The 51317-nt window shown below is 39.6% G+C and carries 46 protein-coding genes and 1 riboswitch (1 of these 47 cut by a window edge); of the genes, 26 read left to right on the top strand and 20 right to left on the bottom strand.

Going from position 1 to position 51317, the window contains the following annotated elements:
- A partial coding sequence (locus tag MED121_RS09455; protein ID WP_009833451.1) for a glutathione binding-like protein occupies nt 1-530 on the top strand: 530 nt, incomplete at its 5' end.
- A 92-nt stretch (nt 531-622) separates the two neighbouring features.
- Complete coding sequence (locus tag MED121_RS09450; protein ID WP_009833450.1) at nt 623-1021, top strand: ClpXP protease specificity-enhancing factor; 399 nt, start codon at nt 623-625, stop codon at nt 1019-1021.
- A gap of 66 nt (nt 1022-1087) precedes the next feature.
- Here the strand turns inward: MED121_RS09450 and MED121_RS09445 are convergent, their stop codons facing one another.
- From MED121_RS09445 to MED121_RS09435, 3 genes are read right to left on the bottom strand one after another with little or no spacing between them, the layout of a single operon-like run.
- Entirely contained in the window at nt 1088-1681 is a 594-nt protein-coding gene (locus MED121_RS09445) for an SIS domain-containing protein (protein ID WP_009833449.1), read from the bottom strand.
- A 4-nt stretch (nt 1682-1685) separates the two neighbouring features.
- Nucleotides 1686-2078, bottom strand: coding sequence for a YraN family protein (locus MED121_RS09440; RefSeq protein ID WP_009833448.1), 393 nt, complete (start codon nt 2076-2078; stop codon nt 1686-1688).
- Complete coding sequence (locus MED121_RS09435; RefSeq protein WP_009833447.1) at nt 2020-3912, bottom strand: penicillin-binding protein activator; 1893 nt, start codon at nt 3910-3912, stop codon at nt 2020-2022. Before MED121_RS09435 ends, MED121_RS09440 begins: the two co-directional genes overlap by 59 nt.
- A gap of 30 nt (nt 3913-3942) precedes the next feature.
- On the opposite strand from MED121_RS09435, the gene rsmI reads away from it, so the two are divergent.
- The 4 genes from rsmI (at nt 3943) to MED121_RS09415 (ending at nt 10743) form a co-directional block, all read left to right on the top strand.
- Complete coding sequence (gene rsmI / locus MED121_RS09430) at nt 3943-4803, top strand: 16S rRNA (cytidine(1402)-2'-O)-methyltransferase (RefSeq protein WP_036180126.1); 861 nt, start codon at nt 3943-3945, stop codon at nt 4801-4803.
- 155 nt (nt 4804-4958) lie between these two features.
- Nucleotides 4959-7595, top strand: coding sequence for an EAL domain-containing protein (locus MED121_RS09425; RefSeq protein ID WP_009833445.1), 2637 nt, complete (start codon nt 4959-4961; stop codon nt 7593-7595).
- Nucleotides 7596-7640: 45 nt separating this feature from the next.
- Nucleotides 7641-7745: riboswitch (TPP riboswitch) on the top strand.
- 148 nt (nt 7746-7893) lie between these two features.
- Nucleotides 7894-9870 carry a phosphomethylpyrimidine synthase ThiC gene (thiC, locus tag MED121_RS09420; RefSeq protein ID WP_036179864.1) on the top strand — a complete coding sequence of 659 codons (1977 nt, stop codon included), beginning with the start codon at nt 7894-7896 and terminating at the stop codon, nt 9868-9870.
- Between the two features lie 189 nt (nt 9871-10059).
- Entirely contained in the window at nt 10060-10743 is a 684-nt protein-coding gene (locus tag MED121_RS09415; protein WP_009833442.1) for a thiamine biosynthesis protein ThiC, read from the top strand.
- A 68-nt stretch (nt 10744-10811) separates the two neighbouring features.
- Here MED121_RS09415 and aroA read toward each other — a convergent pair whose 3' ends face one another.
- Both aroA and MED121_RS09405 read right to left on the bottom strand, forming a co-directional pair.
- Entirely contained in the window at nt 10812-12104 is a 1293-nt protein-coding gene (gene aroA / locus MED121_RS09410; RefSeq protein ID WP_009833441.1) for a 3-phosphoshikimate 1-carboxyvinyltransferase, read from the bottom strand.
- 69 nt (nt 12105-12173) lie between these two features.
- Nucleotides 12174-13061 carry a MurR/RpiR family transcriptional regulator gene (locus tag MED121_RS09405; RefSeq protein ID WP_009833440.1) on the bottom strand — a complete coding sequence of 296 codons (888 nt, stop codon included), beginning with the start codon at nt 13059-13061 and terminating at the stop codon, nt 12174-12176.
- Between the two features lie 274 nt (nt 13062-13335).
- Here MED121_RS09405 and alc point away from each other — a divergent pair, with 274 nt between their 5' ends.
- From alc to MED121_RS09385, 4 genes are all read left to right on the top strand, one after another.
- Nucleotides 13336-14328, top strand: a complete 993-nt coding sequence (gene alc / locus MED121_RS09400) for an allantoicase (protein ID WP_009833439.1) — start codon at nt 13336-13338, stop codon at nt 14326-14328.
- Between the two features lie 54 nt (nt 14329-14382).
- Nucleotides 14383-14904, top strand: coding sequence for an ureidoglycolate lyase (locus MED121_RS09395; RefSeq protein ID WP_207382800.1), 522 nt, complete (start codon nt 14383-14385; stop codon nt 14902-14904).
- 1 nt (nt 14905) lies between these two features.
- Complete coding sequence (locus tag MED121_RS09390) at nt 14906-16117, top strand: urate hydroxylase PuuD (RefSeq protein WP_009833437.1); 1212 nt, start codon at nt 14906-14908, stop codon at nt 16115-16117.
- Between the two features lie 705 nt (nt 16118-16822).
- Nucleotides 16823-18709 (top strand): HAMP domain-containing methyl-accepting chemotaxis protein, encoded by a 1887-nt coding sequence (locus tag MED121_RS09385; RefSeq protein ID WP_009833436.1) that lies wholly within the window; start codon nt 16823-16825, stop codon nt 18707-18709.
- A gap of 62 nt (nt 18710-18771) precedes the next feature.
- On the opposite strand, the gene gltX is transcribed toward MED121_RS09385, so the two are convergent.
- Together gltX and MED121_RS09375 are read right to left on the bottom strand one after the other, a co-directional pair.
- Nucleotides 18772-20253: a glutamate--tRNA ligase gene (gene gltX / locus MED121_RS09380; RefSeq protein WP_009833435.1), complete on the bottom strand. Its 1482-nt coding sequence runs from the start codon at nt 20251-20253 to the stop codon at nt 18772-18774.
- A 186-nt stretch (nt 20254-20439) separates the two neighbouring features.
- Entirely contained in the window at nt 20440-21753 is a 1314-nt protein-coding gene (locus MED121_RS09375) for a TolC family outer membrane protein (RefSeq protein WP_009833434.1), read from the bottom strand.
- Nucleotides 21754-21995: 242 nt separating this feature from the next.
- Between MED121_RS09375 and MED121_RS09370 the strand changes: the two genes are divergently transcribed.
- Nucleotides 21996-22907, top strand: coding sequence for an aldo/keto reductase (locus MED121_RS09370; RefSeq protein ID WP_242603196.1), 912 nt, complete (start codon nt 21996-21998; stop codon nt 22905-22907).
- Between the two features lie 35 nt (nt 22908-22942).
- Here the strand turns inward: MED121_RS09370 and MED121_RS09365 are convergent, their stop codons facing one another.
- A complete protein-coding gene (locus MED121_RS09365; protein WP_009833432.1) occupies nt 22943-23578 on the bottom strand; it encodes a hypothetical protein in 636 nt (211 codons plus the stop codon).
- A 235-nt stretch (nt 23579-23813) separates the two neighbouring features.
- Entirely contained in the window at nt 23814-24320 is a 507-nt protein-coding gene (locus MED121_RS09360; RefSeq protein ID WP_116371603.1) for a YchJ family metal-binding protein, read from the bottom strand.
- A 97-nt stretch (nt 24321-24417) separates the two neighbouring features.
- Between MED121_RS09360 and sbcB the strand changes: the two genes are divergently transcribed.
- The 11 genes from sbcB (at nt 24418) to MED121_RS09305 (ending at nt 37320) form a co-directional block, all read left to right on the top strand.
- Nucleotides 24418-25869: an exodeoxyribonuclease I gene (sbcB, locus tag MED121_RS09355; protein WP_036179857.1), complete on the top strand. Its 1452-nt coding sequence runs from the start codon at nt 24418-24420 to the stop codon at nt 25867-25869.
- 36 nt (nt 25870-25905) lie between these two features.
- The gene (locus MED121_RS09350; protein WP_009833429.1) at nt 25906-26982 is read left to right on the top strand and encodes an AI-2E family transporter; all 1077 of its coding nucleotides are present in this window, start codon (nt 25906-25908) and stop codon (nt 26980-26982) included.
- Between the two features lie 394 nt (nt 26983-27376).
- Nucleotides 27377-29230 (top strand): DEAD/DEAH box helicase, encoded by a 1854-nt coding sequence (locus MED121_RS09345; RefSeq protein ID WP_009833428.1) that lies wholly within the window; start codon nt 27377-27379, stop codon nt 29228-29230.
- A gap of 82 nt (nt 29231-29312) precedes the next feature.
- Nucleotides 29313-30347, top strand: a complete 1035-nt coding sequence (gene pyrC / locus MED121_RS09340; RefSeq protein ID WP_009833427.1) for a dihydroorotase — start codon at nt 29313-29315, stop codon at nt 30345-30347.
- 146 nt (nt 30348-30493) lie between these two features.
- Complete coding sequence (locus MED121_RS09335; RefSeq protein ID WP_009833426.1) at nt 30494-31222, top strand: DUF599 domain-containing protein; 729 nt, start codon at nt 30494-30496, stop codon at nt 31220-31222.
- Nucleotides 31212-31943 carry a class I SAM-dependent methyltransferase gene (locus MED121_RS09330; protein WP_009833425.1) on the top strand — a complete coding sequence of 244 codons (732 nt, stop codon included), beginning with the start codon at nt 31212-31214 and terminating at the stop codon, nt 31941-31943. Before MED121_RS09335 ends, MED121_RS09330 begins: the two co-directional genes overlap by 11 nt.
- A gap of 178 nt (nt 31944-32121) precedes the next feature.
- Nucleotides 32122-34050, top strand: a complete 1929-nt coding sequence (gene htpG / locus MED121_RS09325; RefSeq protein ID WP_009833424.1) for a molecular chaperone HtpG — start codon at nt 32122-32124, stop codon at nt 34048-34050.
- A gap of 159 nt (nt 34051-34209) precedes the next feature.
- Nucleotides 34210-34962 carry an MBL fold metallo-hydrolase gene (locus MED121_RS09320; protein WP_009833423.1) on the top strand — a complete coding sequence of 251 codons (753 nt, stop codon included), beginning with the start codon at nt 34210-34212 and terminating at the stop codon, nt 34960-34962.
- Between the two features lie 96 nt (nt 34963-35058).
- Nucleotides 35059-35427, top strand: coding sequence for a glutaredoxin domain-containing protein (locus MED121_RS09315; protein WP_036179854.1), 369 nt, complete (start codon nt 35059-35061; stop codon nt 35425-35427).
- A gap of 297 nt (nt 35428-35724) precedes the next feature.
- Nucleotides 35725-36600, top strand: a complete 876-nt coding sequence (gene dapA / locus MED121_RS09310) for a 4-hydroxy-tetrahydrodipicolinate synthase (RefSeq protein WP_009833421.1) — start codon at nt 35725-35727, stop codon at nt 36598-36600.
- A gap of 153 nt (nt 36601-36753) precedes the next feature.
- Nucleotides 36754-37320, top strand: coding sequence for a porin (locus MED121_RS09305; RefSeq protein WP_009833420.1), 567 nt, complete (start codon nt 36754-36756; stop codon nt 37318-37320).
- 201 nt (nt 37321-37521) lie between these two features.
- On the opposite strand, the gene MED121_RS09300 is transcribed toward MED121_RS09305, so the two are convergent.
- The 4 genes from MED121_RS09300 to MED121_RS09285 all read right to left on the bottom strand — a co-directional run bounded on the left by MED121_RS09300 (nt 37522) and on the right by MED121_RS09285 (nt 41639).
- Nucleotides 37522-38946 carry an ATP-binding protein gene (locus MED121_RS09300; RefSeq protein ID WP_009833418.1) on the bottom strand — a complete coding sequence of 475 codons (1425 nt, stop codon included), beginning with the start codon at nt 38944-38946 and terminating at the stop codon, nt 37522-37524.
- The gene (locus MED121_RS09295; RefSeq protein WP_009833417.1) at nt 38943-39662 is read right to left on the bottom strand and encodes a response regulator; all 720 of its coding nucleotides are present in this window, start codon (nt 39660-39662) and stop codon (nt 38943-38945) included. Before MED121_RS09295 ends, MED121_RS09300 begins: the two co-directional genes overlap by 4 nt.
- 174 nt (nt 39663-39836) lie before the next feature.
- Nucleotides 39837-40727 (bottom strand): DMT family transporter, encoded by an 891-nt coding sequence (locus MED121_RS09290; protein ID WP_116371602.1) that lies wholly within the window; start codon nt 40725-40727, stop codon nt 39837-39839.
- Nucleotides 40728-40823: 96 nt separating this feature from the next.
- On the bottom strand, nt 40824-41639 hold the full coding sequence (locus MED121_RS09285; protein WP_009833415.1) for an HDOD domain-containing protein: 816 nt from the start codon (nt 41637-41639) through the stop codon (nt 40824-40826).
- 244 nt (nt 41640-41883) lie between these two features.
- On the opposite strand from MED121_RS09285, the gene MED121_RS09280 reads away from it, so the two are divergent.
- From MED121_RS09280 to MED121_RS09265, 4 genes are all read left to right on the top strand, one after another.
- Nucleotides 41884-43050, top strand: a complete 1167-nt coding sequence (locus tag MED121_RS09280; protein WP_207382799.1) for a benzoate/H(+) symporter BenE family transporter — start codon at nt 41884-41886, stop codon at nt 43048-43050.
- Nucleotides 43051-43115: 65 nt separating this feature from the next.
- The gene (locus MED121_RS09275) at nt 43116-43736 is read left to right on the top strand and encodes a GntR family transcriptional regulator (RefSeq protein ID WP_009833413.1); all 621 of its coding nucleotides are present in this window, start codon (nt 43116-43118) and stop codon (nt 43734-43736) included.
- Nucleotides 43737-43843: 107 nt separating this feature from the next.
- Entirely contained in the window at nt 43844-45460 is a 1617-nt protein-coding gene (locus tag MED121_RS09270) for a tetratricopeptide repeat-containing response regulator (protein ID WP_009833412.1), read from the top strand.
- Nucleotides 45461-45471: 11 nt separating this feature from the next.
- The gene (locus MED121_RS09265) at nt 45472-46158 is read left to right on the top strand and encodes a HAMP domain-containing sensor histidine kinase (protein ID WP_036179849.1); all 687 of its coding nucleotides are present in this window, start codon (nt 45472-45474) and stop codon (nt 46156-46158) included.
- Between the two features lie 12 nt (nt 46159-46170).
- Here MED121_RS09265 and MED121_RS09260 read toward each other — a convergent pair whose 3' ends face one another.
- The 7 genes in view from MED121_RS09260 to MED121_RS09230 are tightly spaced (at most 22 nt apart) and all read right to left on the bottom strand, a layout consistent with a single transcriptional unit that may run on beyond the window.
- Complete coding sequence (locus tag MED121_RS09260; protein WP_009833410.1) at nt 46171-46830, bottom strand: HAMP domain-containing sensor histidine kinase; 660 nt, start codon at nt 46828-46830, stop codon at nt 46171-46173.
- Complete coding sequence (locus MED121_RS09255) at nt 46817-48052, bottom strand: response regulator (RefSeq protein ID WP_009833409.1); 1236 nt, start codon at nt 48050-48052, stop codon at nt 46817-46819. The genes MED121_RS09260 and MED121_RS09255 overlap by 14 nt, the downstream gene beginning before the upstream one ends.
- Before the next feature lie 22 nt (nt 48053-48074).
- On the bottom strand, nt 48075-48296 hold the full coding sequence (locus MED121_RS09250; RefSeq protein ID WP_009833408.1) for a DNA gyrase inhibitor YacG: 222 nt from the start codon (nt 48294-48296) through the stop codon (nt 48075-48077).
- On the bottom strand, nt 48274-48900 hold the full coding sequence (coaE, locus tag MED121_RS09245) for a dephospho-CoA kinase (protein WP_009833407.1): 627 nt from the start codon (nt 48898-48900) through the stop codon (nt 48274-48276). Before coaE ends, MED121_RS09250 begins: the two co-directional genes overlap by 23 nt.
- Nucleotides 48901-48907: 7 nt before the next feature.
- A complete protein-coding gene (locus MED121_RS09240; protein ID WP_009833406.1) occupies nt 48908-49714 on the bottom strand; it encodes an A24 family peptidase in 807 nt (268 codons plus the stop codon).
- A gap of 18 nt (nt 49715-49732) precedes the next feature.
- A complete protein-coding gene (locus tag MED121_RS09235; RefSeq protein ID WP_009833405.1) occupies nt 49733-50782 on the bottom strand; it encodes a type II secretion system F family protein in 1050 nt (349 codons plus the stop codon).
- A 3-nt stretch (nt 50783-50785) separates the two neighbouring features.
- Nucleotides 50786-51317 carry the 3' portion of an ATPase, T2SS/T4P/T4SS family gene (locus MED121_RS09230; RefSeq protein WP_009833404.1) on the bottom strand. The gene runs 401 nt beyond the window's last position, so 532 of the gene's 933 nt are visible here — the last part of the coding sequence; its start codon lies beyond the right edge, outside the window — the gene reads right to left on this strand; the stop codon is at nt 50786-50788.

Here is a 51317-nt window from a genome sequence, read left to right as displayed (position 1 = left end):
TTGATATCATTGATGTGGATCCATTTAATAAGCCAGATGAGTTGGCTGATGTGAACCCATATAATGAATTGCCTGCATTGGTTGACCGTGACCTTGTCTTGTATGAGCCAAATGTCATGATGGAGTATTTGGATGAGCGTTTCCCTCATCCACCTCTGCTTCCGGTATACCCTGTTGCTCGCGCCGAAAGCCGTTTGTACATGTATCGTATTCAAAGGGATTGGGCGGCACTGGCAGATCTTATTCTAACAAGTAAAGATCAAGCTGAAATTGAAACTGCACAAAAAGAATTACGCGAAAGCCTAATTAATGTTGCACCAATTTTCCAAGAAAAGCCTTATTTCATGAGCGATGAATTTACGATTGTAGATTGCTGTTTAGCTCCTATTTTATGGCGTTTACCTATTCTTGGTGTTGATATCTCGAAAGAACAGGCACAGCCTTTGTTTGATTACATGGATCTTATTTTTGATCGTGAGTCATTTAAAGAAAGCCTTTCTGAAGCAGAGCAAGAAATGCGTTTAGACTAATCCTTTTGGTTAGTTAATAAATAAAGGGGCCTTACGCCCCTTTATTTGTTTATATAAGAGACAAAGTAGAAATTGAAAAAGAGAGTGAGCTGATGATCCCAAAAAGATCTTACTTATTAAAGGCTGCCTATGAATGGGTTGTCGACAATGATATGACCCCATACCTTTTGGTGAATGCTGAATTACCTGATGTGGTTGTGCCAACTGAGTTTATACAAGATGGTCAAATCGTATTAAATGTAAGTATGTCAGCCGTTAGGCATTTGATTATGGATCAAGAGGCTGTGTCTTTTGAGGCGCGCTTTAGCGGCAAACCTATGCAGGTTTATGTGCCGATTAAAGCAACGCTTGCTGTTTATGCAAAAGAAAATGGTGATGGTTTATTCTTTCCCGATGAAGAGTTTCCTGATGAACCTACAGATCCATCACCAACGAAAGAGCCTGAACCTCAAGCTGATAAAAAAGGGTTTACCTTGAGAGTCGTGAAGTAGTCCATTTGAATTTATGGCTAGTAGATAGACTTTAGAGTTAATAAAAAGGCGCTTTAAGCGCCTTTTTTAATCTTCATATCCAAATAGCTGACGTTCAATTAAATCGATCAGAGTATGTATGACTAACACCTGACATTCATGCACCCTAGCGGTACCGAGTAGGTTGATTTTAATTTCTGTATCATCAGTCGAGGTGAGGGCTGATATGTTTTTAGCTTCTGGGCTGGTTAAGGCAACAATTGACATCTTTCTTTGGTGAGCGGCTTGTATCGCCTGAATGATAGGGGATGTATTACCTTTGTTGGCAACAATAAATAAGACATCACCTGGGTTGCCAATTGCAGTTAATTGCTTTGAAAAAACATCATGGTAGCTATCATTATGAGAGATAGATAATAATGCAGCAGCTTCGCCACTTAATGTGATTGATGGAAGTCCTGGTCTTTCTCTTTCCATTTTATCTAGCATTAAGGTGTTGAAATAGTGGGCAAGGTGAGAGCCAGTACCATTACCGCAGCAAATGATCTTGTTGCCTTCTGCAATGCTTGCAAACATAACTTTGGCAGCATGCTCTATAAAGGGCGGTAAAGATTCAAACGCGCTCTGTTGTGCTTCAAAGCTATGCGCGAATTGAGTATATATTGCTTCTTGAAAATCCATACAGTTAAAATGCACTTTTTAGCCAGGTAAGATGCTCGTTATCGATGACCTGATCAAAAAGAACAGCATCAAAACGAATTGGAGTATCTTGTTTATGGTTGATTAACAGCCAATATTGCGCTGCTTTAATCACTTTTTTTTGTTTTCCAAGGTGGATGCTTTGTGCAGCACTTCCTCGGCTATTATCTTGTCGGTATCTTACTTCAACAAAAACAATTACTCCATTGTCGAGGCAAATTAGGTCTATTTCACCCAGTTTACAAATGAAGTTTTGTTCTATCATAGAAAGCTTCTGTGACAGTAAAAACACCTTCGCAGCTTCTTCTGCTAATTGCCCTTTATTGAATGATTGCTTTTTCTGAGTCAGTTGCCGTAAAAATGTCCTTATTTTTAGCATTGATCAATCTTCCTGAGCGATACATAACTAAATCTGGTCTCTTTCTAAAAATGCCTAGCTCATCAAGTGTGATAACCCCTGTACTTGCCGAAATTTTTGCATGGGGGAGTTTATGAAATACCCAGTAACGGTTCGCTAGTAGGTAGGCATCAGCGCCCATTGCCTGAAGGCGTTTAAGAATATTCTTGCTCACCTTTTTAGAGGCTTGGCTTAATAATGGGGTTGGCTTTGTCAAAGCAGGTACTTCTGCAAATAAAATACGGTCAATATCTTCTTTTTTCGTGCTTTTATCTGGTGTCTTATTGTTAATCGAGTGACTGGCTAAAATAGGGATATTGCGATTATTAGCATAATAATAATCCAATGACGGTCTGATTTGCTTAGCATCGGCAATATGGCCAACAAAATAGAGATAGTCTAAATCTTGTCTTGGTCTATCAATACTATGAACTTTCTGGCCTAAAGCACGCTCAAGCACTTTTCTTCTTTGCTGACTTTCATTGATCAATAAAAGCGCTTTAATTGCGGTTTCTCTTTCTTTAGGTTGATTGTTAAATTCGATATTGCTCACAATATTAATTTGTTCTTGTTCGCCTATTTGCTTAAATTCATCCGCTTGACGTAATGCCCAAGGTGCTGTGAGTGAAAGAATGCCTGCATTGTTAGCACCTTCTTGTTTGGCAAAGGAAATTAATTCCGCTATGTCGTCAGCACTGGTTAATGAAAAATAGTGAAGGTTGTCATGCTTAGAGGAGGTTTCAAGCTGATTGAGAGCGATCACCGGAGTATTTAGGGTATAACGACTTAGCTGTGCAACCGAACTTTTTGCTAAAGGCCCAACAATCACATCAGCCCCTTGTCTTTCTGCTTCGCTTAATGCAAGTCCAATATCCTCATAATCCGCACTATTAATGAAAATAAGTTCACTATTACTTTCGTTTATTACTTGATAGTAGGCCGCTAAGAAACCATCAATAATGGCGCGAGAAGCCAAGCTTAGCTTGCCTGTCATAGGTAAAATAATGGCAATTTTATTTAGCCTTGTTTGATTTAGTTCTGCGATAACTACGAAGTCTTCTGGTGGTGTCTGTGCGGCTGGGTGTTGTGGGTTTAAACTTTGCCATTGATTAAATGCGGTTAACTGCATACTCAAAGTGTCTGTTTTAGACCTTAAAATTGAAGAGATCTCTAACCAGCCTTTTAATGTCTGATTCTGGCTGTAGTTTAGCAATGTAACTTCAGAGTCAGTTAGATTTTGCGTCGCTTGCCAAATGGCTTGGTGGTTTAATGCTTGCTCATTTAGCGGCAATAGAGACGAGAGTTTGACTCTTTCTCGGACAACGCTGGGCCAATTTTGTAATACCTCTAGTGCACTTGCTCTGTATAAGCCTAATTTATATTGATTCTCTTTTTGTTTAGCTGCATCGAGTCTCTTTGCTTTAAATAGCGCACTTAGTGCATAAAGAGGTTGTTCGAGTTCGGTGTAAATTTTAGCTGTCAATAAGTAGGCGCTAAGTTGATTTTCACTGCTAAACGGGATGAGGTTGTTTTCTAATATTGATAGGGCAATGGCGCTTTTGTCAGCGTCAAACTTTAACTGGGCGGCAGCTAGGTAATAATAAGAGGCGTCTTCATAGGTTGCTGCATTTTCTGCTTGCCAAATAAGCTTTTCAAAGTCATCCCTAGGTATTGTATCTGCTTGGGCAGTTTTTTCAGGAACAGGCTGCTCAATTATTTGTATCTGAACCTGTTGTGTTGTTTTTTCTGAACCACAGGCCACTAAGAGTGCAGAACATAAAGATAATGTTATTATACGCCAGTTAAAATGACTCATATGCTTAAAAATCAAAGAGAAAGAGACCGTATGTTACCACATAGTTCTACGGATGTTAGTGGCACCTTGTATATTGTCGCAACGCCAATTGGAAATTTGGATGACCTGAGTAAGAGGGCGAAAGATACCCTAGAAAAAGCCAGTTTTATTGCGGCTGAAGATACTCGTCATACTAAAAAATTATTGAATTATTTTAATATCGAAGCGCGCTTGTTCTCTTTACATGATCATAATGAAAAAGACCGCGCTCAATATATTGCCAAGTTGCTAGACGACGGGGAAGATGTGGCCTTGGTTTCAGATGCAGGTACACCTTTAATCTCTGATCCAGGCTATCATGTGGTGAGTTATCTAAGGGATCTAGGTTATCAGGTTTCGCCTGTTCCTGGCCCTTCTGCCATTATTACAGCCTTATGTGCTTCTGGATTACCCACAGATAAATTCTTTTTCCAAGGTTTCTTACCGGCTAAATCCAAATCCCGTAAAGAGGTGATGGCAAGCTGGAAGCAACAAGCTGGCACAACGGTATTTTATGAGTCGACTCATCGAATCAAAGATTCTATTTCCGATCTAATGGACGTCTTTGAAGATGATGTAGAGATTGTATTGGCCCGTGAATTAACTAAAACCTTTGAAACTTTCTTAAAAGGAAAGCCTTCTTATATTTTACAGCGTTTTGAAGAGGACTCTAATCAAGTGCGTGGTGAGTTTGTCGTGATGCTTGATTATCGTGAAGAAACTGACGCTGATGATAATGATCAAGAAGCGAAACGTATTCTTGAGATACTATTGCAAGACTTATCCTTGAAGCAGGCTTCACAACTAGCGGCTAAAATTACCGGTCTAAAAAAGAATTACTTGTATCAGATCGCCTTGCAAATGCAGTCATAGAAAAACAGTGATATGATTTTCGGTAATCAAATGAGTATATGATATAGCTTTAAAAAATATTGAATATATGGATGTAATTAAGGATTTAATAGTCTGAGATATTGAAATGGTGAGAGGGACTTGCCTATTATCGAAGGACTATTAAAAAAAAGCTTATGGAATTTTTGTCTAAATGGTTTAAATCACCCGTCATACTCGCATCTTTTGTTGCCCTTCTTTTGTTTCCTTGTGCTTGGTACACCTATAGTAGTTTTAACCTATTGCTAGAGGACGAGGAGGCTTTCTCTTTTCAGCATGACGTTCAAATGAGTCAATTGACCTTAACTTATGAGTTGGAAAAATTAACTTTTTTAGCTTCACAATTAAGTGCTCAAATAAGCTCACAGGCTCAAGGTGTTGATGAGTACAATATAAAACACATTGAAGCCTTGTTGAAATCCCAAAATGATCAGCATGACAAGCTCACTTTTCTTTATCTAAAGCAATCACTTAATTCTATGCCACAGGGAATAAGCTTAGTGGGAACGGATAAAGCAGCCGAACTAGAAAGTGTGCTTTTGTCTGACCCTTTAAGCCCCCAAAAATTGTTAGCACGTGAATCATCAGGCTCTAATGTAACTGTCACAGGCACTCTTGGTGAGAGTCAGGTTATTGGTCTTGAAACAGCATTAAACCGGCATGAGAAGCAGGCGGGTTTTTTGATCGGTCTTATTGATTTAGATTCTATTTTTAAGCCCATATTGAATGCTAATACAGCTGAGAATAAAGCGTGTTTGAGTGTATTTTTGCCAAATTCAAGGCTTTTATATCAATCGCAATTTAATGCTGAGCAATGCGATCTTGATGTGTCGTCTTCGTTATTTAGGCAACGAGAGGCTCGCTTCTTTTTATTTGATCAAGAGTATGTGTTGCAAGTCAGTGAAGTGAAACCAGCGTTTTACACTCGTTATTTTTCTTTAGGGAATGCGCTTGCTTTACTCTTGCTAATGACTTCTAGCTTAACGGTTTTTTATATCTATCGTTCAAGGCGTTATGAGAAAAAAATTGAAAGTCTATTGAGATTAAAAGGACAGAGCTTAAGAGAAGTTCGATCTGACTATACCCACCTTTTCGACCTATCAGTTGATGGTATTTACAGAGCAAGTTTAACGGGCAATTTGATAAAGGCTAATCCTGCCTATGCCAAGGCGTTTGGGTATTTGGATGAGGATGAGCTTTGTAAAAACGTAAATAATATTGGCGAGCAGCTGCATAATAGTTCTAAAGATTATGAGGATTTCATTAGTTTATTGCTAAAGGATAAACGTGTAATTGGGTTTGAGTGGCAAAGCTTTGACCTTAAAGGTAAGGCGATTTGGTTACAGGAAAATGCGTATTTAACATGTCATGAAAATGGTGAGGAATACTACGAAGGTTTTATTGCGAATATTACAGAGAAGAAAAAAGCTGAAATAGCGTTAAAGAATCAAGCGCAAATGGATTCTTTAACTGGGCTTTTAAATCGTGCAACCTTTGTTGAAAAAATGTCTGATTATATTAAGAAAAATAGCGCACATAAGAGTGCTATTTTTTTTATTGATCTAGATAAATTTAAAACGGTTAATGATCAATATGGGCACCATGTAGGTGATGAGTTATTACTTGAGTTTTCTAGACGACTCAAAGCGTGTTTTTCTGAAAATGAAGTGATCTCACGGCTTGGTGGTGATGAGTTTGCAGTTTTCTTGCTTGGTGTTACGGATTTACCTCAGTTAAATAAATTAGCAGATAAAGTGGTGGCAGGCCTTAGAAAACCTTTCGCCTTTAGCAATGGATTTAACTTTAAAATTTCTGCCAGTATTGGGATTAGTATGCTGGATGAAACAGTGAAAAGCGCTAGTGAAGGACTAAAGCAAGCGGATATGGCGATGTACGAAGTAAAACGTAATGGTCGAGCTGACTTTATTATCTTTAATCAGGGCTTAAATGAAACCGAAAGGCGTCGTTCTTTATTAGAGAAAAACCTTCTTAGAGCCTTAAAACTGCATGAAATTAAAATCAATTATCAGCCCATAGTGTGTTTTGAAACAGGTGAAATTAAAGGGATGGAAGCTCTTATGCGTTGGCATAATGAGCTGTTGGGGAATGTATCCCCTGTCGAGTTTATTCCTATTGCTGAGCAAACGAATCTGATTAATCCTTTTTCAAACTGGTTAATTCATCAGGTATGTCATGATTTAAAACAATTGATTGAAGCGAGTGGCAACACTGAGCTATTTGTCAGTATTAATATTTCACCTAAACAGCTTTTATCTGATCAAGTATGCGATAACTTATTGATTTCATTAGATGTTAATGATTTAAAACCTAATAATATCAAACTGGAAATTACTGAAACGGCGATTTATGACCAAGAAGAAAGTGTGGTTAAGCAATTAAGGCGAATTCGAAGCTATGGCATCGCTATTTATATTGATGATTTTGGCACGGGTTATAGTTCTTTAGAGCGCCTGATTCAGTACCCGTTTGATGGCCTCAAAATTGACCGCTCCTTTGTGAAAAATTTGGTTCCAGGCAATAGTCAGGATGTAATTTTAAAGGCTTCAGTCAAAATGGCAGAGATGTTGAATCTTGTTGTTGTCGTTGAAGGAATCGAAAGCCATTTTCAATTTGATTTCTTTAAGGCATTAGACTGTGAATATGCTCAAGGCTTTCTTCTTTTTAAGCCATTATGTGTGACGGATATTCATAAACTTCTTGTTAAATCTAAAGAGAGTAAAACGTTAGCATTAACAATTGAGCCGATAAGCTAAATATTTTTTAAGTCTTTACATTATATTTTTTCACCTTATAGTTAGCACCACTTGTCGGAGTGCCATTTGGCTGAGATCGTGTTTAAGCACGGGATCCGCAGAACCTGAACAGGGCTAAATACCTGCGTAGGGAACAAGAAAATCATCACTATATTTCTTATCTGCATCGAATGCTCTTTTATTTTTCATACGATCTGTGATTGGCATGAAGAATGAAGTTAGTGAAAATAGATTGTCTGTTTTCAAAGAGCAAAGCACGACTGACAAGCATTTCTTTCATTGTTTAAAAGGATTGCTTATGTCTAACAACAAGAACACCAAAGCTCAATCAGCGACCCCTCAGGTTATCAGTAAACGAGAAGAGTCACGTCTTAAGGCGAAAGACTTTATTGACTCTTTGCAGGCAAACCCCTTTCCTGCTTCAGAACGGGTATATATTGAAGGCAGTGATACCTCTATCCAAGTACCTATGCGCAAGATAAAGTTGACTGATACACCAATAGGTAAAGACCCTAAAAACTTTACCTACGAGGCTAATGAGTCTATTTATGTGTATGAGTGCTCAGGCCCTTATTCTGATCCGAACCAAAAAATTGATGTCTATCAAGGTATTGCCCCAATCAGAAAGACTTGGATTGAAAAACGTGCTGATACAGAAAAATTAGCCAGCGTATCATCTGAATTTGCTAAGCAAAGGTTGGAAGATTCTCGATTAGATACTTTACGATTTGAGCACCTACCTCAGGTTATGAAGGCAAAGCCTAGCGCCAATGTGACCCAGCTTCATTATGCCAGACAGGGCATTATTACCCCTGAAATGGAATTTATTGCGATTCGTGAGAATCAAAATATGCAGGCAATAAAAAGTGAGCTGCTATTAAAGCAGCACCCTGGACATAGCTTTGGGGCCAATATTCAAACCGAAATTACCCCTGAGTTTGTGCGCCAAGAAGTTGCTGCGGGCCGAGCAATTATCCCAGCCAATATAAATCACCCTGAATCAGAGCCTATGATTATTGGGCGCAACTTTTTGGTGAAGGTGAATGCCAATATTGGTAACTCTGCCTTAACCTCATCTATAGAGGAAGAGGTGGAGAAGCTTGTTTGGTCAACACGTTGGGGGGCAGATACCTTGATGGATTTATCTACAGGTAAAAATATTCACGAAACCCGAGAGTGGATTTTAAGGAATTCCCCTATTCCTATTGGCACTGTTCCTATTTATCAGGCATTAGAAAAAGTAAATGGTATTGCTGAAGACCTTAACTGGGATGTTTTTAGAGACACTTTAATCGAACAAGCTGAGCAGGGGGTTGATTACTTCACTATCCATGCTGGGGTCTTATTACGCTATGTACCACTTACAGCAAAAAGGTTAACGGGCATAGTGTCACGGGGCGGCTCTATTATGGCTAAATGGTGTTTGGCACACCATGAAGAAAGTTTTTTATACCAACGTTTTCCAGAAATTTGTGAAATTTGCCAAGCATATGATGTGTCTTTATCTCTTGGTGATGGCCTACGCCCAGGCTCGATTATGGATGCTAATGATGAAGCACAAATGTCAGAGTTAAAAACCTTAGGCGAGCTGACTAAAGTTGCTTGGGAATATGATGTTCAAGTCATGATTGAAGGTCCAGGCCATGTGCCCATGCAGATGATTAAGCATAATATGACAGAGCAGTTAGAGCATTGTCATGAAGCGCCGTTTTATACCTTAGGGCCACTCACCCAAGATATTGCGCCGGGTTATGACCATTTCACTTCAGGTATTGGTGCAGCTCAAATTGGTTGGTATGGCTGTGCTATGTTGTGTTATGTCACGCCCAAAGAGCATCTAGGGTTACCTAATAAAGAAGATGTAAAACAAGGTTTGATCACCTATAAAATCGCTGCACATGCGGCTGACCTTGCGAAAGGACATCCGGGGGCGCAAATTCGTGATAATGCACTTTCAAAAGCACGTTTTGAGTTTCGTTGGCAGGATCAATTTAACCTTGCATTGGATCCTGAAACCGCTCGTTCTTACCATGATGAAACTTTACCGCAGGCATCTGGAAAAGTAGCGCACTTTTGCTCCATGTGCGGGCCAAAGTTTTGTTCAATGAAAATTACGCAAGAAGTACGAGACTATGCCGCGGATCTTGAGAAAAAAGGTGATATTGAAATAGAGGATGTGACGTCCAAGCAAATGAAGGAAGGTATGGCTGATATGTCAGCTCAGTTTAAAGATTTAGGAAGCGAGGTGTATTTGTCTTTAGAAGAGGTTAAATAAGCTTCAATAAAGTGAAATTTTGAATTAATCTAGAGCCCTAAATATAGGCTAGTAAAATAGCGTATTTTTCAGGGCGTCTAGCCATTTTTATAAAATTTTACCGCAAGATTACTTCTCACTGACACATCTTGACGGGTTAATGGTCATAATTAAAGTAATGGCCGTTGCAAGCCTGAAAAGGAGTTATGAATGGTAATCACAATTACGAGAACATGGGGTGTCATCATTGCTTTTGCATTAGTTGCACTGGTTCTCTCGCCCTATGTCTATATCCATTGGCAATCTCAGGAATTTAAACGTGAGTTATTAGACGGGTTTAAACGTATACCGCCACCTCCACCACCACCTGATGCTCCTGAAGGTCGCTTTCATAAGCCTTCTGATTTACCTCAGGCGATTTTTCCTAAGGCTGTAGGCACACGATCTGGTAACACCATGCCAAATCATCATGTGGTATATTATTTAACGCGCAAACTACAACTTTCAGATCCCGTAAAGGCTGAGTTAGCTGAAATTATTGATCGCTATTCTGAACAGAGAAAAATACTCCAGGGTAAAATTGCAGTAGAAGTCCAGATCATGGCTGAGTTAAGGCCAACTGATAAGGATTATATGAAGAAAGTATCTGAGGCAGCGAGTGTGCAAGCAGATATTAGCACTCGAGTTATGCGCCTTTTTGCTCAGCAGCAAGTTGAAATATATCAATTATTAAGCTCTGATCAAGTGATAGAGTTGGAGTTGATTAAGCATAAATTTGCGCAGAAGATGAAAGCAAGGATTGCTAAAGACAGAACCAAGGGGATTTTTTCGTTTGAAAGTGGTGATATTGAAGCGAATGAAATAAAAGAAGCGAATAAAGACCTAGCAAAGTAAATTTTGTTACCGTCTTTGTGCTCAATAAAAAAACCAGCCTAAGCTGGTTTTTTTATGGCGACGAAACATTAGCTACTGATTTTTTTGAAAAGATCAAAGTAAGTTGGAAATGTTTTTGATGTACAGCCTGGATCATTGATGGTGACTTGGCTATTAGAGAAGGCCACAAGAGAAAAACACATTGCAATCCTATGATCGTTATAGGTATCGATTGCAGCATGTTGTACATCTGCTAAAGGTTCAACATAAATATAATCTTCACCTTCGTCTACCGTCGCGCCTAATTTACGAAGCTCGGTTGCCATGGCATTAAGTCTATCCGTTTCTTTTACGCGCCAGTTGTAAATATTGCGAATACGAGTCGGGCCTTTTGCAAATAGAGCGGTTGTTGCAATCGTCATGGCTGCATCTGGGATATGATTCATGTCTAAATCAACACCGTTTAATTCACCTTTACTCGCTTTCACCCAAGTAGGACCATAACTGATGTTGGCACCCATGGCGGCGAGTACTTCAGCGAATTTCACATCCCCTTGTACACTGTCAGTACCAATACCATGAACCTTGATAGTGCCGCCAGCGATGGCGGCAGCTGCCAAAAAGTAAGACGCCGAAGAGGCATCCCCTTCAACCATGATTTCACCGGGGCTGACATAAGTCTGATTGCCTTTCACAACAAAGCTTTGATAGTTTTGGTTTTCAACGTCAACACCAAACTGCTTCATCACATGCAGTGTGATATCAATATAGGGCTTTGACACCAACTCACCATCCACATGAATAGTTAAGTCATTTTGTGCTAAAGGAGCACTCATTAAAATAGCGGTTAAAAATTGGCTGGAGATATTGCCTTTGATTGAAACTTCACCACCTTGAATGCCATTAGCGCGAATTTTTAGCGGTGGGTAATTTTCTTCACCTTGATATTCTACATCCGCACCCAGTTGACGTAATGCGATAACTAGATCACCAATTGGACGTTCATGCATTCGAGGCTCACCGTGTAAAAGGTATTCACCTTTACCCAAACAAAGGGCTGCCGTTAGAGGGCGCATGGCAGTGCCTGCATTGCCTAAAAACAAATCTGCAGAAATGGTGTTATCGGTGGCATTGGAAAGTGGGCCAGCGACACCTTGTACTGTGCAGCTTGTGCCATTGTCACTAAGCTGATAACTAACCCCTAGACTGGTGAGAGCATCCAACATGTGACGTATATCATCACTGTCTAGTAAGTTTGTGATCTTGGTTTCACCTTTTGCTAAAGCGGCTAAAAGTAAAATACGGTTGGATAAACTTTTTGATCCTGGGATTTGAATTTCGCCATTGGCGTTGGAAAGGGGTCCAAGTGTGAGTGCGTTCATTAATATTTCCGTTTGAAAAGCGTTACTACTAGTTAATTTATATCAGTTGTTATTATGTTTTTTGAAAGTCTAAGCTTCAAATTCATCGATAAGTGCGCCGTTATTAAGGGCCGCCATATCGAGTTCATTCAAGGTTTGATAGGTTTCTTCAATCGCTTGGATTCTATCATTGGCTTCATTGTAATTTTCTTGGTAAACCCCGTTAGCAAGGACACTAATGATATTCATGACACTGGCATAAGAGTCAAACGCTGATACACCACGTACCACACAAGAAAAATGAATATCACTCACCTCTTTAGGGTTTACATCCGCATGATCTGTTATGTAGATCAGAAAAATGCCTCGTTTCCTAAGGGTGATCATTAGGTTTTTTAACCAAGCAGGACGACGGCGGATGCCCATGATGATAACAGTATCTTTATTGGTGAAACTGGCGACTTCTTCGCCCAATGTTTGACCAGGTAGTGGTAAGAGGTTCACATTATCGCGACATTGGGTCAGTTGCTGGCGTAAATGAAGTGCTAAAGCATGATTGTTGCGATAACCAATGACATAAACTCGTTCGGCCTGACCAATCGATTTTACGGCTTCATCAAAATCACTGGTTTGAATGGATTCAAGTGTTCTTTGGATATTGTTTTGATCACATTGAATATAGTCATTAAACACAGTAGAAATGGATTGATGTTCAGGCTGCTTTTCAGCAATAGGCGTGCCCCAACGTCTAGCGGCGCGAACTTGACGCTTAACTTCGCCAAAGTCCTTATATTCTAATCTTTGTAATAATCGCGTGACCGCTGACTTTGAGACGCCAGCCAATTTGGCTAGTTCCGTCGCAGAGTAGGTGGCGATATCACCTTGGTGATTCAAAATACAAGATGCCAGCTTTTGCTGCGTTGGAGATAACTGATCGTAAATTTGCTTAATTCTTTGTTCTATAGATAGGTCTTGCATGAGTAATAGTCAGTTCCGCATCAAAATACTGGGAAGAATTAGGTTTAGTTACCTTAATTCGCTCTTAGTGCTAAGAAGTTATTCAGAGTATACCTTTTTCCTTCAAAAAAGGGCGGTTCGGGAAAAAAAATTTGGCCATGTTGAAACAAATGTATTATAGTTGCATTATTGAAACATTAATTTCATTCTTTGGTTTTCCGATTTAACGCTTTTCACTATCTGTAGCCAAGAATGATGAAAATTTTATTTTACCTAAGCCTTTATAGGAGAAACCATGTCTAACACTGAAAAAGTTTGGTACGGAGTTAATCTCGCATCTGCCCGTCTTGGTGCTGAAGCCCTGTATGCTACTGATGATTTCTTTGCACCAATCAGCCGTATGATTCAAGATCACGACCCAGTATGGATTGATGATAAATACGATGACAACGGTAAGTGGATGGATGGTTGGGAAAGCCGTCGTAAACGTTCTGAAGGTTTTGACTATGGCATTATCAAGTTAGGTATCTCAGGTAAAATCAAAACACTTGAAATTGATACTCGTTTTTTTACCGGTAACTTTGCGCCAGCGACTTTAATCGAAGCTTGTTACTCAGAAACAACACCTGATGAAAATACGCAATGGACAGAAATTACAGAAAATATTGCGCTTTCTGGTAATAACCAGTTGTTTGTAGATGTGAATGACGACACTGTTTACAACCACATTCGCGTTAATATCTATCCTGATGGTGGTATCGCTCGTTTACGTGTATATGGTGAACCAGAAGTGCGTTGGGATGATATTACCGGTGATAAGCAGATTGACTTAGTTGCGGTTGAAAATGGTGGTCGTGCTCTGGCTTGTAACGATGAACATTTTGGTACTATGCACAACATCATCATGCCTGGTAAGGGAATTAACATGGGTGATGGTTGGGAAACTCGCCGTCGTCGCGAACCTGGTAACGATTGGGTGATTCTAGCGCTTGGTCATCCAGGTGAAGTTGAGTCTGTTACTATCGATACGGCTTTCTTTAAAGGCAACTTCCCTGATGGCCTATCTTTGCAAGTAGCCAATATTTCAGACCTTCCTGATTTAACATTAGCAGCGCAAAGTATCTACTGGAAAGAGTTGTTGCCTAAGCAATCTTTATCTGCCGATGCTGAACATGTATTCGCTGAAGAGCTTAACCATGTTGGTGTGATTACTCATGTAAGAATGAATATTTTCCCTGATGGTGGTGTAAGCCGTATTCGTTTGATGGGTAAGCCAGTAAAAAACTAATTAGATAAAAGGGCGGGCCTAGTTATTAGGCTCGCGAATAAAAGAACAGGATTCGTGATGAAACTGAAAGTAGAAACACTTACGGCTGATGCCTTTGCAGAGTTTGGACAAGTGATTGATACCGAACAATGTAACAACCAATTTGCAATTAATGGCGGCACTACTCAGCGCTTTCATGACCTTGCTGAAGTGGAAACCAAAGGTGAAGCCAGAGGTGGTATCAGTATTTTTCGCGGAGATGCAAGGCAATTTCCAATGCAAATTGAAATGCTAGAGCGTCATCCAAAAGGTTCTCAAGCATTTATGCCATTGCAACAACGACCTTATCTTGTGGTTGTGGCGCCGGCATTAAATGATGAAGAACCAGATCTGAGTAGGTTGCGTTTGTTCTATGCGACGGGGGCTCAAGGGGTAAATTACTTCACTGGAACTTGGCATCATCCATTATTGGCTCTCGACGCTGTATCTGACTTTTTAGTCGTAGACAGAATTGGAGAAGGGCACAATTGTGATGAATTCTTTTTCCCAGATGGAAGTGATATTCAAATTGCAGCAATGAGTTTCGAAGGGGTTTAAAATGTTAGATGGCCACTATAATGAATGGTTAAACTTACTAGTACGTTGGTTTCATATCACGGCTGGTATCGCGTGGATAGGCGCATCTTTTTACTTTAACTGGTTGGAAAATAACCTAGTTAGAACAGGCAAGCAAAAAGAAGGAATTTCTGGCTATCTTTGGGCCATTCATGGTGGCGGTATTTACCGTCTAGAAAAATACAAATCTGCACCGGAAAAAATGCCGGAAACCTTACATTGGTTTAAATGGGAAGCATACACAACTTGGTTGACAGGTATTGCTTTATTATTTGTTCAATATTATATGAACGCCAATCTTTATCTGATTGACCCGCAAGTTATGGCGCTTGAAGCATGGCAGGCCGTGGCGATTGGTATTTTAGTCATAGTCGCAACTTGGGTTATCTATCACTATTTATGTGACTTGTTAGCCAATAATCCTCAAGTATTAGTGGCTGTGGGTTTTGTTCTAATGTCTCTAGCTGCATATGGTCTAACGCAAGTCTTCAGTGGTCGTGGCGCATTCATTCATATTGGTGCCATGATAGGTACTATGATGGTGGGTAACGTTGCGCATGTGATTATGCCTTCACAACGAGCCTTGATTGCTGCGGTAGAAAAAGGCGAAGAGGTTGACCCTAAATACGGTGCTAAGGCGTTGTTGCGTTCGCGTCACAATAACTACCTAACACTGCCGATCTTGTTCATCATGATCTCTAACCACTACCCATCTACTTTTAGTGATGCACATAACTGGGCAATCCTATTAGGCTTGGTTGTGATTAGTATGGCTATTCGTCATCACTTTAATATTCAGCATAAGCCTGAAAAGTCTGCTTGGATCTTACCTGTGGGGGTTGTTGCCTTACTAGGTTTGGCGTTTATCACTAAACCTGCAGCTTATGTTGCTCCAGTAACCGCAAATGCAGCAGTTGAACAAACGGCGGATGCTGTACTTGAATTAGAGCAAAAAGTGAATGTGATAGTTCAAGAGCGTTGTGCTAGTTGTCATGCAGCTAAACCAACCTCAGAAATGTTTACAGCAGCGCCACTTGGTATCTTGCTAGAAACTCAGGCGCAAATTGATGCATCATCAGAGCGTATTTTTCAGCGTTCAGTGGTTCTGAAAACCATGCCATTAGCAAATATTACGCAAATGACAGATGAAGAGCGTGATTTAGTTGGTCAGTGGCACGCGACTAAACAAAATTAAGCTTAGAGTTATGTGAGTGTTTTAAAGAGGCCCGTTTTACGGGCCTTTTTTTGTGGGGATCTGTCTTGAATCATCGATCTTAACGCTTCCTTAAACTTCAGCGACTCAGTTTTTCAGAATGAATATTTGACCAAAATATCACATCTTTAAATGCAAAAACTTAATTTAATGTTTGTGCTCTTGATCAGGTACTTCATTGGTAGATGGGGCTATGGTTAACCTTCTTTTTCTCTTTAATGCTTGGAAAGCGAGTCGTCCTGCCTTGTTTCTAAATAAGAAATCTTCATTTTGGTAAAGCTTTGAGGGTTGGGTTTATGCATCGCTTTTTTAAGAAGTAAAAGCTCATTTTGCGCTTATACTGTAAAGATAGGATAATTAAAAAGAGTGAGTTTATTTGTGCTTAAAGCATGAAATTGAGGCATATCTGATAAAGAGGAATATTAAATCAATATAGGAAATAGCAATTCTTTTTGATAACCTCTAGTAATGCACCTAGGATAGAGTGCTGAACTTAAAGGTTTTTTTAAAAACAAGATGGACATTGTTGTAATGATATTCTTAAAATAAAAAAATATTGTTAAGTTTAAAAAAATTGTTTCGATACGAAATAGCATGGGTTACTCTTCTTAGACATAAGTCTAAGAAAGACGATGAAATGTAACATCGTGTAACAATTCAATACAGCTTAATCAGGTGAATGCAATTATGTTGGTAAATTTAAGCTTTAGAGCAAAGCTCACCATTTTACTATTTTGTGCAATTAGTGGGTTTGTCGTAGTTACCCTGGTCGCACTAAATGGTTTAAATACTCAGCAAGCAACTTCCTCCCGCCTTCAATCCCTCTCAAATATAGAAAGTAATCTCGATGCCCTTGTTATCTCAATGATGGAAAAATACGAAGGTGTTTTGACCATTAATAATGATAATTATGAAGCGTATATTGAGGGTATTAACTCTAATAAAGCTACGTTTCTTGTGAGTTTGGATGAGAATATTAGCCAAATTAATACCGAAGAAGGTCGAGCTGCACTTGAGTCAACAAAAGCCAGTTTGGAGAGTTATTCCAATTCGTTAACCAATATAGTGCATCAAAGGCATATTTTAGGCTTTGATGGAAACTCAGGTATTAAGGGTGAAATTGCCAACCTGGGGGAAGTCGTTTTAGGTGAAATTTCCTTCTTAAGCTTGGTAAAACAAGAGTTTTTACCAGTGAGGGAAGCTGAAAAAAACTATATCTTTGAAACAACAGAAGATAACAGAGCTTATTTTTTAGAAAAATATAATAGCTTCTTTAAACGTGTTAAAAACTTCGGTTTGGAAGAGCGCTTTGGCGCTAACATCGAAGCTTATTTAGCATCTGTCGAAAAATTAACGGTTCAAAATACAGCGACCATTGAAGCTGAAAGGGTGTTTGCTGAACAAAAAGCGGAATTTGCTGCGAATCGATCGGCATCTTCTGACTACCTTTCAAGTCTCATTATCGGTGCTGCAACCCTAGCACAAGATAGCTCTAAGCAAGCAAGTTTCACGCTAATTAGCGTTAGTATCGTAGTAGCAGTATTCGCCGGTATCATGATGATGGGAATTGGAAAAAGCGTTAATAAAACACTTAACCAAATTATCCGTGACTTGGTGAAAGTGAAAGAAGGTGATCTAACGGCTCGCTTATCTATTAATGCTAAACGTAATGATGAATTTGATGCGCTTTGTGGATCGGTTAATGAAATGACCGGTGGTTTAGGTTCTGTGGTGAGTGATGTTGTATCGACCACGACAGAAGTGAACGACATGGTGTCTGAGTTGAATACAGCGGTAGCGAATATTGCAGATAGCAACAAGTCAATTAATACGCAAACTAACTCTCTTGCAGCAGCGACTGAAGAGATCTCAACCACGATTTCAAGTATTTCTGATACAACCGATACCTTGAGTAGTCAGTCTAAGGAAACTTATGAATCAGCTAAAAACGGGGCCGAAACCATTAAAGAAGCCTTGTTTAACCTGTCTAAAACGGTCGAGTTTGTTAATAAGACCGGTGATCAGTTAAATGAGTTAGGCCGTTTGTCGAAAGACATTGACGGTGTGATCTCCATGATCAATGACCTAGCAAACCAAACGAACCTATTGGCGCTTAACGCAGCGATTGAAGCTGCACGTGCCGGTGAAGCAGGTCGAGGCTTCTCGGTTGTGGCGGATGAAGTTCGCTCATTAGCAGAGAAAACGGTTGATGCAACTGCTCGAATTACGGATATCGTCAGTACCATTCAAACCTCAACAACCTCTGCAATTTCAACCATGAAAAATGGTCAAGAAAACCTTTTAGCTATAGAAGAGTCAGGTGAGAAAGCTGAACAGGCAATGCGTGAAATTGAGGTTAATGCCAGAACAGGTGCTGATTCTGCTAATCATATGGCGCATTCAATTCAAGAAGTGTCTAAAACAGCCGTACATATGAGTGAAGACATGGATAACATTGCTCAGCAGTTGCAGGCAGATACGGATTCCATCTCTACTATTGCAGATAACACTAACCAGATTCATAGTTTGGTTGATCATCTTGATAGTAAAACCCGCGTGTTTACGACAGGTTAAGTTATTAGCTAGATATAAAAAAACCGGCAAGAGCCGGTTTTTTTATATCTAAAAATCGAAGGTTAAAGTGCTTGGAACTCTTTTTCCCAACGCTTGCCTTCTTTCTTAGAGGGTGAGCCAACAGCGTTAACTGCAGCTCTTAGTCGTGCTCTTGATATATCAGGTCCAAGAATTGCCATGGAGTCAAAGACAGAGACTGACGATGTAGTGCCTGCTATGGCAACAAACAAGGGTGCAAAGAAATCTTTTGGTTTGATTTCCATTGTTTGAGCTAGGGATTTCATCGCATTAAAGATTTCGTCTTTTTCCCACTTGCTAAGTGATTCAAGCTTCCATGTGGCAAACTGCAGTGCTTTTCTTAAGGTCTCATCTTCAAGTTTAAGGCCATCGAAACTGCTAGCATGAATATCTAAGTGGCCTTTTAAGAAGAATCCAGCCACATCAGCGACATCTGAAAATTTCTCAATTCTAGGTGTGATCAAAGGTAGAATTTGCATGAGATATTCTGGGTTTAACGCCCACTCTTGGAATTTCTGAGCAAAGGCTTGAGGGTTTAAGTCTTCACGAATCCATAAACCGTTAAGCCAGCTAAGTTTTTCAACATCAAAAACAGGGCCGCCTAAAGAAACGCGTTGTATATCAAAATGTTCGATCATGTCATCTAAAGAGAACTTTTCTCTTTCGTCAGGCATAGACCAGCCCATACGACCAAGATAATTAACAACTGCTTCAGCAAGATAACCCATGCGCTGATAGTAAAGTATGCTAGTTGGGTTTTTACGTTTAGACAGTTTGGATTTGTCAGGGTTACGTAACAGAGGCATGTGGCACAGTGTCGGCATGTCCCAACCAAAGTATTGATATAGCAAGATATGCTTAGGTGCTGAGTTGATCCATTCTTCACCACGGATAACATGGGTGATTTTCATTAAGTGGTCATCAACAACATTGGCAAGGTGGTAGGTTGGCATGCCATCTGCTTTTAAGAGAACCTGCATGTCAACTTGGGCCCAATCAATTTCGATTTCGCCACGAAGCATATCTTGCACTCGGCAAATTCCTTCTTCAGGAATCTTCATGCGAATAACATAAGGAACACCAGCATCCAGTTTTGCTTGTACTTCAGCATCGCTTAAATTTAATGCGCGACCATCATATTTTGGTTGAAGGCCGTTTTCTCTTTGTTCATTACGCATTTGGTCGAGTTCTTCAGCAGTTTCAAAGGCATAAAATGCATGGCCTTTTTGCACTAACTCTTTAGCGTATTCTGTATAAATATCACCACGCTCGCTTTGACGATATGGGCCATACTCACCGCCTACATCAGGTCCTTCTGCCCAATCTAAGCCAAGCCAGCGTAGTGCGTCTAGAATCATCTTTTCGGACTCTGGAGTACTACGAGTTTGATCTGTATCTTCAATTCGAAGAATGAACTTACCGCCCATTTTGCGAGCAAAAGCCATATTAAATAAAGCGATATACGCGGTACCAACATGAGGGTCACCCGTTGGCGACGGAGCGATACGTGTTCTGATTTCAGACATAAGAGACTCATCAATTCCAGTTGTAAAAATGGCGATTATTATAAGCCTCTTAATATAAAAGCGTAACTAGGAATTTGGCTATTTTTAGTCAGTTAATGGGCTTTGATTGTCTTTAGTTTGGAATAGGACGGAAAAAGGGCGCTAATAGCGCCCTTTTTTTATGTTAAGCTTTTTTTATGAAAAAGATTAGTAAGCAAGCCAAGAATTTAGCTCACTGATTTTTTCTTCTGTGAGTTCACCTGTGTATTCCAATAATGACATTTGCTTCACGGCAAAGCTGTATCTTAGTTGTTCTAATGTGCCTTGTGAGTCGTAGAGGTCAGACTGAGCATCTAACAACTCAACAATGTTGCGTGTGCCGACATCGTAGCCTGCTTGCGTGGCTTCTAATGAGCTGGTGTTGGAGATAATCAGTTGCTTTTGCGCGGCAATTTGAGCGACAGAGGTTTTAAGATCACGATAAAGGGATCTGACCGCAAGCTCAGTGGTTTGGATACCATCTTCTAAGTTCTCTTCAGCAGCAACCGCATCATACACAGACTGTTTTACCGTAGCATCAATGGCACCACCTTGATAAAGCGGGATGCTCACGTTTACGCCAATGTAAGCGGCTAAAGCTTCGCCATCAGAGCTGGCCGTCGGAGAGGTATCGCTGTCGCTGCGAGTCAGGCTGCCAGAGACAGTGACAGTTGGTACACGGCCATTGGATTTTTGAATCTCAATGTTAGTTTGAGCGTATTCGTTCGCCAGCATCAGACTTTTAATGTCTTTGTTTTGTCTTTTAGCCAGATCCACATAGTTAGTGGCGGTTTTACCAATTGGCATAATGATAGGGTAATCTTTAGACAAATCTGGCACATCAGTAATGAGTTTGCCGGTTAACTGACGTAAGGTTTCTTGTGCATTAATCATATCCGCTTCGGCGCTGATAATATCTACGATATTGGAGTCATACTCAGCCTGAGCGGTATGTAGGTCAGTGATAGCAACCTGGCCCACTTCATATTGCTTTTTCACCTGATCCAATTGACTTGCTGTTGCTTTTGCTTGTGATTTTGCCGTATTCAAGTTCGACATCTGGGTTAATAAGTCAAAGTAGGCAGAAATACTTTCAAAGCTTAAATCTTCTTCTGTATTGGCATAATCAACACCAGAGCTTTCATAGTTGATTTCGACGGCATCGACAGCATAGCCAAGGGCAGGAGAGTAGATCGGATAATCAAGACTGACTTTTAGGGAGTTAGTGTTGTTATCTGAGTCACCATAATCCGCATCAGTGTCGGTATAACCAAGATCTGCATCAAAGGCGATATCAGGAAAAAGGTTGCCCTTGGTGATGGTAACTTCTTCTTTTTGAGAGTTATAGGTGGCAGCCGCAGAGCGAAGCCCAGGGTCATTTTGCTTTGCAAGTCTATAAACATCTAATAAGTTTTCAGCATGGGCACTCATACTAGAAGCCGTAGCCAAGGTAATTAAAGAGGCGATGATTGTCTTTTTCATATGATTACTTCTGCTTATTTAAATTCTACTTATAATACTCAGAATAATGTGCGTTAAAAGCGGTTTTAAAAATATAATTTGAATAAAACCTTTATTTTCACATTTTTTGATTATTTGAATAATTAATTGTTACATCTGAATAATTTTACAATTCAGAAGATATTTAGAAGATTAATTTTTTAAATTAGATTAAGTTAGGTCTTATTTAAAAATACACTGTGTTTATTTTAAGAGAGGAAGGTTTGAGTTCAATATCACATCAATATCACCCGCTAGGATTTCAGGGGTCCCGCATTGCTCAAGGCTTTTGGCGAGCTGATGAATGGGGGCTATCAAAACAAGAGCGTTTAGCTTTTATTGAAAACTGTATGTCTCTTGGTGTAACCACGTTTGATCATGCTGACATTTATGGTGACTATCAATGTGAAGCTTTATTTGGTGAGGCGTTAGCATTAAAGCCTGCTATTAGAGAGAAAATACAAGTTATTTCTAAATGTGGCATTAAGTTAGAGTCGGGTGCGAGGCCTGAACATAGTATGTATCAATACGATTTAAGTTTTGATCATATTATTGCCTCTATTGAAAACTCATTGCTACAACTTAATACGGATTACTTAGATCTGTTGTTATTGCATAGGCCGACGCCTTTAATGGACCCTGATGAGGTGGCTAGAGCATTTGAACACCTGATGATTCAAGGCAAAGTGAAGCATTTTGGCGTGTCGAACTTTACCCCTTCTCAATTTGATTTATTACAATCGAGAGTTGAAGTGCCACTGGTTGTAAACCAATCAGAATATTCTGTTTTAGAAACATCTTCCTTTATTAACGGTGAACTTGATCATTTACAACAGCACGCTGTTACACCTATGGCTTGGTCTCCTTTAGCAGGTGGTCGTTTATTTGTAGCGCAAGACGGTCAGGTTAATCGAGTTAGGTCTGAATTAACTAAGTTATCTGACAAGTACTCAGCTGCTAGTCTTGATCAGCTGGCTTTGGCTTGGTTATTAAAACACCCAGCCAAAATTTGTCCTGTATTAGGGTCTGGTAAAATTGAGCGATTAAAGCAAGCTGTAGCTGCTTGTCAAATACACTTAGCTGATGATGATTGGTATCGCGTTTGGTGTGCTTCTAGAAACCAGGCATTAGCATAAATTGATGCCCATAATACGTATGCGCTGTTTGTCATTTATGTAAGCGGCGCAGAATATTGCCAAACGTTATCTTTTCTTGGCTCAAATCCAATGCCTTTTAAATATCGACGGTTAGCTTCACTTTGTGCGTTTGCCGTAATCATAGGTATGTTATATTTACTACCAAAATGGTTATTTGAGCCGAAAAGGTAATTACCTAGTCTTGCATCTCGATAAGCAGGTGTAACTAAGTCTAAGTCAATTTGAAAATGGTCATCGTTTAAACGAATACCTGACAGTATTCCAACCACAGTTTCTTGATCTGTTAATAAATAATATTCTCTTTTTATATCTTGTTTGTAGATATTAAAGTCTGGGAAAAATCGATGAATATCATTTTTATATCTATCTAAGAAAAAGCTGATATAACCTGATTGGCCTGATTCTGTGCCACTTTTAATGACATTAAATTCAACTTTTGCTCGATAGATCTTGATAAGAAAAAAGATATTAATACAGGCAATAAACCCATTTACAAAAGCAACAGGGTAGGCGCCTATTAAATAACCGTATAAGGAGAAAGTAACGCCGCCAGCTAAATTTAGCCAGCGTAAACGCACAATCGATCCCATCATTAAAGATATTGCTACAAGGAAGGAGGCAAGGTAGCCAATTATTTCTATCCAGTTCATCGCTCACTCCAACTTGATCTAAGATAGGGCTTTTAGGTCGTACCTTTTGGCTCTTTGAATAATCCCTATTCGGCCTGTCTGAAAAAGTAACACCCTAGGGTGTCTCTTTTTCCATAACGCTAAAAAGAGTTATAAAAGGAAACGCTGACTTAATCGCAGTTTCCTTAAGTGTAACTTAGATTTTTTAATTATTTAAACAAGTGGTCAGGTTTTCTGGTCCAGTATTGATATAGCTTTATTTACCACAGCACTTTTTAAATTTTTTACCTGATCCGCAATGACAAGGATCATTCCTCCCTATCTTCATTTCATCTGTGTTTATCAGGGGGGTGTTTTGTTCTACTTCATGTTCGCCAGAAATATATAACCATTCACCTTTGACTCGCTTGAATAAAGAGCGCTCGCTGAGTTTGCCTACATGTTTGCCTTCTTTAAAATGGGCGTTGAAAGACACCATACCTTCTTTGTCTTTCTCGAGTCCTTTATCAGTTTCTAGTATCTCGAGTTTTATCCACTGAGTTTGGCTATTGCAGTCTGCTATTTCGTCAACATTCTGATTTGGGCTGGATTTTAGTTTTTGGGTGCGATTAATGTAATCAAAGTTCTTTGTAAAAAATGCACTGTATCTAGAACGCATTAATGCTTCGGCTGTTGGTGCTGTACCTGGGTTGTTATGGTACATGCCGCAACACATTTCATAGGGTAAGCTACTGTTACAAGGACAGTTATTTGGGGTTGTCACTATGATAAACCTCTTTCTTCAATTAGCTAATTAATGCCATAAGGCAATAAAATGCGGTTATAATACGCTTTTATTTTATTACTAACAGGAAAATTTTGTGACTGGCGCTACAACTTCTACTTTTTTCTGGTTTGATTTTGAAACAACAGGCGTAGATCCGGCACGGGATAGACCTATGCAATTTGCCGGAATACGTACTGATTTAGAGTTTAATCAAATTGGTGAGCCGATTATGATTTACTGTCAATTAGCAGAAGATGTGTTGCCACATCCTGATGCTTGTTTACTGACAGGGATTAGCCCTCAAGATGCGAATCGAGAAGGCTATCCAGAAACTGAATTTATGGCAATGATTGAAAAAGAGTTTGCAACGCCGGGCACTTGTGCACTGGGCTACAACAGTATTCGCTTTGATGATGAAGTCGTGCGGTTTGGCTTTTATCGCAACTTTATTGATCCTTATGCCCGTGAGTGGCAAAACGCGTGTTCTCGTTGGGACATTATTGATCTAGTCCGTATGTGCTATGCCATCAGGCCCGAAGGAATAAACTGGCCAAAAAATGAAGACGGTCAGGTTTCTTTAAAACTTGAAGATTTAACTAAGGCTAATGATATTGCCCATGAGCAGGCACATGATGCTCTGTCAGATGTGTACGGTACAATTGAGATGGCGAAACTGATCAAACAAAAGCAGCCAAAATTGTATGATTATTATTTTAAAATGCGAGAAAAAGGGGAGTTACAAAAATTTATCGACCCTTATCGTATGAAGCCTTTTTTGCATGTGTCAGGTATGTTTGGCGCAATAAAAAACTATGCCGCCTTTGTTGCCCCAATTGCTCCGCATCCTACCAATAAAAATGGTGTGATCTTATTTGACTTAATGCAAGATGCTCAGCCCTTGATTGACTTAAGTGTTGATGAAATTCGTCACAGAGTGTTTTCAACCAAAGAAGCGCTGGGTGATACGCCTAGATTACCCCTTAAAACTTTGCATTATAATCGAAGCCCAGCCGTGGCACCTGCAACCTTTTTGAAAGATACTAGTGTGGTGTCGCGGTTAAATCTTGATGGTGAAATATGTCGTCAAAATTTAGCCATATTAAAAAGCTATCCTGAACTTGCGAATAAAATGAGTCAGGTGTTTATGCAGTCCCATGAAAAAATTGATAAAGATCCAGATGTGATGCTGTATTCTGGTGGTTTTTTCTCGCGAGAAGATAAGGCGCGAATGGAGGAAATAAGGCAAACACCTCTCAATGCATTATCTGAATTAAGCTTGTCTTTTGATGATAGGCGATTACCTGAAATGTTGATGCGCTATATAGGGCGAAACTACCCTGAGCAATTAACCTCAACACAAAGGCAGGAATGGGAAGAGTATCGACAGGCTAAATTGCTTGACCCTAGTGCTGGCGCTAGCATTTGTATGGATGCATTTTTTAATCGTTTAAATGAATTGGCGCAAGAGACAGAGTTGTCAAAATCAAAACAGATAATGTTACAAGATCTTGCGGATTATGCTCAAAGCATTTATCCAATGGGATAAACTTAATCGCTACACAAAATAGGGAAGGAGATAGCCTTGGCTGAATCACATAGAGCGACTTACTTTTTAGTTGGTTTTGCTGCTTTGATCATTATTATCGCTGGTTTAAAGGCGGCTTCAGCCATTGTTGTGCCTTTTATGTTGTCCATGTTTATCGCGATCATCTTTGCGCCTTTATTGGCTTGGTTGGCCAGGCACAAGGTGCCTATTGGGATTGCTGTCATGCTGGTGGTTTTGCTCATGATATTTTCTGTGGGCTCCTTGGTGATTTTTGTTGGAAGTTCATTGGACGATTTTTATGCTGCTTTACCTGGTTATAAGGCGCGTTTATCTAATGAGTTAGTCGGGATTACTGATCTCCTGCACCATATGGGCCTGTCTGTTTCGGTTGAAAAAATTAGAAGCTATTTTGATCCTTCTATCTTAATGCAAGTCGTTACTAATGCCTTAAGTAGTTTAGGGGGGGTGCTCACAAATGTTTTTGTAGTCTTGATGACGGTTATCTTTATTTTATTTGAAGCGGCAGATTTTCCGACTAAATTGTCCGCAGCCATGGATGATGCAACTGGGTCATTGAAGCGTTTTAAAGATTTTTCGAATGCTGTAAATCAATATTTAGCCATCAAAACCTTGGTTAGTATTCTAACGGGTTTTGTTATAGGTATATGGCTCTGGATTATTGGTGTTGATTTCCCGCTTTTATGGGGTGTTTCTGCCTTCTTGTTAAATTTTGTCCCGAATATCGGTTCGATTATTGCCGCTATTCCGGCAGTTATGTTGGCGTTTGTTCAGCTCGGTGGTGTCGCGTCAGGCTTGGCGGCGTTAGGGTATTTAGCCATAAACCTTATTGTGGGAAATATTATTGAGCCTAGGTATATGGGTAAGGGTCTAGGGTTGTCCACCTTGGTTGTCTTTTTATCGTTAATCTTGTGGGGTTGGGTTTTTGGTGCTGTCGGCATGCTACTTTCTATCCCATTAACCATCATTGTGAAGTTGGCTTTAGAGGCTAACCCTAGGACGCGATGGGTTGCGTTAATGTTAGGCTCGCATGCAGAAATGCCCCTTTATAACAAGGTCATTGACGGTATGGCATTAGATCATAAGAGTAAGTAAGGGCTCTCTTTAAACTTTAAGCTATACTTCTTTGGGTTAAGTGGCTCTAGCAAGTAGTTTTCTTAGTATTTCCTTATTTATGAGGGATTGCTAAGGCTCATAATAGCGCCCTTTATACGGTCAAATTAGCCTTAGTTATGTGTGGGATGGGCGTTTTTGACTGCCTTTGTGGTTGTTTTAAATGGAAAAATTCTTAAAAATAGACTTTTCCATTTAAGCGTGAATTGATATATCTTCTGGCTGGCTATCGCTGATTAGTTGGTATACAATACGCCGCAGAAATTCCCCGGATATTTGCAACTTAACTATTTTGATTTCCGATTTAGTCCTGCGGACGACCGGATTCATATGGTCAACCTAGTTGCCCCCACCAAAACTAAAGGTATTCACATACATGTCTGACGCTGATATTCAGCCTACTTTTGCTTCATTGGGCTTAGATGCCAATGTCTTAAAAGCCGTAGTCGATCAAGGCTACGAACAACCATCACCTATCCAAGCGCAAAGTATTCCTCATTTGTTAGAAGGTCACGACCTTTTAGGGCAAGCGCAGACAGGTACAGGTAAAACAGCGGCTTTTGCGCTACCGTTGTTATCGAGAATTAACCCAAAAGATAAAAACACTCAATTATTGGTGTTAGCACCAACACGTGAGTTGGCAATTCAGGTTTCTGAAGCATTTCAAACCTATGCTCGCAACATTCCTGATTTCCATGTTTTACCAATCTACGGTGGTATGTCTTATGACACACAACTTCGTCAATTAAGACGTGGTGTGCAGGTTGTTGTTGGTACACCTGGTCGTGTTATGGATCACATTCGTCGTAAAACACTGAAGCTAGACTCTTTACAAGCACTTGTGCTTGATGAAGCTGATGAAATGCTTCGTATGGGTTTTATCGATGATGTTGAATGGATTTTGGAGCATACACCAGAGCAGCGTCAAATCGCTTTGTTCTCTGCTACTATGCCTTCTGTTATTCGCCAAGTGGCTAATCGTCACCTGAATAACCCGAAAGAAGTTAAAATTGTTACTAAAACAGCAACAAATACTTCGATAACTCAAAAATACTGGCAAGTCAGTGGTTTGCATAAACTGGATGCGCTAACACGTATTCTAGAAATGTCTGAACATGATGGCATGATCATCTTTGTTCGAACTAAAGCTGCCACTGTTGAGCTTGCTGAAAAGTTAACTGCTCGTGGTCATGCTTGTGAAGCCTTAAATGGTGACATCAGTCAAAATCTACGTGAGCGTACTGTTGAGCGTATTAAGCGTGGTCAAATTGACATTCTAGTCGCAACCGATGTGGTAGCGCGTGGTCTTGATATTGATCGTATCAGTCATGTTGTAAACTATGACATTCCATACGATACCGAATCTTATGTTCACCGTATTGGTCGTACTGGTCGTGCAGGACGTACTGGTAACGCTATCTTGTTTGTTGCTCATCGTGAACGTCGTATGTTGCAAGCTATCGAGCGTGCGACACGTCAGCCAATCGAGCGCATGCAACTTCCGACAGCATCCGATATTAACACTCAGCGTGTAAATCGTTTCAAGCAGCGTATTACAGATACTTTAGATAATGCTGATTTAGACTTCTTTATTGAATTAGCAGAAAGCTATCAAAAAGAACATGAAGCTGAGCCGTTAAAGGTTGCGGCAGCACTTGCTCATATGGCGCAGGGTAAAAACCCATTGCTTCTTTCTGAGATGGAAGTGCGTCAAGAGCGCCGCGAGCGTAATGATGAGCGTAACGGTCGTCGTGAGCGTTCGGATAGAGAGCCTCGTGAGCCACGTAAACAGCGCCCATTAACGCTTGAGCCTATGCCGCTTAAAGATAGCCCAGATACTAAGATGACTCGTTACATCTTAAGTGTTGGTTATCGTGATGGTGTTAAGCCAGGTAACATTGTTGGTGCGATTGCAAATGAAGCGGATATCGAAAGCCGCTACATTGGCCATATCGAAATTTATGAAGACTATGCCACAGTTGATCTTCCTGCTGAGATGAAATCTGATTCAGTAGAGAAGCTTGCGAAAACGCGTATTTGTGGTCAACGTGCTGAAGTTAGTGTGCTTGAGTCACTTGATAAGTTGCCACAGCGTCCTGCTGGTGATCGTCGCCCTCGCCGTGATGGTGATCGTCGTCCACGTCGTGATGGTGATCGTCGTCCGCGTCGTGATGGTGATCGTCCTCGCCGTGATGGTGAGCGTCGTCCTCGTCGTGATAATAACTCCTAATATGGAGTTGAAGAAAGGCCGCTATTGCGGTCTTTTTTTTAGCTAAAATTTGTTTAAATAAATCTTCTAGTAAGGGCAGAGTATGAATCAAATCACTATTTTAAAACCTGATGATTGGCATCTACATTTCCGTGATGGGGATATGCTAAATGAAACTGTGCCAGCAACCGCGCGCTGTTTTTCTCGTGCCATCGTTATGCCAAACCTTGTGCCGCCAGTAACAAGTGGAGAGCTAGCGATTGCTTATCGTGATCGTATTCTGGCAGCACGTCCGGCTGGAAGTGATTTTGAGCCACTTATGACGATTTATTTAACTGACAAGACCACTGCTGAAGATATTCGTTTGGCAAAAGAGGCTGGTGTTGTTGCAGCAAAACTGTATCCAGCAGGGGCGACAACTAACTCGGATGCAGGTGTTAGTGCGTTTGATGCCTTATATCCTGTGTTTGAAGAGTTGGCAAAACAAGGTTTGTTGTTGTTAGTACATGGTGAAGTAACCCATAAACACATTGATATCTTTGATCGAGAAAAAGCTTTTATCGATCAATACATGGCTGCGGTAGTTGAGAAAATTCCACAATTAAAAGTGGTGTTTGAGCATATCACCACGGCTGATGCTGCGCAGTTTGTCGCTGGAGCACATGATAATGTGGCAGCGACTATCACACCACAACATCTGCTGCTGAACCGTAATGACATGCTTGATGGGGGGATTAAACCTCACAATTATTGCTTGCCAATTTTGAAAAGAAATATTCATCAACAAGGTCTTCAGGCCGCTGTCGCTTCTGGTTCTAAGAAGTTCTTTTTAGGAACCGATTCAGCGCCCCATGAGCAGCATCGCAAAGAGTCTGCTTGTGGTTGTGCGGGTTGTTACAGCGCATGGTCTGCATTAGAACTTTACACTCAAATGTTTGATGATCTTGGCGCACTTGAGTATTTGGAGGCTTTTGCCAGTAAAAATGGACCTGATTTTTATGGCTTAGCTCGCAATGTTGAAACAGTGACGCTTGTTAAAGAAGATTGGCAGGTACCAGAGCAAATTATTTTGCCAAACGGTAATCCAATTGTGCCTTTCTTCGCTGGTCAAACTGTCAACTGGAAATTGAAGGTTTAATTTGCTGAATTAATCCTATTATTTAAAGCAGCTTGTTTTTACAATCTGCTTTAAATTGGCACTCAAAATGTCATTGTGTTTTGCTAGCTTGAGTCTGCTAATACAGGCTTAAATTAGTTACTTGTTTGAGATTAAAAGAGATTGTTATGCAAACTGAAAATCAAGCTCTCATGATTAGCCAATTAGATGTGTTTACCTTATTTGCCTTTTTTACGGGGTGGTTAGGTTATAGCATTTTTGCTCAGTATCAATCTAAACGAAAAGACTGTTTGGTTAGCGTATTGCATCAATTTCGAGTTGCTTGGATGCAGCGTTTGTTAAAGCGTGATAATCGCATCACTGATGCGTCAATTATGGCCAACCTTGAGCGAAGCAGTTTGTTTTTTGCCTCAAGTTCGCTGCTGATTATTGCGGGTCTTTTTACGGCATTTAATTATTCAGAAAAAGCCTTAGGCATCATTGCTGACTTTAAATTGTTAAGTCCAAACTCTCAGCAGGAATGGGAATTAAAGGTTATTGTTCTTATCCTGATTTTTACTTATGCCTTTTTCACTTTTACCTGGTCAGTAAGGCAGTATAACTTTTGCTCTGTGTTAGTGGGTAGCTCACCTCTAGCAACCGATAGAGGTGTATCAGAAGAGGAAAGAGAGCACTACGCGCAGCATATGGCGAAGGTGTGTAGTTTAGCTGCAAATCAGTTTAATTATGGTTTGCGCGCTTTTTATTTTGCTTTAGCCTTTGCTGGTTGGTTTTTAGGACCATATTTTTGTTTGGTGAGTATTGTGATTGTTGTCGCAATTTTGTATCGCCGAGAGTTTAGATCAAAAACCTTCAAGACTTTGAATAGAGGCTTATCTGTAAAAGATGTTACCTGACTTACCAAAAGCGCTTTCTCTTAAGGAGAAAGCACGCTTATTAGCTGAATATGATGAGGCTCCGGTTAATCGCACGGTAAAGGTGGATGACAGTGTCTATCAATATTTAGTGGCTTCATCTGTTAAAGAGGCCGATATATTGCGACAAATACGTGCGGAAACCTCCCTTTATCATATGGCGAGAATGCAAATTTCCCCTGAAACTGGGCAACTGCTAGCTATGTTGGTAAAGATTCAGAATCCTAAGCGCATATTGGAAATTGGCGTTTTTACAGGTTATAGCACCTTTTCGATTGGTTTAGCGATGGCGTCAGACGCTTCTATGGTGGCGCTTGAGAAGAAAGCGATGTGGTTAGATGTTGCCAAGCGTTATATAGATGAAGCTGGCCTGGAGTCTAGGTTGCAAACGAAGCTAGGTGATGCATTAGAGAGTTTAGCGTGTTTAGAGCAAGAGGGTGCTAAATTTGACTTTGTATTCATTGATGCCGATAAAGAAAACCAGTTGGCCTATTACCAATCCGTAAAGAAAATGCTTAACAAAGGTGGCTGTATTGCCATAGATAATACACTTTGGTGGGGGAATGTTGCTAAGCCTGAGTTTCAAGATAAGCATACTTGCCAAGTACGAGCGTTTAATGATTTTGTGAGAGCGGATGACGAGGTTGATTTGAGCCTTATTCCTATCGGGGATGGGCTGACTTTAATTCGCAAAAAGTATTAACTTATCTCTCAATAAACTTAGAAAATGCAGGGTTTTCAGTTTTTTTTCAAATTCATCCTTGAAATTCATCTCTACGGCTCTATTTAAAGTATCAAGATAGCAATTATTAAATTGCATCATTATTTTGAATTAATCGAATTTACATAATAAATTCAATTCGTTAGGAGCTACTTGTCTTATGACAACTGAAACACAAAAAGAAACGTTAGGCTTTCAAACTGAAGTAAAACAACTTTTGCATTTGATGATTCATTCTTTGTATTCAAACAAGGAAATCTTTCTTCGTGAACTTGTCTCAAATGCCTCTGATGCGGTTGATAAATTACGTTTTGAGTCCGTTTCTGATGCCGCTTTACTGGCACAAGATCCTGATTTAAGAATTCGTGTTGAGTTTGACAAAGAATCAAATACGGTTGTTATTGATGATAACGGTATTGGTATGACTCGTGATGATGCGATTAACAACTTAGGTACTATCGCGAAATCAGGTACCGCTCAATTTCTTGAAAAACTCAGTGGCGATGAGAAAAAAGACAGCCAGCTGATTGGTCAATTTGGTGTGGGTTTCTACTCATCTTTTATTGTTGCTGACAAGGTAACTGTTGAAACGCGTTATGCTGGTGCGGCTGAAAATGAAGCAGTACGTTGGGTATCAGATGGTTCTGGCGAATTTACCATTGAAACGATTGAAAAAGCGGGTCGTGGTACACGTATTACCTTGCACTTGAAATCTGAAGAAACGGATTTTGCCGATAACTTCCGCTTACGCTCTTTAGTGACTAAATACTCTGATCACATTTCTATTCCTGTTGAAATGGAAAAAGTTGTTTACCCTGAATTTGATGAAGAGGGTAACCCTAAACCCGTTGAAGAGAATAAATCACCAGAATTTGAAGCGGTTAACTCAGCTAAAGCACTATGGACTCGCTCTCGTTCAGAAGTATCTGATGAAGAATATCAAGAGTTTTATAAGCATGTTTCCCATGAATATACCGATGCTTTGAAATGGTCTCACAATAAAGTGGAAGGTAAGCTTGAATACACAAGTTTATTGTATATTCCAAGCAAAGCGCCTCACGATCTTTGGAATCGTGATATGCAGCGTGGTCTTAAGCTTTATGTTCAGCGTGTTTTCATTATGGATGAAGCTGAAGCTTTCTTACCGCCATACATGCGCTTTGTAAAAGGTGTGGTTGACTCTAATGACCTGTCTTTGAATGTTTCCCGTGAAATTTTACAAAATGACCATGCTGTTGATTCTATGCGCTCTGCATTGACTAAGCGTGTATTAGATATGCTGGCGAAAATGGCGAAGAAAGAGCCAGAGCAATATCAAGCTTTTTGGGATGAATTTGGTAACGTTCTAAAAGAAGGCCCTGCTGATGATATGGGGAACAAAGATAAAGTCGCTGCATTGTTGCGCTTTAGTTCGACTCAAACAGATGTAGAGAAGCAAGATCAGTCTTTGGCTGATTATGTTGCTCGTATGCAAGAAGGCCAAGATAAGATTTACTATATCTATGCTGAAAATCATAACACGGCCAAAAACAGCCCTCATTTAGAGATTTTGCGTAAGAAAGGGTTAGAAGTTTTGCTTCTTTCTGATCGTATTGATGAGTGGATGATGTCTTCTCTAAATGAATTTGAAGGTAAGTCTTTCCAAGATGTTACCAAAGGCAAGCTAGACATTGCTGAAGAAGAAACAGAAGAAACTAAGAAGCAAAAAGAAGAGCAAGCTGAGCAGCTTAAGCCTTTGCTTGATCGCATGAAAACTGTGTTGTCAGAGCAGGTTGCTGAAGTAAACTCAACTGATCGCTTGACGAACTCTCCAGCCTGTCTCGTTGTGGGTGAGCATGATATGGGTTTGCAAATGCGTCGTCTTCTTGAGCAAGCTGGTCAGCAATTACCCGACTCTAAGCCAACATTGGAAATTAACCCAGAACACCCTATAGTGGTTAAAATGGATGCTGAATCAGATGATGAGCGTTTTGCGGATATGACTTGGTTGTTGTTTGAACAAGCAACCTTGTCAGAAGGTGGTCAATTAGATGATCCAGCTACGTTTGTTAGCCGTATGAATAAACTGATTGTTCAGCTAAGCCAATAAACTAGTTTATTCAGATAGAAAACCCTACTTAGTCTTCTAAGTAGGGTTTTTTTATGGGCGCTATTGATAGGAAAAGAATTAGATATAACTAGACTGCATTATATTTTTATATGATAGTTAATTGTCTTATGTCATTGTGGCTATCAAGGAAGCGGTTTTATGAAATTACATCACCTTCAAGGATATATTCAATCTGTTTACTTGGCCGAATATCCAGAAAAACTTCTCTTATTGGATGGCTGTAGTCGAGCCGATATTTCAATGCTAAAGCAATTTATTCAAGGTGAATTAAAAAGACCGCTGTCGGACTTAAAAGTGCTTGTAGTCACCCATATGCACCCTGATCATGCTGGTGCAGCTCATAAATTAAAAGCCATTACAGGTTGCAAAATTGTCACTTCAAACGTGTCCGGCCACTGGTATTCCGGGGTTGAAGGTAAACTGATGCACATGACTGATATTTTGCTTGCGAAGTGGGTTGCCCATAGATTAAAGAAGCCGAATAGAGTCATTACTTATCCGAGGAAATTAAAGGCTGATATGTGTTTGGGAGAAGGAGAGTATTTGCCAGGCTTTGATGATTGGCGAGTATTGGAGACTCAAGGGCATACGGATAGAGATTTGTCTTTACACCATATCCCAACGGATAGAATTTATGTGGCAGATTTAATGGTAAAAGTGAAAGGGCATTATATTCCTCCATTTCCTGTGTTTTATCCAAATCGTTATAGGGCTTCATTGGAAAAAATTAGATTATTAAATCCTGCCTCCCTTGCTTTAGCTCACGGTGGAGAAGTATCCCCTAGTCAAGCTGAATATGATCATCTTGTGTCTCTTGCACCACGTAAACCAACGACTCATCTGCGCTCACTAAAGGCGATGCTAAAAAAGCAGATTAAGAAAATTTTCTAATTTTGTTAATAAGCGCTGTTATTTCTTTCACCAAGATTTGGCTGAGGCAAACTTTCAGGTAGAATCCTGTCCTCAACTAAATACAAGGTTATGAATATGCTAGTGAAGCTTTTACGCAATGGTTTAGGGCAACTTATTATTTTTATCGATTTTATAACTCGCCCTGCAAAAATGAAGCGAAGCGCTGAAGCTCAGGTTGAGGTGGTTAAAGAAGCTGAAAAATTAGCTTTGTATCAATTTAATGCTTGTCCTTTTTGTGTTAAAACACGTCGAACTATGCACAAGCTCAATGTCCCCATCAAGCTTAAAGATGCTAAAAATAATGATCAGGATAGACAGTTACTGCTAGAGCATGGTGGGAAGATTCAAGTGCCTTGTTTGCACATTCAAAGTGAAGGTAAGGATGAGTGGCTATATGAGTCAAAAGCAATCAATGCGTATTTAACAGATCGCTTTGCTGCCTGATGTCTTCAGTTTTTATCAGATTCAGATAGTGGTATTGGGTTTGTGTTAAATATCAAAAATATACTTGACCTATTTTGCAAGCCTGTTATGTTAAGTGTCACTGATTATCTAATCAAACGAGATTATATTAATGTCTAAACTACACACTCAATTGAAACCAAAGAAGGCGGGTAAACCTAGCTTTGTTGCGGCGATGCTTGAGGTTTGTAATTAGTCATTAACTACATACTGAAAGCCCAGTCGCTATTTGCGTCTGGGCTTTTTTTTGGCTTAAAGTTAGAGCTTAAGGAGTACATTATGTTCAGCGGTTCTTATACTGCAATGGTTACCCCCTTTAAAAATGGTGAAGTAGATGAAGTCGCTTTGCGTCTTCATGTCAATTTTCAAATTGAAAATGGTACACACGGTCTTGTTCCTGTTGGAACAACAGGTGAATCACCAACGGTAACAGAGGAAGAGCACAAGCGTGTTATTCAAATAGTAGTAGAAGAAAGTGCGGGTAGAGTGCCTGTGATAGCTGGTGCTGGCTCTAACAACCCTGTAGAGGCTTTAGCTTTTGCAAAAGCTGCTGAACAGTCTGGTGCAGACGGTATTTTATGTGTTGCGGGTTATTATAACCGCCCATCGCAAGATGGCCTTTATCAACACTTTAAATTTATTCATGATGCAACCAGTTTGCCAATGGTCATTTATAACATTCCTCCTAGAGCAATTGTTGATATTCAACCCGAAACAATGAATAAATTGGCGCAATTACCAAGAGTAGTAGGTGTTAAAGATGCGACGGGCGATTTGGCCAGACCAAGCATCGAAAAATACTTAATTGGTAAGGAATTTAGTTATTTGTCAGGGGAAGACCTTACTGCTATTGCTTACAATTCTGTCGGTGGTAATGGTTGTATTTCAGTTACATCAAATGTTGCTCCGAAACTGTGTTCTGACATGCAGCAAGCTTGTTTGCGAGGGGATTATGTAAGTGCACAAACCATTCATGAAAAGTTAGTACCATTGCACCAAGCTTTGTTCGCAGAGCCAAGTCCTGCTGGTATTAAATATGCGATGTCTCTCATTGATTTATGTACTCAAGATGTTAGATTGCCTATTATGCCTTTGCAGGCAGATACGAAAGAAAAGATTCGCTCTTCAATGGAATCACTAGGGTTGTTAGGATAAAAATGTCTCTAGGTTTGTAAATAAAATAAAAAAAATAGTCAAAAAGCTAAACTTTACAAACTTAGTGTCGTTATAGTGTGTATAGAAAAATAATCTTACAATTTATTGACATTGTTTTTGTGTAAAACTAATGCATAACGGACGGAGAAAGTGATGAAAAAGTTTAAAATAGCAGGCCTTGCTTTGGCATTAGGTTTAACAACAAACCTTTATGCTTCAGACTTTAGCTATAACTATGTTGATCTCGCTTTAGGTAAGGCAGATAGTAGTGATATTAACTCTTCTACAGGTGATTATTCATCTTTTTCAGGCGGGTTTGTTTTCCAAGAAGCTTTATATTTTAGTGTTGAATCGACCACTTACGAATACGACAATGTCGATGCCGAAACGCTTCAGTTCGGTATTGGTGCATACACAGCAACCTCATTAAGCAATACTGATATGTATGGTACGGTAAGGATTGCCAATTCAGAGATTGGTTCTGTTGATGAGTCAGGTTTTCAAATAGATGGTGGTATTAGGTCTGCCCTGACAACGCACATTGAACTGGATGCGAAGCTTAAATATCATGATGTGTTTGATGATTCAGGAATAGGCTATCAAGCGACTGTAAGGTTCTATCCAGCCCCTCAAATTTCATTTGGGGCAGGCTATGAGTATTATGACTTTAATGATAATGACATCAATACTGCCTATGCTAATTTCCGTTATAACTTCTAATTTAACGTTTATAAAGCGTTAGAAGTGAAAGGTTATTGAAAAGTCACTGGTGAGAACCAGTGACTTTTTTTATGTTCTGGTTTTTGATTTAAGGAATTAGAATGTTTAAAACCTTTGTTGTTTGTGCTTTAGTTGGCTCGCTAGTGCTCACCTCAGGCTGTGCTCGATTTGGTAAAAGGCATGGTGGCCACCATAAGTTAGCTAGTCTTGATGTGGCTCATTCTCATGTGCAGGCAGTTCAACCTCAGCGATTAGTCCGCATATAGTATCATTTGAGAGAGTTAACTCTCCCCCATGATTACGGATAATTGAGCGGGTGATTGCCAGACCTAGGCCAATACCACCATGGGCTTGATTACGGCTCTTATCTAGTCGAATAAATGGCTTAAAGACCTCTTCTAATTGGCTTTCCTCTATACCAGGGCCTTCATCTTTTATGATGATTTTATAATGAGCCTCAGTGCAAGAAATGCTGATCTCAGCTTTATTGCCATAGGTGATAGCATTCTCTATTAAGTTTCTAAGTGCACGCTTAATCGCAATAGGACGACACAAATAAGTGTGACTTCCGGTGTCATTAAATTCTGCTTGTTTACCTTGAATATCTAGCTCTTCACAAATGTTGGTAATAAGCAGGGTTAGATCCACTTTTTGACTGGTCTCAGTGGAGTTATCTTCTCTTATAAAGGACAGGGTAGAATCTGTGATTGCTTGCATTTCATCAAGGGTATTTAAGAAAGCATCTTGAGTTGGGCCCTCATCCATTAACTCTGTTCTTAATCTCAAGGTCGTAATAGGGGTTCTAAGGTCATGGGAAACCGCTGCCAGCATATTTGTTCTGTCTGTTATGAACCTTTGCAGTCTATCGTTCATTTGATTAAAGGCAATGGCGGCTGTTTTTATATCTTGGGGGCCTGTTTCATTTAGAGCGGTGATTTGTTCGCCGCACCCCAGTTTTTTGGCTGCTTGGGTTAGCTGCTCAAGGGGCTTGGTTATTCGCCTTATCATAAAAATTGCAATCAATATTAACAAAAAGCCTGTAATAGAAATTGAGATAGTATTGCCATAAGGCCAAAGCGGAGGACTAATATGGAATCGACTTGCCACATTTAGCCAGCGATCATCCTTAAGTTGAATGGCAATTTGATTCCATTCAAATTGCTTGTGCTTAGCATAACGTCTTGCGTATTCATCACTATTATTTTTATTAAGATATCTATTCTTGCGAAACGCATTTTCTGTGCCTTCTAAGATAATGAGTTGTTGAATGCCATATGTCTTTAATTGGTCTAATAGCTGCTGATCAACACTTTGGTTGCTGGCGATTTCATTTTTTCTTGGTGTTTTGAACCAATAGCGAATGTTTTCAGAACTGACTGCGTATAGAATTTTTTTATGAAGTTCTTGAGGGCTCTCTTCAAGAATTCGAACCGTGCTGATGATGCGATTCAAATTGCCTTTTCTATTAAGAACGGTTAAGGCTTCTTTTCTTTCGTTAATGAGAATAAATGCTGTGATTAGCTGGCTAAAAACAAGTGCGATCAGGAGTAGCCAGATAAACTGGCCAGCAAGGCTTTTTGGCACTAACCCATTAAGCTTGGTAAACAACGGCTTGTGTATTTTCATATTTTCACCACGTCTTCAGTGAAAATATAACCACCACCCCATACTGTTTTTAGAATTTCTGGTGTCTTAGGGTCTATCTCTATTTTTTTACGCAATCGGCTGATTTGATTATCTATACTGCGATCAAAAACCCCTGCAGTGTGTCCTTTGGTCATCTCTGTTAGCTGATCACGGCTCAAGACATGCTTTGGGTTTTCAAGGAAAACAGTCAAGAGCCTAAACTCTGCACTACTTAAAGGAATCGTATTTTGATCGCTGACAAGTTCACGTTTGATCGGGTTTAATTGCCAGTTTAGGAAGCTAAACTGTTTGCTCTCTTGGTTAGCTTCACCTTGATACGGCATGCTTTTTGAACGTTTTACTAGGGCTTTAATTCTCGCAAGAAGCTCTCTTGCGCTAAAAGGTTTGGTGATGTAGTCATCGGCTCCCATTTCAATGCCAATGATTCTATCTGCTTCTTCTCCCATGGCTGTCAGCATGATAACGGGAATGGCTGATTTTTCTCTTATATTGCGGCATAAGGTTAAGCCGTCTTCGCCTGGCATCATGAGATCCAATACTATGACGTCAAAACTGGCGCGGCTAAGCTGCTGACGCATACTTTCACCACCATCTGCCGTTTCGACTCTCATACCGTGTTTATGTAAATATTCTGCGAGTAGGGTTCTTATTTCCAAATGATCATCAACCACAAGTACTCGAATAATATCGCTCATATTGCCAACCTAAAAAATGATTTAAAAACGATTATAAGGTTTAGCTTGGAGGCTGTAGATAGTTAGATGTAATAAATTTGGTAAATAGAGCGGATTGTTACATCTTGCGACAATCTTTCGACAAAGTGATTCAGTTTATCTGAATCACTCTCTCTCAATAGGCACTATGGGGGGCTAGTTCTTTAATTTAGGCTGTATTTTACTTTCGTAATGGGTGATAAAAGCAATCGCTGTGATGATGATAAATGCCCCTAGCCAAAGTCTACCAGGTGGAACCCAGCCAAATACTACCCAGCCAGCAAGAACATTAAGTGGTAGCTTTACGTGATCAAATGGCTGAATAAATGAGGCGTCAGCAATGGCATAGGCCTTAACAATAGCCCATTGTGCTAAAGCGGTAAAAATACCTGCGCCAAGTAAGAGTGTCCAAGTCGTTATGCCTGTGGGTAAACTCCATTCAGGAATGGCCAAAAGTAAGTTAAATGGGCTTATTAAAACCAGTAAATAAACAACCATGGTGGTTGGAGAGTCGTTATTGGAAAGTTTTTTGACCATTAACGCATAGATAGCCCAGAAGAAGGCGGCTCCAACAGGAAGAAGGGTTGCGAGGGTAAAGTCGTCACTCCAGGGTTCTAAAATGAGCATGGCACCAAAAAAGCCTGCCAGTGTGGCAAAGAATCTTGCAAAGCCAACTTTCTCTTTTAAAAAAAGGCCTGATCCAATAGTTGCAAAAAGAGGAGATGTCATTAAAAGTGCTATTCCTTGCCAAATCGGAATAGGGTGGGCAAGGGCCCAAAGCCATAATTGAATACCGATGACAGCAAAGAAAACCCGCGTAACATGCCAACCAAGGTGACGAGTCTTCAGTGCTTGTTTGAGTCCAAGGCTCTTTAGCCAAGGTAAAATAATAATAAAGGCAATACCATACTGAATAAAAGCAACGGTTGTTGAGGCGAGTTGGAAGTGAATGCTTAGATATTGAGCAAAGCTATTAACGATGGCAAAAGCAAATCCTGCAACAACCATCCATGTTGCCCCTTGTATGGGGTTATGTGAGTGTGCCACCGACAGTGTCCTATAATAATAAATGTCGGCGCATCATACCTTCATCTGATATAAGCTTTCAATGACAATATCGGTTAAGGTCTTGTTTTTAAGAGATTACTCCAAGCCAGTCTCTAAATTCAGAGACGCTTCAAGCTCATCTAAAATAGAAAGTGGCAGACCCGCTAGTTGCATTACCTTTTTAGGTATGAAGGCTTTAATGTCGTCAATATGTCTGTCGCTTGATCTAGCGCCATTTAAATAGTTAGCTAAATTAATCACGGCGCTGAGTGGGGTGGGCTCTTCATAGCCAAGTGGTCTTTTATATTGTTGAATGGCTGCACCCAATTCAGCGGGGAAATTCCACATATCTAAAAGTGCTTTACCTGCATCCTGAGTTGTAAAGCCGAGTCTTTCCATTTCAGCAGCAATACGTGATGCCTTCTTTTCTTTAACGAGTGCTTGTATCGCAGCGGCATCCTGAGGGGCTGCTAGGTGGAGTAATAAACGTCCAATATTGTAAATAATGCCACTTGTAAAGGCGATATCGGCATCAACTTCCTCGGTTCTATGGGCGAGCCAAGTCGCGATCGTTGCAACCATAAAGCTGTCGCTCCAAAATGCTTTAAGGTCTAATCCTTTAACATTAGCAGCAGAGTTCGATAGGCCAGAGGCAATGACAAGTGTGTTAAGCTTTTGCATGCCTAATAATACGACGGCTTCATCAATCGAGGATATTTTTCTCGATAAACCAAAGTGAGCGGAATTGACTAAGCGTAGAATTTTTAACGAAAGCGTTTGGTCTTGGGCAACTTTTTCAGCAATGGCATTGTAATCTGCCTCAGGATCTTTAAGTGCAATGATCAGCTCTCGAACAACATCTGGGACATTGGGGAGTTTGTCTGTTTGTAATAACAAATCTTTTACTTCCATGGAGCCTCCTTATTTTACGTTTTAAAACCTGATGACTGAATTGGTAAAGTGCTTGTTAAGACAAGGATATTAAAATAAAAAGGGGGGAAGGTGTTAATGCTTAATGTAAATTGAGTGTGAATTTAAAGCTTAGCTAAAATGAAATACAGGATCGAAATCACTAAAAAGTATTCATAAATATAAATGTATACATTTTATATGCTTTATGAAAATATAATCGCTCAATTCTGCTTGAGTGATGAGTATGTCTATTAAAGAGGATATCAGTGTCAGCGCTGTGGTCGCTGGTTTTGTTGCTGTGTTAGTGGGGTTTGCAAGCTCGGTAGCAATCGTTATGCAAGCTGCACTGGCAGCAGGTGCCGATGAGCGTTTTGTGATTTCATGGATAACGGCTCTTGGTATTGGAATGGGATTAACCTGCTTCTTTTTATCTTGGTACTACAAGAAGCCTGTCATAACGGCTTGGTCAACACCTGGGGCTGCTTTACTTGTTACTGGGCTTGATGGTGTGACTTATAGCCAAGCGATAGGTGTCTTTGTTGTTGCTGGTGGACTGATTCTATTAGTGGGCATCACAGGAATATTCAATCGATTAATGTCACTGATTCCATATCAAATTGCGTGTGCCATGCTGGCTGGTATTTTGTTTCAGTTTGGGATTGCCGTGTTTGATGTCATGGTTAACGATGTTTATCGTATCTTTATTATGTTTTTATGTTACTTGGTCGCTAAACGTTATTTTCCAAGGTATGCCATTTTAGTGGTATTGGTCATCGCTTTGATTTTGGTGTTTGCGACCAATGAGGTTTTTATTAGCCAGACCTCTATGATTGCCTTTAGCCCTGCGCTCATTTGGCAATCTCCTTCCTTCGATTTGAAGCTCATAATAGGGGTTGCTTTACCTTTGTTCATAGTCACGATGACGGCTCAGAATTTACCGGGTGTGGTAGCGTTAAAGGCGCATAAAATTGATGTGCCAACATCGTCAATAATTTCATGGACAGGTCTGACAACTATTTTATTAGCGCCTTTTGGTGGGTTTGCTTTTAATTTAGCGGCGATTACGGCATCAATTTGTATGGGGGTGGAGAGCCATAAAGTGTTAGAAAAGCGTTATATAGCTGGCTTATCTGCAGGTGTGTTTTATTGTTTAGCGGGTCTTTTTGGGGGCAGTATTATTGCGGTATTCTCGCTTTTTCCACAAAGCATTATTATCGCTTTAGCTGGTTTGGCGCTGATTTCAACCATTGCAATAAACCTTAAAACAGCACTTGATAGTGAACCTCATCGCGAAGCCGCGCTGATTACCTTTTTAGTGACAATTTCAGATATTAGTTTTTTTGATATTTCTTCCGCTTTTTGGGGAATTGCTTTTGGCCTAGTATGTTTGTGTTTTATCCCGAAAAAATAACGAATATAAGTGTGTAAGTTTAGATCTTGATTGATATTCAAAAGTGAGATTAAAGAGGTGATTGTTTGAGTAAAGAGGTATTAGCTCGAATAAAGGCAGATATCAAGGCGCAAAATCTGCCTGTAGGAGAGCCCTTAAAGCAAGCTGAGCTTGCTAAGCGTTATCAAGTTAGTCGTATACCAATCCGAGATAGTTTACAGCAACTCTTGGCACAAGGTTGGCTCGTTCCCCATGGAAAATGCGGTGTCATGATTCCATATTTACTGAAAAATGAGGCAGAAGATTTATATAAAATGCGCTCTGCTTTAGAAGTAATGCTATTGGAATATGCCATTCCAAACTTGAATAACGCCATTTTAGGTCAAGCGATGGATATCTTAGAGCGCCTTGATGCTAAGAATGTAACCTTATTAGAAAGAGGCGAGCTAAACTGGGCGTTCCATAAGAGCTTGTATGATGCCGCTGCTAGACCCACTTTATTTAAAGTAGTGGAGCAGTTACATTCTCAAGTGGACAGGTATATTGGGTTTCAATGTGTGCCCTTAGCTTATGATGATACGAGTCAATCGGATCACTATCTCTTACTAAAGCTTTTACAGGAGAAAAATTATCAGGCGGCTTTAAGTTGTCTCAAACAACATATCGAAAAAGCAGGCCTTGAATTAATTCAACAATTACGAGAATAAATGAAAAAGCTATGTCGAATGTGAAAATCTATTTTAAACTAATCTTAGGTAAAAATAATAAAGACATAGTTAGCGTCTGACAAAAATACAGAATGGGATTGTAAGTATTGCGTGGATTAAAAGTACTTGTTGCTGACGATTTTGAAAACTCTCGTCAGTCAATTAGAAAAATTTTACTATCTGTGGGCATAGATAATATTCATCTAACGGCAACAGGTAAAGGCGTTTTGGATGAGTGCAAATCCAAAAAATTTGACCTTATTTTATGTGATTATAATTTGGGGCACGGCAAAAATGGCCAGCAAGTATTAGAAGAAGTCAGGGATCTTGGCTATTTAAAAAGTACGGCCCTATTTATCATTATCTCTGCAGAAACAAGCCGTGATGTTGTCATGGGGATAATGGAGGCCGGCCCTGATGACTATCTGACCAAGCCTTTTACTCAATCTGTTTTGGTGAAAAGAATTGAGAGATTGGTATTACAAAACGGTGAGTTAAGTAAAGTCAAAATTGCCCAAGCTGAAAAAAATTATCCAGTGGTTTTAACCCTATGTAATCAGCTAATTAAAGATGGCAGCCGTTATTCTGCTTGGTGCAGGCGTCGTATGGCGGAAGCATTTTTTGAGGTTAAGCAATATTCTAAAACTAAAAGCCTCTGTAAATTGGTTCAATCTAAACGCGATTTAGATTGGGCTATGGTGCTAGAAGCCAGGGTTATGCGTGAAGAAGCTTCTTTGAGTGATGCTATCTCACATCTAAATCAAGTCATTGCTCAATTTCCTAATTGCATTAAAGCTTTTGATTTATTAGCGCAATACTTGGAAGAAGAAGGGGACTCGGAGCAGGCTCAGGACTTTTTAGAAAGTGCCGTTGAGTTATCACCTCGTGTCATGTCCAGACAACAGTCCTTAGTTAATTTAAGCTTAGCGAATGGCAATTTAGATGTTGCTTTAAAGTCGAGCCAACACGCATTGAAGCTAAGCGCAAATTCTTTGTATGCGTCAGCGGATCAGTTCTTACAAGCGGCCCAAGTATTATCTGAATCTGTTATTGGTGATACCTCTCCTGAAGGGCGTAAAAAAGCCCAAGAAGCCTTCACTATACTCAATCAGATGACAAAAAAGTATCCAGATGATACCTCGACTCATTTAAATAAAATACTCATTGAGAGTCAGCTTCTCTCAGGGCAAGGTAAAACAAATCAGGCAAATTTAGCTTTTAAAGAAGCGCAATCAATTATCGAGGATCAGAAAGAATTATTGACCCCTGAAATTGCATTGGAAATGGGCAAGGTCTTATATGCTAGAGGACAGCACGAGTCAGCTACCCAGATGTTTAACCAAATTTTGCATAATGATAATGTGGATGATCAATTAATTGCTAAAACCTATGCTTTTTTAGATGAGCCTGTTGGCTTAAGTGCCAGATTAAAAGCAAAGCAGGATAATTTAGTAGGATTAAGTTTTTATGAAAGCCAGCGTTATGAGGATGCGATTGAGGCCTTCAAAAAAGCTCAGAAATCATCGCCTATTCATCCAGGCTTAAATATGAATCTGGTGCAAACCGCTTTAAAGTTGATGGAAACAACTGAGCAAAAGCAAGAGTTAGTAAATCTTTGTTTAGATTCTTTGGATAGGATTAAACACATTACAAGCAAGCATAAGCAATACAAGCGCTATCGCAGTTTGAAAAGCTACGTGACGCGTCATTTTCAAAGTCATTAAAAGGATTGAGTGTGAATAGCAAAGAAATCAAGTTTCACAATGTTATGGCTTCTACAGTGAAGGATATGAATACTTCATTGGCGATGCTGTTGCAGTCATTTGAAGCCAATGGTGCTTTAGCACTTCGTATGAGCGACGAGCATAAGCAAAGTTTTTCAAATATGCATTATGAAGTTGCGCGATTACAGAATAATCTTTTTCATTTACATACCTTATATCGTATTGAGTATGAAAGGCTGCCTTTAGTGCATGATGAGCATTTTGTAAGTGAGTTCCTTGAGGAGCAAATGCTTAGCGTACAAGGCCTGTTTGTTCTTGGTGATGTTAAAGTGAATATCAATTGCCCAGCAGATTTGACTGCTTATTTTGATTCTGAATTAGTGAGCTCTATTATTATCACCGCTTTAGTGAACGCCAGTCGTTACACAAAAGATGTAGTGACTATCAATGCCTTAACTCAGGATGATGGGCTTTTGATTCAAGTGGATGATAACAGCCAAGGCTTCCCTCAAAGTATTTTGGAAAGATTTAACCAAGAATTAAAGCCTGAGTCTGATCAGATAAATGAGCAAGGGTTAGGTTGGTTGTACTGTAATGAAATTGCTAAGTCCCATCATAATAGGGGCAGGGATGGTTTCGTGTCATTAAGTAATGAAAGTATCCACAAAGGTAGCCGGTTTGAAGTTTGGCTACCTTGAAATGAATAGGGATTATTGAGGGATGTAAATACTGAGACAAGCACCTTTTAGTGTGCTTGACTCAGACTTTTTGATAAAGCCTTGCTTGCCATTATTAGCATGGGCTTGGGCTGAAAGTTCAGCAAAATAGAGTCCTAAGCCAGTATTATTTTCTAAAAAATTGGTCTCTTCATCTTCTGTGTGTGAGAAGCCTGCACCATCGTCTTCTATCTTGAAAACAAGGTAGCCATCTTCTATTGCAGCATTTAAGACAATTCTCTTTTTAGCGAACCTTAGCGCATTATAGATAGCAGTGCTCATTACAGATGTGAGCAATCTTTCGTCAAAGCTTGCCATCAAAGATTCATCACACTCAAAGTCCAAAGATAAGTCTTTCGCCGTTGCTGATTGACTTAGTGCAAATACTTGATCGTCTAAAAATTCACTTACTTGAAGCGAGTCGGTTTGTAAGTCATAGCCATCAGAAGCAAGTTTAAATAAGTATAGATACTCTACCCATTCATCATTGAGCTGTTTCAACCCTTCTTCGATATTGTTAATTTTATCGCTTTGTTCAGAAGGGCCTTCAAATTCAGATTTTAGTGTCTGAAGTTGATACATGAGGTTACCGACAGCATTTTTACTTTCATGTATCGAGCTTGCAAGTATTACACTGATATCAACCTTGTTCATCTTGCTCACTTTGCTCTCCTAATAATGGCTCTAGTTTATTCTTAAACCTTTTTGTTTCCGGTACAGCAAGTCCTAGTTCTATATCTTGCTTATACATTTGATGAGCGCTTTTCGCTTGGTTTACTTTATCTTGAGTTAGGAATAGCTCTATCTCAATTTCATAGGCACCACTTTTAATTTTAGGGTTTTCGCCATATAACTTTTGAATTTTTTTAAGGGTGATTTTGAAATTTTCAACTTGTCTGCCGGATAGTTCACTTTCTTTGGCGATACCGATAAAGGATTTTAAATGTTGAAAATAAATACTACTGCTGTTGTATATGGAATGTTTTGCAAGAAAAACTGCTCGACGAAATGACATTTCCGCTGTTTCAAAATCGCCTAAATCTGAACTAAGTTCCCCTAATTCAATTTGGCGCAGAATCGCCTTGGGAGATTTTTCTACGGCATCAATTAACGTTGTTTGAGCTTCTTTCTTTTTATCTTGTTTTACTAGGCATTTAGCAAGCCAATCATAAGCATTAACAAAAAAGCGGTTATCTAGCATTAATTGTCTAAAACGTGATTCTGCTTCTTCGTAGTTACCTTTAAAAAAGTGAGCCTTCGCGAGGCCAAATAATGCCCATGGCATTTTTCTTTCTTTTAAGGCTGATTGAAAAAGGTCAATTGCATTATCGTATTGCTCTAATTCAAGGTAGCAATCACCTTTGATACGTGCGCACTTTGATTCTAGAAAAGGGTGGCTCTCTACAACATCAGCGGCTTCTTTGATCGCTTGTTCGAAGTCTTTATTGTCCAGTGCTTCATTTACAGGATAGAGCTTCTGCTTGCTCTCTATTAACTTAAGTAGGCGGCGCTGAAGTAAGGCTTGAGAAAAGGGCTTGGAGATATAGCCATCAGGTTGGTACTCAATGGCTCCCATTACCATCTCAATTGATGTTTCAGCGGTTACCATTAAATAGGTTGAGGTATTGGGTATTAAATTCGAGTGGCGTACTTCTTCTAAAAGTTGTTGGCCATCCTTGCCGCTTCCTAAATTGTAGTCAGATAAAACAACGTCATAAGTATTAGATCTTAGAAGTTCAATCGCGGACTCTGCTTTCATCGCCAACTCAATTTGCTTAAAACCAAAGTCTGTAAGCATCTTTTTTTGAAGAATACGTGCTTCAGCCATATCTTCGATTAGTAATGCTCTTTGGTTTGAAAAGTCAAATTCAGCCATATTTTTCTACTTATTTTTGCTTCTAATAATGTGATGAAGTGTCTTCAAGCATGCTTGAAAAGACTTCGTCCTCTTCTGAATGTGCTTGGGCGATTGCATAAGTGCCACTTGCCCATTCTCCTAAATCAATAAGTTTGCATCGCTCACTGCAAAATGGACGATATTTATTTTCTGAGCTCCAAACGGCTTCTTTTTTACAGTTTGGGCAATTAACCACGGGTTTATTTTGTAAACTTTTTTTCATTGATAACTTCAATTATGTGCTGGTGTAATGTATCGACTTTAGCATTCAAATCACTGATATTTCCAGTATTTTTAATTACTGTATTAGCAAGTTCTGATCTTTGAATATCAGATATCTGGCTTTCAATAATTTTATTTGCCAGCGCTTCATCACAATTATCTCTCATGCAAACTCTAGCGATTTGCTCTTCTCTAGCAACGCTGATGGCAATAATATAATCGCAACGAGCATCTTGACCTGTTTCAAAGAGAAGCGGGTGTACCAATAGGACATATTTGCTATCGGCTGCTTGAATCAAATCTTCAATGCGTTTTTTTATGGCTGGATGAGTAACCGATTCCAACCAAGTTTTCTCTTTTTTGTTGTTAAAAATAATATGCCTTAATTGCTTTCGATCTAGGCTATTATCTGATTGGAGTATGGCGTTTCCATATCTTTGTACTATTGCTTCTAAACAGGGAGTTCCTGGTTCGACGACTTCTCTGGCAACATCGTCGGCATCAATACTAATCATCCCAATCTGATTAAATAGTTTACTAATTGTTGATTTTCCGGAGCCTATACCGCCAGCTAAACCAACAACAAACGCTTTCTTTTTTGTCATAAAATCTTCAATAAATTAAGTATGTTTTAAAGTAAGTCATAAAGGCTGATGCACATAAAAAAGGGCCAAATGCCATACTTTGATGTCGCCCTTGTTTGTTAAGAATGGCATAGAGCACCCCTAAAATACTGGCAAAAAACAGGATATAAAATAAATTTTCTAAGCCTTGCCATGCCCCTAAAGCGGCTAATAACTTGGCGTCACCTAAGCCAATGGCCTCTATTTTTCTAAGTGTAAGATATATTTGCCTGATTGATACTATTAAAAGGTAGCCGATCAACATTCCCAGTACAGATTGATATAAAGCAACCTCGCTTAACAATAAATTGAGGGTTAAGCCCAAACCTAAGATTAATAAACTTGCATGATCAGGAATCCATTGGTGTTGCCAATCTATGATAGAAATGCCAATGAGAGTGGTAATAATCACAGTGGTTATCATAAGCGGCGCAAGGGGAAGGTTGATCATCAATAAAGGCAGACAGCTCAATAAGCAAGCGAGTTCTGTTAAAGGGTATTTAATTGAGATTTTAGTGTGACAGTATCGGCACTGTCCTTTAGTGATTAAATAGCTAAAAATAGGAATAAGGTCGTATGCTTTTAGCTTGTTGTGGCAGTTGGGGCATTGAGACATACCAGAGTGAAACCCTAATGGAGTGCTTTCATTAAAAGGAATATCTAAAAATTGATGTGCTTCTTTGCGCCAAGTGTACTCTTCATATTTCGGTGTTCTAACAACATACGCCGTCATTGCACTTCCAAGGCAAAGGCAAAAGGCAGCATAGATGACAATGTTTAAAGCTGTAAATTCCAAATAAGACTCTCTTTTAATTTAACTAAGGTTTAGCAGGGGTAGATAAATACTGATTAATGTTTTACTCACAAATCCTCCTGCAATGAATAAGCCTAGAAAAGGGCATACCTTTTCAACAATATTGAGTGCTTTATGCCATCGGTTTTGATGGATATGCGCAGCTGATTCTATTGCTCTTAGTATATCGCCTGTATGGCATGATGCTTTCAAGGCTAGCAAAGATTCCTTAGGAAACCAATTAGTTGGAAAACTCTCTAGATAGGAGTCACCTAACCTTAAATGATAATAAACTAATAGTAACTCAGCCTTGATATGTTTGTGTTGAAAGTTTTTAGGGAGAATTGTTAAGGCATCTTGTAGGTGATTGCCTGCTTTTATAGAAGCATTTAGTAAGCTAAAAAGTTTGTTAAAGCGAAAAGATGAAAACGCTAATTCTATCAAAGCTATCATTAAGCTAGATTGACATAAATAGACTATTAAGAGCTGACAAAGGCTTACAATAAGGTAAGTTATTAAGTTCTCTTCTGGTATTTGAACAGAGTGATTGCCAAAAAATTGACTTAAGAGCCATATAATTAGAGAAAGCTGAATCACAAAAAAAGGATAAATAAGGCTTTTTTGTAGGCGAATAATCCAATTTCTTAGCTGAGAGATTTGCTCGTAAAGCAAACTTAGGTGATGTGTGAGCTGCTCTGTTGTGCTGTTTTTGATAAACAAGTCGCAATACCCTCGCAGGGATGGGTCGATTAATTGCTTAAAGTAGGTATTAAATTGGGCGCCCATCTTCATTTCATCATGAAGGGCTTGGGCAGATAAAGCCAAGCTGCCCTTTTTCTCATGTTGACTTATATAGAGTAAAACATCTTGAAACTTTAACCCTGCCTCTAATCCTTTGAGTATTTCTAATAAAAATTTCTCAAGCTGCTTGCTATTCAATAATTTTACTTTTACTTCTGTTATTTCTACAGACCATAGGGCATGTTTAAAATGCTCAAGGTAAGCGGCATCTAATGTTGCATAATGTCTGAGTGTTTGGCTATCAGCTTGTTTTACCCAATACCATGGCATATTCTAATCTTCCTGATTTGATTCAAAAAAATCCCAATAGTTAATGTCTTGCGTTAAATTTTGATAACTTTTTGGACGATTTTGGCTTTGCCAATTAGGCTTGATTCCGCAAAAAAGAGGTTGTGGCTTTTGTGATTGAAATTGCATTTTTTGATGGAGTATCAAGCGTACAACACTGCTAAAAGCAAAGAAGTCCACCTGCCATGATTGCATTCTATGAATCGCATCTATGGCTGAGTTACTGTGAAGTGTGGCAAAAACCATATGGCCTGTGAGTGCGGCTGCGATAGCAAGTTGCGCTGTTTCAGCATCCCTTAACTCCCCAATTAAAATAATATCTGGATCTTGCCGCATAAAGGACTTTAGTAACTTACAAGGGGTGATATCGATAGCCAATTGGGGCTCACATTGAAAATATTCAGCGACTTCATATTCAACAGGGTCTTCAATGGTAAAGATGGCTCGCTCACCATTATTAAGTGAATCAAGGCAAGCATATAAGGTTGTCGTTTTACCTGCTCCTGTCGCGCCACAC

Source organism: Marinomonas sp. MED121 (assembly GCF_000153025.1).
GTDB lineage: Bacteria > Pseudomonadota > Gammaproteobacteria > Pseudomonadales > Marinomonadaceae > Marinomonas.
Note: the sequence above shows the minus strand (reverse complement) of the source record. Positions and strands in the feature narration are given on the sequence as shown.

Coding starts and splice junctions, on each gene's coding strand:
- MED121_RS09450 (WP_009833450.1), top strand. CDS start 623: ATGATCCCAAAAAGATCTTACTTATTAAAGGCTGCCTATGAATGGGTT.
- MED121_RS09445 (WP_009833449.1), bottom strand. CDS start 1,681: ATGGATTTTCAAGAAGCAATATATACTCAATTCGCGCATAGCTTTGAA.
- MED121_RS09440 (WP_009833448.1), bottom strand. CDS start 2,078: ATGCTAAAAATAAGGACATTTTTACGGCAACTGACTCAGAAAAAGCAA.
- MED121_RS09435 (WP_009833447.1), bottom strand. CDS start 3,912: ATGAGTCATTTTAACTGGCGTATAATAACATTATCTTTATGTTCTGCA.
- rsmI (WP_036180126.1), top strand. CDS start 3,943: ATGTTACCACATAGTTCTACGGATGTTAGTGGCACCTTGTATATTGTC.
- MED121_RS09425 (WP_009833445.1), top strand. CDS start 4,959: ATGGAATTTTTGTCTAAATGGTTTAAATCACCCGTCATACTCGCATCT.
- thiC (WP_036179864.1), top strand. CDS start 7,894: ATGTCTAACAACAAGAACACCAAAGCTCAATCAGCGACCCCTCAGGTT.
- MED121_RS09415 (WP_009833442.1), top strand. CDS start 10,060: ATGGTAATCACAATTACGAGAACATGGGGTGTCATCATTGCTTTTGCA.
- aroA (WP_009833441.1), bottom strand. CDS start 12,104: ATGAACGCACTCACACTTGGACCCCTTTCCAACGCCAATGGCGAAATT.
- MED121_RS09405 (WP_009833440.1), bottom strand. CDS start 13,061: ATGCAAGACCTATCTATAGAACAAAGAATTAAGCAAATTTACGATCAG.
- alc (WP_009833439.1), top strand. CDS start 13,336: ATGTCTAACACTGAAAAAGTTTGGTACGGAGTTAATCTCGCATCTGCC.
- MED121_RS09390 (WP_009833437.1), top strand. CDS start 14,906: ATGTTAGATGGCCACTATAATGAATGGTTAAACTTACTAGTACGTTGG.
- MED121_RS09385 (WP_009833436.1), top strand. CDS start 16,823: ATGTTGGTAAATTTAAGCTTTAGAGCAAAGCTCACCATTTTACTATTT.
- gltX (WP_009833435.1), bottom strand. CDS start 20,253: ATGTCTGAAATCAGAACACGTATCGCTCCGTCGCCAACGGGTGACCCT.
- MED121_RS09375 (WP_009833434.1), bottom strand. CDS start 21,753: ATGAAAAAGACAATCATCGCCTCTTTAATTACCTTGGCTACGGCTTCT.
- MED121_RS09365 (WP_009833432.1), bottom strand. CDS start 23,578: ATGAACTGGATAGAAATAATTGGCTACCTTGCCTCCTTCCTTGTAGCA.
- MED121_RS09345 (WP_009833428.1), top strand. CDS start 27,377: ATGTCTGACGCTGATATTCAGCCTACTTTTGCTTCATTGGGCTTAGAT.
- pyrC (WP_009833427.1), top strand. CDS start 29,313: ATGAATCAAATCACTATTTTAAAACCTGATGATTGGCATCTACATTTC.
- MED121_RS09335 (WP_009833426.1), top strand. CDS start 30,494: ATGCAAACTGAAAATCAAGCTCTCATGATTAGCCAATTAGATGTGTTT.
- MED121_RS09330 (WP_009833425.1), top strand. CDS start 31,212: ATGTTACCTGACTTACCAAAAGCGCTTTCTCTTAAGGAGAAAGCACGC.
- htpG (WP_009833424.1), top strand. CDS start 32,122: ATGACAACTGAAACACAAAAAGAAACGTTAGGCTTTCAAACTGAAGTA.
- MED121_RS09320 (WP_009833423.1), top strand. CDS start 34,210: ATGAAATTACATCACCTTCAAGGATATATTCAATCTGTTTACTTGGCC.
- MED121_RS09315 (WP_036179854.1), top strand. CDS start 35,059: ATGCTAGTGAAGCTTTTACGCAATGGTTTAGGGCAACTTATTATTTTT.
- dapA (WP_009833421.1), top strand. CDS start 35,725: ATGTTCAGCGGTTCTTATACTGCAATGGTTACCCCCTTTAAAAATGGT.
- MED121_RS09305 (WP_009833420.1), top strand. CDS start 36,754: ATGAAAAAGTTTAAAATAGCAGGCCTTGCTTTGGCATTAGGTTTAACA.
- MED121_RS09300 (WP_009833418.1), bottom strand. CDS start 38,946: ATGAAAATACACAAGCCGTTGTTTACCAAGCTTAATGGGTTAGTGCCA.
- MED121_RS09295 (WP_009833417.1), bottom strand. CDS start 39,662: ATGAGCGATATTATTCGAGTACTTGTGGTTGATGATCATTTGGAAATA.
- MED121_RS09285 (WP_009833415.1), bottom strand. CDS start 41,639: ATGGAAGTAAAAGATTTGTTATTACAAACAGACAAACTCCCCAATGTC.
- MED121_RS09280 (WP_207382799.1), top strand. CDS start 41,884: ATGTCTATTAAAGAGGATATCAGTGTCAGCGCTGTGGTCGCTGGTTTT.
- MED121_RS09260 (WP_009833410.1), bottom strand. CDS start 46,830: ATGAACAAGGTTGATATCAGTGTAATACTTGCAAGCTCGATACATGAA.
- MED121_RS09255 (WP_009833409.1), bottom strand. CDS start 48,052: ATGGCTGAATTTGACTTTTCAAACCAAAGAGCATTACTAATCGAAGAT.
- MED121_RS09250 (WP_009833408.1), bottom strand. CDS start 48,296: ATGAAAAAAAGTTTACAAAATAAACCCGTGGTTAATTGCCCAAACTGT.
- coaE (WP_009833407.1), bottom strand. CDS start 48,900: ATGACAAAAAAGAAAGCGTTTGTTGTTGGTTTAGCTGGCGGTATAGGC.
- MED121_RS09235 (WP_009833405.1), bottom strand. CDS start 50,782: ATGCCATGGTATTGGGTAAAACAAGCTGATAGCCAAACACTCAGACAT.